Below are 57,671 nucleotides of genomic sequence, written 5' to 3'. Positions count from 1 at the left end.
ACGTTGATTTGAATCGAAACTTCGATTGCGACTGGAGTGCAACTGGCGTGTGGCAAAACCGCGAAGTAAGTGGCGGAACAGCACCTTTCTCAGAACCAGAAGCAGCTGCGCTGCGTGACTATGTAAACACATACGACCCCGCTGCTGCCGTGGTATGGTTTGGCGCTGAAGGAAAAGTCTATCCATCAGCTTGTGAGGGTACCCCAAGCAAGGCATCCGTAACTCTCGCCGCAACTTTTGCGAGTGCTGCAGGCTACCCAGCTGAAGCAGAATTCGATGCGTATGCCATCACTGGCGATATGGTGAACTGGATGGCAAAGCAAGGTATCCCAGCAATTAGCGTGCTGCTCACCACACACGAAGGCTCAGAGTTTGAAAAAAACTTAGCCGGAGTGCAAGCGATTCTTAACGCATACGCTGAGTAATGCCTTTCAAACGTGTTCTCTGGCTGGTTGGATTCTTACTGATTGCAGGCAGCGTGTTCCTCTTCCTCACCAATCATCCGGCGCCAACTGAGCCGGATGAGCCTGCTGAATTACCGCCGGTGATTTTCGAGGAAACAGACACACCAACCACTACCGAAGCAGTCATCGGCCAATCAGTTGAACAACGAGATATCGAGGCTTATACCTTCGGGACCGGAGACGTCTCATTGCTCTTTGTCGGCGGTATCCACGGAGGGTACGAGTGGAACAGCATTCTACTTGCGTATGAAATGATGGACTATCTGCGCAGTCATCCAGAAATAATTCCAGAAAACGTGACTGTACACGTCATTCCAAACCTCAATCCTGACGGACTCTTTACCGCCACCGGACTTGAGGGAAGATTCACTGCAGACAACATTACTTCAAACGCGATGCACACCAGCGGAACTGGTCGCTTCAATGCGAACGATGTAGACCTTAATCGCAACTTTGCCTGCAAGTGGGCACCCGAAAGCTCCTGGCGAGGGAAGGTGGTTGATGCGGGAGACAGCGCCTTCTCCGAACCAGAAGCAAGGGCACTTCGAGATTATGTACTCACCATTGAACCAAGAGCCGTCGTCTTCTGGCACAGCATGGCCGGCAACGTCTACGCATCAGAGTGTGAAAATGGCGTCTTGCCAGAAACACTGACACTGATGAATACCTATGCACTCGCAGGAAAGTACGGCGCAGTCGCAACCTTCGATGCCTATCCAGTAACTGGCGACTCTGAAGGCTGGCTCGCCTCAATCGGCATTCCTGCCGTGACCGTAGAACTTGGATCTCGCACTAGTACTGAGTGGGAGAAAAACCGAGCCGGAACAGAAGCAGTCTTAGAGATGTATAAAGAATAGCCAAATTTGGTTTTACATAAATCGGCCGCGAGCTTCGCTCGCGGCCGATTTATGTAGTGCTACACTATACGCATATACACCTAACAATTACACCATGCCCTTGCTTCAAAATAAATACATAAAAATTGGCGGCGCCACCTTGGGAATACTCTTTCTCATTTTTATTGCTGTCATGGTTTTGCTCACCACACTAAGTAAGTCTACTGGACTTAGTGATTCGTACGCACCAACTATGATGATTGATTCTGACATGGCAGAAATGGGAATAGCCTACAATCGAGTAGCCGATGGGGACTACTATCCCGCTCCAGGTATTCCAAGTACTCCAGGATACACCAGTGATCTAGAGTCATACGAAACAACCAACTACAACCTGACCGGGCGCACCAACGATTTAGACACATTCTGTGACACACTTATTACTCTAAAAACCGATACGCAGATTCACTTCAAGAGTCTAACCGAAAACCTCAATAGCTGTACCGCCACCTTCTACACACCACTTGATAAAACCGACGCGACACTAGCAGCACTCACCAAAACTTCTGGAGTTGAGTACACCCGCAACACCGTTTCAGTCACCAGACACAAACAACGACTCGAAAGTCAGACGGCAATTATCTCCGCTCAACTACAAAGTGTCAGTCGATCACTCACACTTGCCGAACAGCAATTTGATGAGCTAGCCGAGTTTGCTAGGGAGACCAAAGACGCCAAGTCACTTTCAGAAGCACTGCGCTATAAATTTGAAAACATCAACACACTGACGCAGCAGAAAATTTCACTCACCGCCCAACTCAATAATCTCTACCAGCAATCGGCTGACCTTGAAGAGCGAATGGATGTTGTGGAATTCCAAGTATCGGTCTATCGACTAAGCACCATTCAGGTGAACGAAACGAAAGTGAAATGGCAGCAAGCCTGGAAAGATTTACAGAATCAAACAACTGACACCTTGATCGGACTTACCACCGTCTTTGGTATCTTCCTCCTCTGGACTATCCGGATTACCATCTATCTTCTCGTACTTATTATCGTCATCAGACTAGTAACAAAATTTGTAAAGAAAGTCTGGCAAAAGTAAGAAGTAAAAAAATAAAACACATCGGCCGCGAGCTTCGCTCGCGGCCGATGTGTTTTATTTTTTTACTTCCCGTGAAATTTTTTATGCACTTCTCGTAAGTGCTTGTCAGTGACGTGGGTGTAGACCTGCGTTGTATTTATACTCGCGTGTCCAAGCAGCGCTTGCACACTTCTGATGTCCGCACCATTTTGCAAAAGATCAGTTGCGAAACTGTGTCGAATAACGTGCGGCGTTACCTTACGGGTGATGCCCGCCGCAGCTGCATACTTTTTCAAGAGTCGCTGCACTGCGCGCGGCGAGAGACGCAAATCACCGCCATCATTTTGCTTTCGTCCGTAACGCACGAACATCGCATCATCCATGTCCTTTCGATTCTTGAGATACTCCTGGAGCGCCGTTCGTGCTGAGTCTGAAATAAACACCACTCGCACTTTGTCTCCCTTACCACGAATTGAAAATTCGTCACGCGTAAGATCAACATCATCAATCGAGAGAGAGCAGAGCTCAGAGATACGAAGACCAGTAGAGAAAAGGAGTTCAAGAATTGCTTTGTCGCGTTTCCCTTCGAGCGTCTTCACATCCGGCGCCGACATCAGTCGCTTCAGCTCCGCACTCGAAATAAGATCGAGTGAACGCTCCGGCACTTTTGCAAGTTCAATCCGCTCTGGGTTGAGCGATTCAACATCCCGCTTTCGCAGATACTTTAGAAATGCTCGCAGGGCAATCAGGTAATAGTTTTGCGTTCGACGTTTCATGGGTTCGCGCCGACCGCCAACTTTTGTACCCGGCTGGCGATTAAGGAAAAGACGAAACTCACGCACCTGTTCCTCAGTCAGGTCACTTGGTTTGGTCACCTTAGCAAACGCAAAAAAGCGATCGAGGTAGCGATCATAGTTCTCAACCGTCTTCACACTTCTTCCCCGCTCGATTTCGAGGTACTCCAAAAAGTGACGTTTCAGTTCCACAAGGGTGTTCATCAATAGCAGTATAGCAAGTGAAACGACTGTTTAGCGACAGCAGGAAACGTAGACAAACTCGGTGCACGTGATTTAATTAGTTCAGGATGACTACTGCAAAAGGAGGTAGCCATGCATACGTACCTTGGAGTATTAATCACCGGACCAAAGCACAGCCGCCATCTAGTTTCAGAACTCTTTGAAACACAGAAGGCACGCGATCTTGGCCACGCATCAAAAATCGTTTTTGATCGACTGCGAAACAAAGTTCCTGCTGCCGACAATGAGCAGCTCGGTTACCGGGACTTGAGCGATTGGCCTGAGCTTGTTTTGCTAGAAGACAAAACACTCAACTGGCATATCGTTGCACTCTTCTTTACCGTTGGAACTAAGACGACGATGAAGATTCATCTCACTAAAGGACGGCCGAGTGATCAGTTCATCAACGAAACCGCAGCGGAAGATCTTTCCCATCTGCACGGAGCAACTCTCATCGGTCACCACTTCGCACGTTTCGGTTCTTAGTTCAGTCGCGCCTTATGGCGCGACTTTGTTTTGCATGGCCCGTGACACGCCTTGATTTTTCATTAAAATATGCTATGATTGCCAGAACCGTAGCACCCTAGGAGTACTTCCATTGGCTAACGCCAAAGGGGCGCAGGTTATTATTCCGTTCCAATGGTGCCACCGATGTTGCAAAACGTATGCGTGGAGACTCACGATTGGTCACGTAACAAAATACACTATGCTATCAAAGCGAGTAAAAGAAAATGAATTGAAGAAGGTGCAGCGCCACGACTCTGACACTGGTTCTCCAGAAGCTCAGGTGGCACTGATCACTCGACAGATTGAAGAACTTTCTATGCACCTACGAAAGCACAAGAAGGACTTCCACTCACGTCGTGGTCTGCTTCAGCTCGTGGCTAACCGCCGCAAGCACCTGAAGTATCTTCAGAAGAAAGATGAGAAGTCATACACTGACCTCATCAAGAAGCTCGGCCTTAAGGGCTAAGCCAACATTAAAACTCGCTCAGCTTGAGCGAGTTTTGTTTTTAAGCAAAACAAGGAGAACAGATGCAAGAGGACTCGCCTTGGAGTATAGTTAAGAAAGACACTTCTCAGCCCAATTCCGCGCCAGACACTACTCAGGTAGTAGCGACTATGCGCGGGAGGGTTTGGCTGGGGCGCGCAAGGAGCGTGCGATTCGAGGAGTGTCTGGTGCGGAATATTTTCATACGAAAAATTAACAAACTAATTTTCATTTTTATATGGGAGTCATTAGACACAAAGAGCAGCGCGTCGCGATGCTCATCGATACACAAAATTTGTATCACAGTGCAAAAAATTTATACAAATCAAAAGTAAACTTTGCTGCAGTAGTAAAAGCAGCTGTGCAAGATCGCAAACTCATTCGTGCCATCTCATACGTGGTGAACACTGAGAGCGGGGAAGAGAGTGCGTTCTTTGAAGCACTCGAAAAAGTTGGTATTGAAATCAAGACAAAGGATTTACAAATTTTCTACGGCGGTGCAAAGAAAGCCGACTGGGATGTTGGGCTTGCAGTCGATGCAATTAAGCTCGCACACAAAGTCGACGCGATTATCCTCGCCACCGGTGACGGTGACTTCATCCCACTCGTTGAGTACGTGAAGAGTCAGGGCTGTCAGGTTGAGGCAATTACGTTTGGTCGCTCATCGTCTTCCGGACTACGCGCGGTAGTAGACGACTTCATTGATCTTGATGAGGATCCAAAACAATTCCTAATTGGCTATCGACCAATTCGAAAGAGACAAACACGTGGTCGTGCTGGAACGAACAGCAAGAATCATGGCAACGAAAAAACAGTAGGGACAAAAGTGGTTGGAGCAGACACTGACGGTCTACTCTAGAGATAGTAAAACTGGCCAACGCCGCAGGCGTTGGCCAGTTTTACTATGTGGCGCATTCTAATCTAGTCTGCTATCGTGATGAGGTTAAAAAATTAACTGAAGCTACATACGAGCGGATGTTTGATGCATTCAAATATCTCATCGTGTGCAGCTTCACCACGTTCACATGCAATCACAATCATTTTCACTTGAGCTAGCGGGGAAGACACTGACCGCAGAATTTACCGACCTCACCGCTCACACCAACGGCTCAGTACTTCTTCGCTTTGGCGAGACAGCCATTTTAGTTACCGCTGTTATGGGCGAGCATGAAAATGTTGGCATGAATTACTTTCCTCTCTCGGTAGAGTTTGAAGAGAAGTTCTATGCAGCCGGACAAATTTTAGGCAACCGCTTTCAGCGGCGCGAAGGAAAACCGAGTGATGAAGCAGTGCTCTCGGCTCGTATTGTTGATCGCACCATTCGCCCACTCTTCAATCAGCAAATTCGCAATGATGTGCAAGTGGTTATAACCGTGCTCGCCATGGGCGAAGACGACCCCGATGTGCTTGGTGTCATTGGCGCATCGCTAGCGCTCGCAGTATCTGATATTCCGTGGCGTGGCCCGGTTGCCGCAGTGCGCATTGGTCGCAATAAAGAGACGGGAGAAATTATCTTCAACCCAACGTACGCTGAACGAAAAGAAGGGCTACTCGATTTTGAAGTACTTGCTTGCGGCAAGGATCATACAATCAATATGATTGAGACCGCTTCACATGAAGTGGGCGAGGAAGATATTGTGTCCGTACTAGAAGCAGCAGTAGAAATACACCAGAAAATTGAAGCGTGGCAGCATGACATTGTAAAGACCATCGGCAAACCGAAACAGACTGATCCCATGCTTGAAGTACCAGTCGAACTTATCACTCTCTTTGAACATTCATTCAAAGAAAAACTCTCAGAAACGCTCTTCTCCGGCAAAGCAGGGAAGTCGCATATATACGCGGTAAAAAAAGAATTTACGACAGCAGCCAAGGAAGTAGGACTCAACGAAACTGCTGCCAGCGATTACTTCGAAGAGGCAATCGACCATGAACTCCACCGAGGTGCTGTCGAAGACGGTAGGCGAGCTGACGGTCGAGGCATGGACGAAGTACGAGAACTCTATGCAAAGTCTGGCGGTATTTCTCCAGTACTTCACGGATCAGGCGTTTTCTACCGAGGTGGCACACATATATTTACTGCACTCACCCTAGGTGGGCCTGAAGCTGCACAAATTATCGATACAATCGAACTTCAAGATGAAAAGAAGCGTTTCATGCACCACTACAATTTTCCACCGTTTTCAGTAGGGGAAACAGGACGTGTCGGAGGATTCAATCGTCGCATGATTGGCCACGGCGCACTTGCCGAAAAAGCGCTTGCCCCTGTTATCCCGCCACAGGAAGTATTTCCCTACACTATTCGTCTCGTTTCAGAAACACTTTCAAGTAACGGGTCTAGTTCAATGGGATCAGTGTGCGCCTCAACTTTAGCCCTCATGGATGGCGGAGTTCCGATTAGTCGTCCAGTGGCTGGCATTGCTTCGGGAGCTATGATTGTCGGTGATAAGTACCAACTGCTCACAGACATTCAAGGACCTGAGGATGAATTCGGTGACATGGATTTCAAAGTCGCCGGCACTGTCGAAGGTATTACAGCCATTCAGATGGACGTAAAAGTAGACGGTGTGCCCGTCAAAATTTTGGCAGAAGCACTCGAAAAAGCGCGCTTAGCGAGACTACAAATTATCGACACCATCACCAAGGAAATTGATTCACCGCGCGTACATATTTCACCGCGCGCACCAAAAATTGTCGTACTCAAAATCAAACCTGAACAAATCGGCCTGGTAATCGGTAGTGCTGGGAAAACCATTAACGGAATCAAGGATGATACAGGAGTGGAAGAAATCACCATTGAAGAAGATGGGGTCGTATTTATTACTGGCAAAAATGGTGCTGCTGAGGCAGCCGCGGAACGTATCGCCGCACTTACAAAAGTATACGAGGTGGGTGAGCACGCCGTGGTCACCATCACCCGTATCGCCACATTTGGTGCTTTTGCAAAACTCGACGCCCACAATGAAGGACTCATTCATATTTCTGAAATTGCTCCATTCAGATTAGAAACAATGGATGGCGTGCTAGAAGAAGGCGAACGTGTCCCTGTCGTTATTTCTAAGGTTGAAAACGGAAAAATTGGACTCTCAATTAAGCAAGCGGACCAACATTTTGCAGAGAAACGGGGGTTAAAACCGCAAATTAAGGCCGAAATGTCCGTTGAGCAGTGAAAAACTCGCACACAAGTAGAGAGTTTCGTGAGATACTAGAAGAAATGTCAGACACTTCGCACAAGCACCCGATAAAAATGCGCACTTTTGCGGCAGACATGGACGCTGTGCGGAAAAAAAGTGGTGCAACTCCAGATACTACAGCCGTAGCTTCAGCAGAACCAACAGCCAAACCTCAGCCGGTACCAAAAGCAATGCCAGCAAGTTTTGATCGTCCTAACCCTGAGAAAATTAAATCTACACCAGCAATAAAAAAGGAAGAAACAGAACGAAAAGAAACTTTAAAAAAGATTTCAGAGGCTCCAATTGTTATTACTGAACCGGCAGCTGAAAAACCAATAGCAAGCACTGCCAATTCAACCATTCCTGCTTTTCATGAATTGCAGAAGAGTGTTTCGCGTATTCAAGAAAATCTCACTGTAGACGACACGAAAGGCGTTTCTGCCAAGAAGAGTTCGAAGAAGGAGAAAGTTAAAAATGTCCCGCGTCCAAACATTGGCTACGACGCAACTATCATCACTGATACGAAAAGTGACCGCTTTCAACTATTTCCTTCGATGATTGCATCACTCAAAAAGTGGTTCAGTAAACTTAAAGTTGAAAGACAAAAGAAAGCGGCACCGAAATACACTATTCCTGAAGCGGAAAGAAGAAAAGGGGTTATCCAACGCGCTACTTCTAAAACTGGAACCATATTTACAGCCGACTCAGAAACCTTGCGTGAGCAGATTCGTCGTCGTCGCATACAAGAAGAACTCGAGGAAGAAGAACCAGAGACTGTTTGGTCACCATTTACTGAGGCTGGGTACGCGCTTTTAGAATCACCAGAAGAAACGCCAGACACTACACAAAATGTTGTCTTAGAGTACAAACGCAAGCCACAACTCATTGAACCAAATAATCCAACATTAGCGATTCCAAAGCCAACACCAACTGAAGCTTCTGACGTTGCAGAAGCTGAGGAAGAGGATTTCCTTATTGAAACGAAGATCACCGAACCGGATCTTTTGGATAATACCTTGGCAGAAGCTCGCTGGGCGGCTAGCTATGAACCTACCGAAGGCAACCCTTCGGCTGCAGAGGCGCCACTCACGATTCCTGCATATGAAGACGCACCTGAAGGCGATATATTTTTACCACCAACTCAACCAATTGGATATTCAGCAAAAAACTCAACCGACACCAATACGCTTACTATCACTTTACTCGTTGGCATCGTTGGCGCAATCGCAATATTCTTTGCCGCTCGAGTGCTATTTACCCACGTCACAAATCAGACCAGCACAGAAACTGAAGCGGTAGCGGTGAAATCAGAACCGATTATCACATCAGCACACCTAACTGGTCTACCGATTACCGTACAAACTCTTAATCAAATTCCAGTATTATTATCTAAAGCAATAGCGTCTAGCTCTGGGGAGGTGACTGAGTTTGCCGTAGTGTCAGGAGTTGGTGACGAAGTAAGTCCTTCATATCTTTTTGAAATACTACACTTCGACACCAAAGCAAATCTTCGACAATCACTCACTGCCGCACACTTTGTCTCAGTCAATCATTCAAAGCCTGGCTTGATTCTTAGCTTCGTTGATGAAGACGCGGTTCGCGGCGGCTTACTGCAGTGGGAGCCTCATATGTATAACAATTTCAATATCTTCTACGGAGATATTGATAGCAATACTGCCTCCTTTGTTGACAAAAAGATTGATGATATTGATGTGCGCGTACTGGTAAACGCTGGTGGCGACGAGAAGCTCGTGTATGGATTCTTGTCTGAAAATTCAGTTCTGATTGTTGGCGCTTCTGATGACTTTTCAAGAATATCTTCCCAAAGTCAGCAGTAGGGTATACTGAAGACATGCAACAATACGATACGTACAAAACTTCGCTTGAAGCAGAACTTTCACAAATTACAGAACAACTTGAAACGATTGCAACGCAAGACCATAAAACTGGAGATTGGATAGCCTCAATCAAAGACGAGACCACTGGGAGCGCCGACGAAAACGTAGTGGCCGACGCAACCGAAGAGTGGGGGACACACGCAGCGCTCCTTGAACAATTAGAAACAAGGTACCGCAACATCACCCGAGCGCTTGAAAAAATGAAGCTGGGAACATACGGCATTTGTGAAATCAGTGGCCTAGAGATTGAGCCAGAAAGACTTCAGATAAACCCTGCCGCCCGGACCACTATCGCTAACCGAGACCGAGAAAAGGAATTACCGTTGTAAATATTTATGTCAGTTGCAAAGGTTTTTACCATTCAACCAGAAGTCTTGCGCGGCACTGTCGTTTGCATAGAGGCTGATATATCAAGAGGTCTACACTCATTCTCTGTCGTTGGCTTGGCTGGTAAAGCAATTGATGAAGCTAAAGATCGTGTTGGGAGCGCAATTAAACACACTGGTTTTGCATCGCCAAAAACAAAAAATCAGAAGGTTATTATCTCACTTTCACCAGCAGACCTAAAAAAAGAAGGTCCGCTGTTTGATCTCCCAATTGCAATTGCATATTTACTAGCTGCAGGTGAAATTTCCACCGACACGAAGAAGCGATGTTTCGTGGGCGAATTGGGGCTGGACGGAGCTCTCCGTCCAGTGCGCGGCGTTTTAAACGCTGTTTCAGAAGCAGCTAAGTTTGGTTTTGATGAAATTGTTGTTCCTGCAGAAAACGCAACCGAAGCTGCGCTCATTGAAAAAATTACCGTGTGTGCTGCTTCTAATCTTGAGGAGGTCATTAAACACATTGCGCCATCAGAAAAAGACAGCTTCACTTTGTCTGCACAAGAACCAACAGTAATATCAAGTAGCTGGTTCGAAAGCTCCGTTTCACTTGAAGACATTAAAGGGCAAGAAAGTGCTAAGCGCGCACTTATCATCGCTGCCGCAGGGAAACACAACATCATGTTTGTGGGCCCGCCAGGAACTGGCAAGACCATGCTTGCACGAGCGTTGCGCGCAATATTACCACCTCTCACTCGAGAAGAGGCACTTACTGTCACTGCAATTCACTCATTGACTGGCAATAACTATCAAGTAAGCACTCAACCACCGTTTCGCAGCCCACACCACACCGCCAGCCATACCAGCTTGGTTGGCGGCGGCACACACCCGAAGCCGGGAGAAATCACCCTTGCTCATCACGGCGTTCTCTTTATGGATGAATTTCCAGAATTTGAACGACGCTCACTTGACGCGCTCCGCCAGCCGCTAGAAGACCGGGTAGTAACCATCTCTCGCGTACATGGCACAGCAGAATTTCCTGCCAATTTTCTTTTAGTGGCAGCTCTCAACCCTTATCGCGGTAGTGAAAACGGCACCACGGACCTTGCCCGAGCCATGCAGGAAACATATAAAAACAAAGTATCAGGACCAATTCTTGATCGCATTGACCTCTGGGTGGAAGTGCCGCATGTACCATACGAAACTCTCACAAAGCTTCCCACCACAACAAACGAAACTGCCGTTGCTCGCGCTCAAATAACAAAAGCACGCGAGAAACAAACAAGCAGATTTGCAGAGACTAAAACCAATTCCGAAATGACAGCTAAAGAAGTTGGGTCACACATACACCTAGACACCGCTGTCACAGAAATTTTAAGAACTTCAAGCCAACGACTGAATCTTTCCCCTCGCAGTTACCACCGATTGTTAAAGGTAGCTCGAACCATTGCGGATCTTGAGGGTTCTACAAACATTACCGTTCCACACGTCCTTGAAGCATTGCAATATCGTGTCGCTATATAACACAAGAGCGCGGCCCGAAGGGCCGCGCTCTTGTGTTATAACCTAAAATGGATTTGTTGCTCCACGCACTTCAAAGTGGACGTGTGTACCCGTCGATTTTCCAGTACTGCCCATACCACCAATCACTTCCCCTTGTGACACATACTCCCCAACGCCCACATCGTTACGCATCAAATGAGCGTATAGTGTCTGCGAACCGTTCCCATGACGAATAACAACATATTGTCCGTAACCACCATTCCACCCTGAACTCTTAGAAACGATTACTTCACCAGCAGCTGCAGCCCTGATTGACGAACCGTACGCTCCAGCTAAGTCAACGGCGTTATAGCCGTGGATACCCTGAGTTTTAACTGAACCTGGAGCTGGGTGTGAAAAGTAACCACTTGCAGAAGCCGCTCCCGCTCCAGATACTCGCACTGGTGAAACAGCCGCAGCCACACGAGCCGGCGCAGCGTGCATAGCGCCACCAGGAATAATAATAGTTGACCCAACAGTGAGCTCATCTGCTGATACTAGTTGATTGTACGACAAAATCTCAGCAACATCCCCTTCATACTTTTTAGCAATAGTACTAATCGTATCACCGCTCTTGACCACATGACGAACACCAACAATTGGCAAAATAACAAGAGTATCTCCCGGCTGGATAGCACTTGCCTTAGTTATATCATTGGCCCACATAATGGTATTGGCAGTGACACCAAACATTTCTGCAATTTGAGAAAGCGAGTCACCTTCACGAACAGTGTACACGCGAATTTCGCCCATGCCAGTTTTTTGCTCGGCAATCTCATCTTCACCAACTGGCCCTGTTGAAACCAACACATCATTATCGACAATAATCTCCGCGCCGCCGCGACCACTTAAAGGATTCGGGTTCTGCAATGCAATTAAAAGGGGAGTATCGGCTGCTGATACTCCAGCTGATAGGGCTGAGGAAGAAACTTCCGCTGCCGCCTTATTAAATAACTTACTAAAAAAGCCGGCATGAACCGATACCGGCACAGCTACCGCAAGAGCAAGAACGGTTAGCTCAGTAGCCACACGCACACGTGTAGTAAATGTAGCACTATATGAACACTGCTGAATCTTTCTATGCGTCAGATCTTCAGTTGGCTGTTGGTTGGGTTGAATAGGCTGTTGTTAGGTCTCACCGCTGTTCTGTCGTTACTTCCGTACTTAGAAAAATGAAAGAGAGCACAACGGCTCCCGTTCGCACCAACAACTTGGTACGCCAGCTATTTTACCGGAGCCAACCACGAAGGCAATTGACGAAATACACTTTTTACCGTCACTCAAAATAATCTCAAACGGGCTTTATTCAAAGCCGTAAAAATATTATTGACAGTATTAAAATACGTAGTTTGGTTTTCTGGTATACAAATTCGAGGAAAATGATGATTTGAAGTTACGGTCGAGCGATGTGTTCGAATACTAAAAAGAGCGCGGCCCTTCGGGCCGCGCTCTTTTTAATCACTGGTCAAATATCGAGCAATAGCAATCTTTAGTCTTTGGATTGGATTTCGGTTTCCAAACCACAACCTCTTCACTACATACTTGTCGCGCATCACATCAAATTGATGATAGTAGGGAACTGCTCGGATTACCCCTTTGCGAAGCAAAACCTTGACCGCATATATAGCCACGATGCCCGCACCAATATTAATCGAACCCATCGATGATGGACCACGCTTTTCCTCAAGATTCGTCTTTTTCATGTACGGACGCTGTAAAAGCGCTGGTACTAACCCAACCAAAAATGAGACGAGTTTCTTTTGGTACGACATACCATCATGAATAGCAAAATAGTCATCAAAATTTGGACCGCCCGGCATAAAAATCAAGAATGCTGATCCAAAACCAATTGGTCCGGCCGTAATAACTGGTATGTTTCTTTGTAAAGATTGATTGAAAAATAAACGCCGTGTATCAACAGCAAATGCATCAAGCGCATCGACCGACAAATCAACACCGTCCAGAAAGTGCGCGATATTCGTTTCATTGATTCCATCAGAGAATACTTCGATTTGACACTGAGGGTTAATTTTCAACACCTCTTCCTTCATCACATCCACCTTACTTCGACCAAGTGTATCCATCCTGGCCCCATACTGGCGATTGAAATTCTTCAGCTCATACGTATCAAGGTCAGCAATTTTAAACTTTTGAAATCCTTGTCGAACGAGCGCAATCAAATTTGACCCACCACCGCCACCCATTCCGGGAATGGCGACTACTGCAGAAGCAATTTTTTGTTGCTCTGCTTCAGACACCAACCCGATGTTTCGTAAAAATGCTTCTTGATAATTAAACTTTGTTTCCATGTGTGTATGGTATCACTTCTACACGTATTATTGCCCGCCGTAACCTAATCACTAAGTGAGCGCAGACTTTTCTCAATCATTGGATTTTGATGTACTAATTCACCCCGAGCGTATGCGTTTAACACCAATTCTTTTTTCTCGTTTGATAAATCTCGAGGAGAAACTTCAGTAACCAAAATGGAGCGATAACGTAACCACCACCTTCCGCGCCAGACACGTAGCAGTTTATCGTAACGGTACATGCAATTCCCGATAGGTAAATCTGGATCAGTGGACACCCTGCCAACATTGGGGTCGTACACATAAAACACCTCTTTATCATCATCGTACCCACCAACAGCAAGCCAGTGCAACGTGGTTGTTCGAATCAAAAGGACCGGCGGCCTTCTTCTGACGGCTATCTGATACTTAAGCCAACGCAGCCTTTCCGCATCGCTTAATTTTGACAAGAATATCTGTACGGTATTCATACCTCTTGCCTTAAATAGCTCCATCATGTCTCGGGGTGTAATTGGCCGAAACAAATCAAACCAAATTGGTCCAATTAAGAGTAAATTTGCAGGTGGATGAGTGATGCCAATTGCTTTTGCTACCCAATCTGCAGTGTAAGAACCGCAACGAAAAGATGACCAATGTTCAATCTCCGGCAAAAAAACCGGGTCTATGCACGACCTACCAGGCAACAACGCTTCACGATACGGTTGCGTGCCTACAGTGTATCATCAATCGACAACCGCTTTCGCTTATGCTCTTCATCAGCAAAACAACGTAAGTATATATGATCCGGCAGCGTTTCATTTAAATGACGTACAATCAGAACCTGTGACGCGAAGAGCGCAATCAACAGATTCCCCGCACCCCACAACCAACGCATCACCAACACTTCAACAACATCACGACTAGCCAAAAAACCATTTATATTAATTTGAGTAAATATCATTTGGCACGTCGGACTAACCTCTATGTAGTGTAGCTTGAAGTAGCAAAATGAAGCTGTGTAAATAAGATACGCTCCCGTAAATGCAAAAGCGAGACCAGCTAACTTGATAAGCAAATCAATCACCTTATGGTAGGGACGAACAATATCGTACTTATCCGCATAGAGTGACCGCTTTAAATAGCGAACGTATGAGTGGAACATATTTGTAGGTAACTTACTTTTAGCATCTTCAAGGATTTTTTATAGTTGACATCTGAGCGTACCATTACCTATTTTGATTGATCGTGAAACTGTTCGTTGTGTTATCATGTCCCGACATGACTGCACCACAAGCATACACTGACGGCCTCAACGACCCACAAAAGGAAGCTGTTTTATACACAGAAGGACCCCTAATGATTCTCGCTGGCGCCGGATCGGGAAAGACACGTGTCATTACCCATCGCATTGTCCACCTCATTCACCAAGGAGTAGCTCCTCACAACATTCTCGCGGTCACTTTTACCAATAAAGCTGCCAAAGAAATGAGGGAGCGTGTGGTCGCACTAACACAAAAATACTTCCCCTCTGATCGAGCGGTGATCGATAGCTACCCGGTTGTTACCACGTTTCACTCACTCGGCGTCCGCCTGCTGCGTGAATTCCATGAAACCATGAATCTGCGGCGCCACTTCACCATTTACGATCGCAGCGACAGTCAAAAAGCGATTAAGCAAGCGATTGAACAAGCGGGGTACAACCCGAAAGAATTTGAGCCACGCAAAATGCTATCGATAATTTCCCGCGCTAAAGGCGACGCGAAGACCGTGCTTGAATTTAAGGACGCTGCTAATTCATTCCCTGAACAAGTCGCCGCTGAAGTGTGGGAAAAATATGAAACGATACTCCATAGTGAACAAGCTCTTGATTTCGATGACTTGCTCGCCAAAACCTTGCGCTTGCTACGCAACCATAAAGATATTCGCGAAACACTGCAGCAGCGCTATAAGTATATTCACGTCGATGAATTCCAGGACACAAACCGCGTGCAGTTTTCAATCATGGAGCTACTCGCAAGCGAAGACCAAAATATTTGCGTCGTCGGCGACATCGACCAAAATATTTACTCTTGGCGGGGCGCCGACATCAAAAATGTACTGCAATTTGAACGCCATTCCCCACGAGTTAAAACGATTCTTCTTGAAGAAAATTATCGTTCAACCAAAACTATTATTGCCGCCTCAAATGAGGTAATCAAAAAAAATAAACAGCGCGTTGAAAAGAATGTCTTCACCAATAACCACGATGGCGAGAAAATCACCCTCTATGCCGGAATGACCGGACCGGACGAGGCTGAATATATCGCTTTAACCGCCAAAAGCCTGATTGCTGATGGCGCAGATCCGGCTGCAATAGCTGTTCTCTACCGCACTAATTTCCAATCTCGCTCACTTGAAGAAGCTTTTATCAATATGGATGTGCCATACCAACTCCTTGGTACTAAGTTCTTTGAGCGAAAGGAAGTTAAGGATGTTTTGTCGTATCTCCGACTAGCACTAAACCCCGGCAGTAATGCTGATCTGACTCGCATTATCAACGAACCTGCTCGCGGCATTGGTAAAGTGACAATGCTGAAGGTAGTGGAAGGAAAACGCAGTGAGCTCAACGCTGGAGCCGCTGCCAAAGTAAAAGTGTTTGACGATATCATGATGGACATAGCAAAGGCAGCGGTTGAAAAGCCACTGTCTGACACTATTAAATTCATTATGTCGCGGAGCCAAATAGAAGGATCCCTTCGCGAAGAAGGAACAGAGGAAGCAATGGAGCGACTTGAAAACCTCCGCGAACTTGTCACTTTGGCAAGCCGCTTTAATCACCTCGAACCAAGTGAAGCGGTTGAACAACTCCTTGAGAACGCCGCGCTCCAAAGTGACCAAGATGAGCTAAAAGAAAAAGAAGAGCAAAACGCAGTTCGTCTCATGACCATTCATGCCGCGAAAGGATTAGAATTCGCCTACGTGTTTATCACCGGCCTTGAACAGGGACTATTCCCGCACGAACGACTCGATGACGGACGGATTGATAATGAAGAAGAGCGCCGACTCTTCTATGTAGCACTCACACGTGCTGAAAAGAAGGTCTTTCTCACCTACGCTCATATGCGCACCATCTTTGGTAGCCAACGCGTAAACGTGCCGTCGGAATTCCTCAATGATATCAGTACTGAATATGTTGAACACGCCGAGCCAGAAAGTGGTCATAGTTCTGGTTACGAAACTACTGTCTATCTAGATTAGGAAAAATCACGGGCAACCATGGTTTTTCTTGTTTATTTACACTAAATACCGTAGGCTTGAATCACTATGGCTGAAAAATTCGAGCACAAAAAGTCCTTAGGACAAAATTTTCTAAACAGTGACTATGTACCACGGCAAATGTGTGCTGCAGCGGGGGACATTGCTGGAGAAACAGTGCTTGAAATTGGTCCAGGGACAGGCGCTCTGACGAGAGAGATTTTGGCGCGAGGAGCAAGAGTAATCGCGGTGGAGGCTGACGAGCGAGCAATTATGTCTCTTCGAGAAACTTTTGCTGACGCAATTGCTCGCGGTCAGCTAACTCTCCACCATCATGACGCTCGAATTATTAAGCCTGCTCAATTTGGCCTTGCCAATCATAGCTATATCGTCATATCTAACATCCCATACTATCTTACTGGGAATCTCTTTAGACAACTCCTCGACACTACCAACCAGCCTAAAACGCTCGTATTTTTAATTCAAAAAGAGGTAGCAGAACGCATCGCTCGCGATAAAAAAGAATCCCTGCTTTCGCTTTCAGTCAAAGTGTTTGGCGATCCTTCATATATATGTACGGTGAAACGAAGCCACTTTTCTCCTCCACCAAAAGTTGACTCCGCTATTGTTGCTGTCAAAAACATTCATAAGAACCGTGTCGGAGAAATTTCCCACGCCGATTTTTTTAAGGTTATCCATCTGGGTTTTGCGCAAAAAAGAAAACAACTCCTTGGCAATCTCTCCAAATCGTTTCCAAGAACAACAGCTGAAGTCGCCTTAACAAAAACCAGACTCACTCTTGATGTGCGCGCTGAAGATGTCCCGCTTGCCAAGTGGATTGAACTTACGCAAGCTCTACATGCTCTAAACACCACTAATTAGCCACATATCCCCAGAGTTATTCACAGACTTACACACTTGTGAGTATATTTTGCAGATATTAGGAATTTGTACTGCTATACTTATTACTGTATGCAGGGGCAAATTAACCCAAAAATCGTTGGCGCGACCATCATTGGTTTTGCGTTAATTGGTGGTGCCTACACACTAAGCAGCCTCAATAATCCTCGGACCGTCTCACAGCCAGCTGCTATTGGAGCGGTTGCACCGGAACGTGTAGCAATTGCAGTCAATGACGAAGATCAAAACGGAATCGAAGACTGGCGGGACGACTTCGTGACAACAGAACCGATCGTTTTGAATAACTCAGCTAGCAGCACCTACGAGCAACCAACCACGCTCACTGGCCAAATGAGTATTCATTTCCTTGAAGACGTTATTCGTTCAAAGAACTATGGACCATTTGGTAAGTCAGAAGAAGAAGTAGTGCAATATACGGTCAATAGCCTAGCTGAACAAACAAATATTGAACTATATGACACTCCCGATATTGATATTATGAACGACTGGGATCAACAAGACGTGCGAAACTACGCCAATACGCTTGCGGCTATTTTAATAGAAAACAGCACTCCAGGAACAGAGAATGAGCTTACACTTATGAATGATGTCGTCGTGAATGGAAACAGGGAAAAAATTGCTGAGTTAGAAGCCATTGCTGTTGCCTACGAAGGATACATTACGGACACTCTCAAGGTTCCTGTTCCAAGTTTTTTAGTTAAGGAGCACCTTGACTTCCTAAACACGCTTACTGCTATTCACGCAGATATTGCAGCCATGTCAATCGCCCTGGACGATCCTGTTGTTGCGCTTTTAAGGCTGAAGCGGTACCAGGAGGATGTTCGAGGCTTGGGATTGGCTATGCAAAATATGTATGCCTCCCTTGAGCCCTACGCGCCCCTGATAAAAAAAGATGATCCTGCCGCACTATTTGTTGTTTTTAGTCCTGATTTTCAAAGTTAATTAATTACAAAATACCTATGGAAACCTTTTTTACATACCTAAAGAAAGTCCTTGTTACATCAATTTTTATGATTTTTGCCGTAGCTGCGACTTATACTCCACAGGACTGGAACAAGGTTCAATACGCACACGCGGGGGGAGCTGTTGATAGGGCAACAGAGCACACCCAAGTGTTCAACAATATTGAACTTATTTTTATTAATGCCTTGAACACGCTGATTGAAGGATGGTCATACGTCACGTCGTGGGCAACAGAAAATCTTTGGATTAAGGAAAGCGTGCTTGATAGCATCGCTTGGACCCTTGCTAAAGCGGTGATTTCTTCAATGGTAGATAGTCTGGTGAATTGGATAAACTCCGGCTTCAAAGGCAGTCCAATGTTTGTACAAGATTTGTCTAGATTCCTAACTGACGTTGCAGACAGGGTGATGGGGGAATATATTCAAAACCTTGGTGGCCTTGGCTCTTTCCTTTGTGACCCGTTCAAGCTCGATATCCAAATCGCCCTAGCGCTTCAATATCAACGCTCCCGCGTCGACCAACCAGCCCCAACCTGTACCCTCTCAGGGATTATCGATAATATCAGCGGCTTCCTCGACGGAGCACAGGGTAGTTTCGGAGAAGGTGGCTGGAATGACTGGTTTGACATCACCGCCCAGCCAGAGACCTACACTCCCTATGGTGCTACGTTAGCGGCCCAGACTGGTGCTCACGTGCGCATTCTAAATGCTAAGGGAGAAGAAGCATTTAAGCTCGAGTGGGGAGATGGGTTCCTTTCTGGTGAAATCTGCCAAATAGTAAGCGGTGCCAATGGTGACACTGAAGAATGTGCCATCACTAAGCCCGGGAAAATTATTGAAGAGGCACTTTCTTTCAACCTCGACTCTGGCCGTCAATCACTCGTTACCGCTGATGAAATGAACGAGATTATCTCTGCTCTACTTGGTCAGCTCGCACAAACTGTGTTTACTGGAGCCGCTGGCCTGCTCGGCCTCTCTGGCGGAACCGGCTTCACCTATTCCGGCTTCAGCGGCGGCTCATACTTGGCACAAATGCAGTCTGAAAGTTCAGTTGTTTCCGCTAATTCTGGCCTCAAAATACTTGAAGATGCGCGTGATCTCGAAATCGCCTATCGAGATTTAGCCATCGCAAAAAAGATTGAACTTCAAGCAATCGCAGCCAGCACGACCGCCTCAGCCTCTGTTGTAGCCGCTGCCAACGCAGCTATCATTGAAACCGATACCGTTATTGCTGACACCACAGGCAATTTGTTGAACCTAAACAGTCAAATATCTGATTATTCAGCAGCAACAAACGCTACTGACCAAGCTAAGGTTATGGAAGACTATTCTGCCTTACCACTTCATACACAATCAGACATAAACGCTTCAAAGAGCTCTTGGAACGCGGTGATCACTACGGCTAATCAGGCAGCTGCTTCAAGCGTAGATTCTACTTTGGTACAAATGAAAGCTGATTTACAAACTCAAAAAGACTACAAGAACCTCGCTTCGCTCTACAAACCACAACTTGAGACCTACGCCAGTGCATCAACCACACCAGCAGCTTCATCAAGCATCGCAACTGCCGCTGCCGGCGATGCACAAAATATTATCGACACAACCAACACTCTGATTACAAAGCTGACTGATATTATCACCAACTACGAAGCAGCTAGCTCAGAATCTCTCAAAATAATCTACATTGCTGATTATCAGAAGTTAGACTTGTACACACAAGCTGATATTACAAATTCAAAAACTGAGTGGGACGCAATCCTACCATAACGCACTATGTCTAGCCGAACCCACCACATCACCATAATCACCATCCTCGTCACGCTGCTGATGCTTGTTCCACTGTTGTCCTTTGCACAGGGAAGTGAAGCTCCTTGGTTCCAGCAGGCTTTGTGGAGTCTAGTGGTTGGATTCTTCGGCCGTTTAGTTGGTCTGGCAGGGCTTGCGCTTGACTGGGGTGTCAACGAGTACGTCGTTGGCTTTGGAACCAACTTTCTCACCAGCGGTATTGGTGGCGCCGTAGATATTCTCTGGGTAGCAGTACGTGATATTTTTAACATCACTTTCATTTTTGGCCTGGTCTTTATTGGTCTGAAGATGATTTTAAATAGCGATGATCCTGGTACTCGACGCTGGCTCGTAAGCCTTATCATGGCCGCTCTCCTCGTAAACTTCAGTCTCTACATCACCAAAACAGTTGTCGACTTTTCAAACATCATGGCCACCCAAATTGCTAAGGGCTTCCCAAAGGATGCTAGCACTGGCGACCTCACTGTTAGCCTTGGTTTTATGGACACCTTCGGCATTCAAAATATTCTGAGCACTGGTGATAGCGCCATGCCAAAAACTGAAACTGACGGAGCCGGTTATGCGTACATTTTTGGCGCAATGATTCTGTTTATTGTGACAGCCTTCGTATTTGCAGCTGGCGCCATTATGCTTTTTATACGCTACGCAGCACTCTGTTTGTACATGGTGCTGTCACCACTAATGTTCTTAAGCTGGGTGTTCCCACAAATGTCTAGTATCACCAGCAAGTACTGGCATGGGTTTTTGGGTAGATCATTTTTTGCACCAATCTACCTGCTTTTAGTCTATTTCTCTATCTACCTGCTTAATGCCTGGGCAAAAGTTATGAGTGTTAATGGACAGAAGCCAAACTATCCAGAAACTTTTTCTGGAATGGGAAGCGCAACTTTAACTAATTTTGGCTCAACACTACCACCATTCATGTTAGCTTGTATCTTTATGATTGCTGCTGTAGTAGTAGCTAATAAAATGGGAGCAGACGGCGCTTCAACAATGATTGGTTTTGGTAAAAATTTGCAGGGCCGGGCACAGCGCAGCCTGCAGCGTGCAGCCATCAGAACCACCAAATCTGCTGCTGCTAACACTGCCGGACGGGGGGCGCGACGACTTTCATACGCCACTGGAGCCGCTCTTGATCGACAAATCTCCCGCATGCAAAATGCCAACAAAAACACAGTAGCTGGAAAATTGGCTCGAAAAGTTGGAAATAGCGTAGTGGTTGATGATCTACGCCGAGAGGGTAGCACCAAGCTCAAGAACGCCAAGTTTGGCATGAAATATACTCGCGACGAGGAACAAAATCGCAAAGACACTATCAACGCACAAGTTGGTGCCAATGATGTTGTGGCTGAAGGAATTGACGCACGACGCAACCTCTACCTACACGAAAATCGCGCACGCCTCGTTCAAGAAGGTCAAGCAGCTGAAGCTAAGCTAGCTGGGGGTGATGTAGAAATGGGCGGTGAACACATTGATATGGAAGAGCGCCTCAAACTACAAGAACAGGTGGCCGAAATGCGGGCAGCACAGGAAGTTCCTGAGCTTTCAGCTGATGAAATGAAAGAAATGAACAAAACCGTGGCTGCTATGCAGAGCAAGATCGGCAGTCTTACTTCTGAACAGCTTGAACGTATGTTCACCCAGCGCACCGACGACTTCACTGAGATTGTTGGTCAACTTAAGGGTGGACAGTATGAGTCTTTGGCAAACAGCAAGAACTTCAATCAGGAACAAAAAGATCACCTCGCTACTATTCGCACAAATGCACTAAAAGCAGCCGTTGAAAAGAATGGGGAAGTGTCATTTAAAGCTCTCGAAAACCTCACCACTAAGCAGATTGAAAACCTCGGTGATGACTTTGTTCGCGAAAACGCCCACCGCTTCACCCAAAAGCAAATGGATGACCTGATGAAGAGCGATAATTTCACCGACGGACAGAAGGGCGATTACCAGGGAGCCCGGAAAAAGCAGATGATTGAAGCATTTAAAGGCGCTGAACTTGAAACCTTCTTTGCCGATCGTAAGCCAGCTGAGATTGCTGCTGTGCCGTTTGAAGCCTACATAAACAACCCAGAAGCCATCAACAAGCTTGAGTCAAAACATATGGATGAGCTCTATAAGAAGCTTGACCCAGCACAGCGCGATCAGCTCCGAGACGCAATCTTAAGCGGCCAGAATAGTAGCGCAAAGCAGTACATCACCACCAACTTTAACGCTGCCCGCAACTGGAACACCGTCGGGAATAACACCGGCAACAATCAATCTCAGGGGTCACAAAATAGCGGCAACCCAATCGTAGACCAAAACGGAAACCCGATCACTAGGTAAAAACCAGCATGCCAATAATCACTAACGAACAACGAGACGCTGCCTATGAAGCAGCGTCCGAGTCAACCAAACAACTCTGCAGTTCACCTGAAAGTAGCCAGCGCTTAGAGACTATTGCCAAAAAGTACCAGCTCGGAGATATGAAAACTGCACATTTGGTGTTAATCACCGGCGACACGGTGCTTGGCCTACGTCGCCGCTCTGAATTACCACAATCACTCCAGGCAGAAGTTGGTGTTACTGCTCAAGTAGCCCTACAAATAACCGGAGACTTGATTGATTTCATGGATGGGAAAATGCTTGCCGAAGCAAAAGACCAAGTACCGCCAGAGCCCAGCAATCTAGCAGCAAAGCCAAATCCCCAAGTCCGCACCATGGCGGGTGATATAGCCAAGCTTCAAGGCAACGAAGAGACCGTTTACTCATCGACTCAAGAAGCAATCCTAAAAGAAGGGCGAACGGGGCGCTAATCTCTTCAGCCCACGCTTCATAAGTGCGAGCGTCCGCAGGGAATGAGTGCCTGAATCAATCAGCAAACATCGGACGTGTGAACAATTATGAAGTGTGGGCTGAAGGAACAGATGGTGCTCCTTCATGGGGATAGTAAGCACACCAACATAACACCAACGCACCACCACCATGTATAATGGTGGTGTATGCGTTTTGAGGTGCCACAGTTTATTGAAATAGAAGACAAGATATTCGGCCCACTTACTTGGCGACAATTCTTATACCTCGGTGGCGGACTTGGTATGGCAGTAGTTTTGTTTATTACCACCAACTTAGTAGTGTTTACACTACTCGGTATTCCAATCGCGCTGTTGTCTGGAGCACTTTCTTTCTATCCTGTTAACAATCGCCCTTTCTCATTTTTCTTGGAAGCACTCTTCAACTACATCACCAAACAAAAACTATACCTCTGGCGACGCAATGAAGATGTAGTACATAAAAATTCAGCACCAGCAGCACAAACAACCGGCGATGGACCAGCCGGTGCAGGAAAGAAGAAAAACATCGCTTCTTTGGCGAGACGACTAGAATTACAAGCAATCCAAAAGACCGAACAATAATATGGCAAATCCAAAAGCAGCAACTCAAGATTTTGTTTCGATTCGCGACATTAACGATAATGTGGTGATGCAAAAGAATGGCCAGATGCATATGGTGCTTTTGGCGTCGTCAGTCAATTTCGCCCTTAAATCACTCGATGAGCAAAAGGTAATTTTGTTGCAATTTCAACAATTTCTCAACACCCTCGATTTTACCCTACAAATTTATGTACAATCTCGCCGTCTCAATATTGAGCCGTATTTAGACCTTCTCTCTGGAATGGAGGCAGGGCAGGACAATGACCTTATGCGCGTGCAGCTTCGCGAGTATATGGAGTTTATCCGCACGTTCACACAGGATGTTGATGTAATGAGCAAAAGCTTCTTTGTGGTTGTGCCGTATACTCCAACCAAGTTAAGTATTACCAAAGGACTCACCAGCCTCTTCACTCCTGGACAAAATCGATCGTCTCTCCCGAGCGATACACAATTTGAAGAACATCGCATCCAACTTGAACAGCGTGTTGGCATGGTAACAGAAGGACTCGCTCGTGTCGGCGTCCGCACTATCACCCTACAAAAAGACGACCTCGTTGAACTCTATTACCACCTCTACAACCCAGGCGATCCGACTGGATCAGCACCGGTTATTGATAATTAAGCTACACATATGGGCCTTTTAGATTCACTACAACCAAAATCAACCGGAAACAATGAGGAGAAAGTGAGCGATCAGCTACTCACTCTAACCGACATCATCGCACCGTCAGCAATCAGCATCACTCCCCGCAGCATTAACATCAGCGGCATTAATGCTCGTGTGTATTATGCTGTTTCATACCCGCGTTTTCTAAATGATGGCTGGATTGAACCAGTCCTAAACCTAGCCAAAGAATTAGATGTATCAATCTTCGTACACCCCATCGACACAGCTGAAACGCTCAAAAAATTCCAAAAGAAAGTAGCCGAAGTACAGAGCCAAATCAATATCAAAGCTGAAAAAGGGGAAGTACGCGACCCGCAACTTGAAGCAGCGTATCGCAACCTAGAAGATCTGCGCGATAAACTACAACAAGCGGAAGAGCGGCTTTTTAACGTTGGTTTCTATCTTTCTATTTACGGCGAAAACGAAAGCGAAATCAATAAAGTAGAAAATGAAATTCGCGGCATCCTTGACTCACGTCTCGTAGCAGTAAAACCAGCTCTATTCCAACAAGAGCAAGGACTCAAGAGTATTTTGCCGCTCGCCAATGATGAACTGTTGGTGCATAGCAAATTCAACTCAGAACCACTTTCAAGTTTTTTCCCATTTACTTCATTCGACCTAACCGCGGACACTGGCATTTTGTACGGCATTAACCGCCACAACTCTTCGCTCGTACTTTTCGACCGCTACAGTCTTACCAACTATAACTCAGTGACTTTCGCCACCTCTGGAGCAGGGAAGTCATACGGCCTTAAACTCGAAATCCTTCGTTCGCTTATGTTTGGGACCGAGGTTATTGTGCTCGACCCAGAAAGAGAATATGAATATTTAGCTGACGCGACTGGCGGTCGTTTCTTTAATATTTCACTCTCTTCAAACCACCATGTAAATCCATTTGACCTACCACCGCCAAGTGAGGACGAGGATCCGCACGATGTGCTGCGTACTCATGTGATTGAACTAGTAGGCCTTTTCCGTCTTATGCTCGGCGGCCTCACTCCAGAAGAAGAAACGTTAATCGATCTTGCCATTCAAGAAACATACGCCCTCAAAGACATCACCGGTGATGCTGACTTTGGAGACATGGAACCACCGCTTTTGACTGACTTCGAAATGGTATTAGCTGGTATGGACGGCAGCTCTTCACTTATCACCCGACTGCAAAAGTATACTTCGGGTACTTGGGCCGGCTTCATGAATAAGCCAACCAACGTCGACATCAACCAAAAGTTTGTAGTGTTTTCTCTCCGTGACATGGAAGATGAGCTAAAAACCATCGCGATGTATATCATTACCAACTTCATTTGGAGCTCAATCAGACGGCGCGTTGCAAGACGTCTCATGGTAATCGATGAGGCATGGTGGATGATGAAATCCGAAGACACCGCTTCATTCCTCTTCTCTCTTGCGAAACGTGGTCGAAAATACTATCTCGGTATCGCCACCATAACCCAGGATGTGGACGACTTCCTTCGCTCACCATATGGAGTGCCGATGATCACCAACTCTTCAATCCAGTTCTTAATGAAGCAGTCACCAACCGCGATTGATAATATTCAAAAAACATTCAATCTCACTGACGAGGAAAAGTTCTTGCTTTTAGAATCAAACGTAGGGGAGGGTATCTTCTTTGCAGGCTTAAAACACGTAGCATTAAAAGTGATAGCGTCGTACACTGAAGATCAAATCATCACCTCAGATCCATCGCAACTCCTCCAAATTAAGCGTGCTCGAGAAGAACTGCAAGCTTCACGAATGTAGTATACTGCTACTAATATGGCAGCTGGCGAAAACGCAATTAGAAATGTAGAAAAAACCTCTACTAGCGGAGCTGTTAATGATGCAAAGTTCGGTACCAAAATTGGCCTAGCAAGGCAATCATCAACAATTCGAAATGTTAGCACTCAAAACAAAAACACTGTTCCGTCGCCTGGCAGCGTAAGACGTACTTCAGCTGACCGTAGCGATCTTCTGCAAAGGAATATCACGAAGAACGTTCGTACCTCTGCAATGCCTGGTGCACCAAGAAACCAGCGGGGAAGCGACCGGAAAACAGTTGATGAGGCCTTCATCGCTGAGTACGCCACTAAAGGCATGCAGCCAACTCAGCTTGGAGAGACACAAAACGCCACACCAACACCAGAGCTCTCACCTGAAGAAGAACGACCCTTCATTGAAGAAGAGGAATTTGCACAGCCACGCAGAAAGAGTAGTTTAAAAAAACTACAACAAATGCGGCACGTCGGAAAACCAAGTACTCTTCGTCGTAGCGCAAAACAACTCAAAGCCACAACAGTAACATACAGTATCTGGTCATGGTCGATTCCGGCCTACATCTTTATACAACTTCCGCTTGGTATTTTACTTGCCGTCTTTTTTGGAGTTGGTATTGCTGTTGATAGTATCTTTGGCAGCGGTAGCGTAGAATCAGAAAAAGCGGGAGGGTTTGGTGTGACATTACTCAACATGGCAAAAAAAGTGTTTAGTAGCATTTTTGAAGTAATAAACTACATTAGTGAAACATTTTTTGGATTTGATCTAGGAAATCTACACCCAGGAGGTATGTTTTTTGCAGTATACGGACTTTTTCTAGGACTCTTCCTCCTGCAACTTTTGATTATATACTTCATTTATAAATTCACTTTCATAAATCCGATTTTTGGGCGAAATTCGGGACAGAAACCAATCATGCTGCTTTTAGCATTCATCGGCCTGTCAATACCAATCTTCAACCTACTCCCGTGGGCAATTTTCTGGACATTAGCGGTCTGGAAGAATCCAAAATAGTATTCCACACCATTTCCACAGTCTATCCTCAAAAAATAGGCTGTTTATACAGAATATATACCCGATTACTTTCCCCACATAATATGGTTATTAAACACGCAAAACCATATTCACGTCTGTTATTATTACTAATATGCGGACAATCGTCACCACTTTTATATTTATTTTAAGCCTTGCTGCCATTCCAGCTTCAGCGCAGTTTAGTAGCAACAACACCTTCACTCAACCAGAATTTGGTATTGAAATACAACCAAAATATCCAGCACCAGGAGAAGAGGTGACACTATCAATTAATGATTACCGAGGAAGTAGCTACGGCGCAAACATCACCTGGGTATTAGACGGCAGAGTTATTCCTGAGGCAGAAAATAAACGCGAGGCGAAAGTAACGACTGGCGCTCTCGGCACAACACAATCAGTTGAAGTAATTTTAACCCGCTCTGGCGGTGGCCGAGAGTCATTACAGACAGTTATTCGGCCAATCTACCTCGATATTATCATCGAGCCACAAACACACGTTCCAGAAAACTATCTTGGACGAGCACTACCGAGCATTGGCAGCACCGTCAATGCTACTGCACTCATTAGTGGCGCTGGTTTTCGCAACCCAGACCTTATCTACACATGGCGATTTGGCCAACAAGTTATAGAAGGGGGGTCACTCCGTGGCCGCAATCAAGTTTCATTTACCACCACAAACAACAGCAACGAAACACTCAGTGTCCAAGTTGCTACGCTTGACGGCAGTGTCATTGCCAGCCGATCAATTTCAATCCCCTCAGTTGCTCCAGAGATTCATTTCTATGAGGTAAGTGCTCTCTTTGGTATGAGTAAAAAAACCCTTTCTGAAGGCATCTCACTCATCGGTAATAGCCTGGTCGTTGCAGCTGAGCCATACTACCTTGACTCAAGGGTTTATAACAATCCTGCCATTACTGAGTGGACGCTCGGGAATACCATAGCTGAAACTGGAGGAGGAAACCCTTACGAAGTTACATTAGAGCGCACTGGATCTGGTGGCGTGCTCAACCTCAGCTTCCATGTACGAGATACAACCCAAGTGTTACAAGGCGCGATAGGTGCAACCCAAGTTAATTTCTAGTCTATGAAACGGCCACTTTTCATCATTATTGGAGCAATCATTGTACTTATTTTACTAGGAGTTTGGGTGTACATTATTCTCTTTAGCAACCCAAACAGCACTGATGATACCTACACTACTATTGACTTAGGAGATACCACCAGTAACTCATACGAACCAATACAAAATGACGAACAACCTGTCGTTGATATCGAAGGTCCTGAACGACTTCGTCAACTAACCACCACACCAGTAGTGGGATATCAGGAAGTTAAAAAAAATGCGAGCTCATCGCCGTCGGTATACTACGTAGCAGCCGGAACCGGATACATATTTGCTCTAAATCTTGAAACAGGGGAGGAAAAGCGCATCTCAGCTACCACTATTCCTTCAAGTTTCAAAGCTGCGATTACGCCTAACGGATTATACGTACTTGTCCAGTCTGGTAGTGGAATTGGTGCAGATTTTGTAATTGGAACCCTAAGCAGCTCAACCGATCAACTTGAGACTAAAGCTATTACTGAACCAATTATAGACTTCAGTGTTACCACCAATAACACATTTTTGTACGCAGTTAAAACAAACGCTACTGTAATCGCAAAAGAATATGACCCTGTAAGCGATACAGCCAAGACACTCTTTACTGTTCCATTTAGAGAAGCTGTTATTGATTGGGGATCAACTGCGGACGAAACTCATTATGTGTACCCAAAGGCAACCAATCAATTTGAGGGGTATGTGTACGCCAGCAAAAATGGTGTACTACATCGCTTACCAGCTGCTGGCTACGGAATTTCAGCTACAGGAAACAGTGTTGGTGTGTTGTACAGCAAGCAAGAAAAAGGCAGCTACAATACATACTTGTATAATGAAGAGACTGGAGAGACAAACAATATTTTCCTCAGTACTATCCCTGAAAAATGTTCGCCGCTGTACACCACTACAGCATTGATTTGTGGTAGTAGCAGTGATGTAAACTCAAATCAGATGCCTGATCTTTGGTACAAAGGTGAAGCAACCTTCAGTGATAATCTCTGGAGCTTTGATTTAGAGAATGCTGTATTTACGCAATTGGTTGACATTAGTTCAGAAACTGGACGAAATATTGAAGTCTCGGAGATAGTGCCAAATCTAGACGACACTCATATTTACTTTACCAACACAGCGACAGGTAACTTATGGATGTTTAGTAACGAGCAATAGTCAATTACATATGAAAAAAGTATTCACTCTCACTGCCACTGCACTACTTAGCTTACCGCTCACCATTTTTGCTGCTGAACCGACAGTATACCGCCCACTTGTTGGTATTCCTGGTGTTGATGCAAACAATGATTTTGACAGCTACATTAATGCGCTCTATGTATTTTCAATCACCATTGCCGCTCTACTAGCTGTAATTAAGATTATCATCGCTGGAGTGAAGTGGATGATGACTGATGTAGTAACCTCAAAAGGGGAAGCAAAGAAGGATATTCAAGGGGCACTAATTGGACTCTTGCTGGTTCTTGCAGCAGTCTTGATTCTAACCGTAGTAAACCCTGACACAGCCAATGTTAATCTAACTTTTGACCACCTAAAAAACAAAACATACTCTGGATCAGCAGCCACTCCAACAACCCTTGATACCAGCAAAATAACCACCACCACACCGACCTCAGGAGTCACTGCAAAAACCATGCCTGCATCAGCTGGAAATGAGCAACAAATACTATTCAGCAACTCTTGCCCAGCAAAAATTTCATCACTCTCGCCACAACAAAAATTATACTCTGGACCAAATGGATCAGTATGTCTTAGCTGGCCTGCTGGAAAAAATATCAAAGATGACTATGGAACAATGGAACTTAGTGCTGCAAAATCACACTGCACCAGCAGTTTAAGCACACTTAATGGAGTCTTTTTTACGGACGCAACCACTGGTCGTAATTTCTGCTATTACGATGCAATTTAGATTTTAAAAAACACCACCTTCTGGTGGTGTTTTTTTGCTTTAATCTGACTCAAAACTACCGGTGTTTACGCACAAAATATTCTTGTCCAATTGATACTAGATTACTCACCATAAAGTAGAGCGCAATTGCAGCAGAAATTGAGTACGAGATAAACACAATCAAAAATGGCATGACATACTTCATTTGTGTTTGCATATTCCGCATGAACTCCTCTTTCATATCAAGCACCTTACCTGCTTCTCGCGGCGGAAGCTTGGGCATAGTGAGATGAACATATACATACTGTGTAACACCAGCTCCAATCGCCAAAAATAGACTTCGCTCGGTAATATCTATCAGGTTAAGAAAATGCATCGTCACCTCAAGCGGTGCCGCCACAAAAGGATAGAGTATCGCTAGGTTAATATCTGGTAGAAGCACCCCGCCACCACGAGACACTGCTAAATACAAAGCAATCACAATTGGAATCTGTAAAAATACTAGCGCAATACTCGCAAATGGATTCATTCCTGCTTCCTTATAAACCAGCATCATTGCTTGCGCTTGCTGTTGTTTATCATCTTTATGCTTTTCTTTGAGCTCTTTCAATTTTGGCTCAATCTCACGTACAATTCGCTGGGTTTTAGCAGCTTTAATCGAGAGAGGGAGGAGAATAGTCTTTACTAAAAGTACCGTCAAAATAATAGCGAGACCGACGTCACCGCCAGGAATAACATCAATAAAAAAGACCAGCGCGTTATAAATCGGGTCAAAGAAAAACGTGTGCCAAATAAAACTGAACATAGTGGGCTTATTCTACGCACTTTTACACACCCGAGCAACCTCAGTCGTTAGCACTACAGCTGCTGTTTTGCGCGATAATGTAGCAAACGTTGGTTTTACAATCACAATCAACACTCCAGTGCAGGGGATAGTTTGTAACACCCCAAAAATCCTACGTTTGTATAGATTCCGCTTTACTGCACTCTTGGCGACTTTTTTACCAACTACAACCGCCACTTTTCTTTTAGATGAAGTGGCGGTGATGAGTGTTACATGCTTACTGTGATGTCTAGTACCCGTCCTAAAATACTCCTGAAATTCAGACCTTGTTAATCGTTCGCGCTTTTTAAACATATCTCACTAGTCTAACAAAAAAAGCTCTAACGAGCTTTTTTTACAGTAAGTTGTGCGCGGCCCTTACGACGACGAGCACGGATAATCTTGCGACCAGTCGGTGATGCTGAACGCACCAAAAAACCGTGGGTTGTTGCTCGCTTGCGCTTACTTGGTTGATAGGTTCTTTTTGACATAACTGTGTTTTAGTAACGAGAACTATACAGGAATATATAAATATTTCAATAGGGAAGAGATTTCTTAAAAATCTAACACCTTCTTATACACAAGTTATACACAGTTGCATTTTTTGAAACAAAAAATGTGCTTTGATTGGTAAATATTTTCGTCAACTTGTTTACAGTTTTTCACACGGCGGTATAATGCAAATCACCGTTCGATTCACCTAGATTATGAACCCTATCTCACACACAGCATCAACCAACAGTATCGTTCATACCGAACAAGTAGATGTAAAGCAGCTTTGGGATGATGCGCTCGTAAAGATTGAACTCTCTATCACCACCGCCAACTTCAAGACCTGGTTCCGTGACACTTATATTATTACTCTCGAAGACGGCACTGCTACTATTGGAGTACCAAGCGTGTTTGTGAAGGATTGGCTACAAGATAAGTTTCACACCATGATTCTCAAAACCCTGCGCGACCTAACCCCACACGTGCGCAGCGTGGAATACGCCGTAGCCCAACGCAACGAGCGCAAGCAAGAATCAACTAAAAACCAAACCGTCAACGCTGCGCTACCGCTTGAAGACTACTACATCAACAAGAGCGATAACTTAAACCCTAAATATTCTTTCGATACGTTTGTAGTCGGCCCATACAACGCTCTTGCGCACGCTGCTGCTAAAACAGTAAGTGAAAAGCCGGGGATTACCTATAATCCACTCTTTATTTATGGCAAGACTGGCCATGGTAAAACTCACCTCATTCAAGCCGTTGGGAATCAAATTAAAAAAACTGGCAAGAAAGTATTCTACGTTACTTCTGAGCGTTTTGCGGTTGATTATTTCAACGCCCTACAGAGTGGTAGTGCCAACAGCTTCAAAGATCGCTACCGACAGTACGACGTACTCATTATGGACGATGTACAGTTCCTGGCTACTAAAGAAAAAACTCAAGAGGAGCTCTTCCATCTCTTTAATGCTTTGCACGACAACAACAAACAAATTGTTTTTTCAAGCGACCAACATCCGGCTCTTTTAAATGGGATGGAGGAGCGTCTACAGTCACGCTTCGCTCAAGGCATGATTGTTGACCTACCCGCACCGGATCTTGAGTCTCGCGCTGCTATCTTGCGCGCAAAAGCTGCTCAAAACAGCATAACACTCGATGACACAGTGGTTGACCACCTCGCCCAGAGCATTGAAGGTAATGTGCGGGAACTTGAAGGCGCCCTTAACACCATCATGTGTCAATCACAGCTTCTTGGTCGCACACTTTCAATTGATGAAGTACGAACCATCATCAAGAACAGCTCTCGACCACGAAAAACACTAGCCATTACTGACGTAGTTGAAAAAGTCGCTCGCTACTACGATATCGACCAGGCGAGTATCTATGAAAAGACGCGGCGTAAAGAAGTAGTGAAACCACGCCAAATCATTATGTACATCCTGCGTGAAGATTTTCAGGTATCATATCCAGCTATTGGAAAGAAGCTTGGTGGCCGCGATCACACCACTGTCATTCACTCATGTGAAAAGATCAAACAAGAGCTGAAAGGTAGCAGTGAACTGGAAGAAGAAATCACGCAAGTCAGATTACTCTTAAAATAAAACTACTCTCACGAGTAGTTTTATTTTAATTTCTTCGTAGTGTGGAGAGATTTGGGGATAGTAAGGAATAAGACTCTAATTGGACTGGGAATAAATCTGGGTAAGGTGTCAGAAAACTGGGAGTTCAGGTAAAAGATATACCCAGTTTAGTCAAAATTTTGACCCTTAAAATTCCTTTCCCCAGCCGTGTCCACAACAATCCCGAGATAACCCACATAGAAATTAAATTGTGCTCACAGGAACCAACGTTACAGTACGCCATACTTTCTACTTTTGCACACTTCCACACCCCTAATAATAAGAAGTAAAATGCTTTACAATAGAGATATGGAGATAACTATTCCACACAGCGAACTCACTAAAGCTCTCGAGCTAGTGGGGAGGATAAGCACTAAGCACATAACACTACCTGTCTTGCAGTGTGTGTTGATTGAGGCGAAAGAAAATAGCATTACTTTACAAGCAACTAATCTTGAAATTAGTATTGAAGTCACGCTTTCGGGATCAGTAGCAGAGGAGGGTTTAGTGGCGATTCCTGCACAGATTTTTTTGCAGAGTATTCAGTTTATGTCACAAAAAGAAGTGACACTTCGAACTGAAGAACAGGTGCTGCAGCTCGAGACAGCTAATACAAACACCTCAATTAAAACATTTTCTGTTGATGAGTTTCCTAAGTTGCATCAGTTGCAAGGAGAAGAATTGAAGTTGCAAGGTTCTAGTTTTTCATACGGCATAAAAAGTGTAGCGTTTGCGGCGTCTCAAACATCTATAAAGCCAGAGCTTGGTAGTGTGTTTGTACAGCAGAAGAAGGAGCACTCGCTGACGTTTGTTGCAACTGACTCGTTTCGCTTGATGGAGAAGACGGTTACGCAAAAAAGTTTGGTTATGGATCAGTCAATTATGATTCCACAGAAGAATGCTGTTGAGCTCGCTCGTATCATTGATGTGGTGGGTCAGGATCCTGTATTCATTACAAACGAAAACCAGTGCGCACTCCGTTTTCCTGGTGGGGTGTATGTATCGTCTCGGTTGGTAACTGGAAATTTTCCAGATTACGCACAGATTATTCCGAAAGAATTTGTGACATACGTAACGGTGCTTAAAGATGATTTGTCCAGGTCGTTCAAAAAGACTAATGTATTTTTAAATAAGTTCCGTCAAGTATCGCTGATGATTACTGAACATAGTCTCACGATTTCCTCACAAAATAATGAAGTTGGTCATACGACAGATACAGTACGTGCTCAAGTGGAGGGTGAGGAATTGTCACTTAGTTTTAATCAGCAGTACATTATGGATCCTCTTGGGCATGTGAGTGACGATTCGGTTAAGATGAGTTTTGCTGGGATTGGCCGCGCAATGGTGATGCAAGGGGTGGGGGACACGAGTTTTAGGTACTTGGTGATGCCAATGAATAAATAGATTGGTGGAAGTGGTAGGCAAAGGCCGCTGAAGACAATGTCTTCAGCGGCCTTTTACTGCTTTCTAAGGACGTATATACTACTACTATGGAACAATACTCAACTCCTAAGGCAATGAAGCAGATTGGTAGTCTGTTTGAGCGTTACAAGACACGTATCAAGGCGCCACAGGCGACGGTTGAGAAAGAATTTGTGCAGGTGATAAAAGATGTGGCTGGATTTGATATAAAGTTTGAGCAGGTAGTATACACACCAAATACACGCACCATCTCGCTCCAGGTGTCGAGTATTATTAAATCAGAGCTTACGCTTAAACAGCAGGTTATTTTTCAAGAATTAGAAAACCGTCTTGGGAAAGACGGTTGTCCGAAAGTGATTTTTTGAAAGTTAGTTTTCTGATGGGGTGGTGGTGCCAAGGAGAAGTCCGAAGGTTTCTTGGTTCCACTTCTGCACCCCATATTCCCAGTTTTCGTACTGCGGGTCGCTGGCGGGGTTGGCTGGGTAACCGCCGGTTGGGTCATCACGATTTACGAAATGAAGAATTGAGTGAATGTTGTTGTAGACCGCTGCAACATCAATAGTTTGGCTATTAATTTCGTCCTCGTTAGTATCATTTCTGTTGTTGCGATTTGGCCGTGTATTATTTGTTTCTTCAGCAGCTTGCTTACTCTGCATGGCTTCAAGTAGCGCTGCGGTGTCGATGTATTCTCCACGAAGGACAGGTTTTAATCCATCGGTGTTAATTTCAGGCTCTGGAAATTCCTCGTTCGGCAATTTAGCTAAGGCAACGTCCATGAAAGCGCGCCACATTGGAGTTGTAATAAGGCCTGAGAGGCCACCTCCCATAGCTGCGTTGTCGTTGTTGCCACACCAAGCACCAACTGCGATGTTTGGAGCGTATCCCATAATCCATGCGTCACGTAAGTTGTTAGTGCTGCCAGATTTTACTGCCACGTCACGCTCACCGAAGTTTACAATTGACCAATTTCCCCATAAAGGAGTTCGAGCCACGTTATCTGAAAGAACATCGCTTATCATATAGGCAACATTTTCTTCCAGTACACGATGGGTCTGTACTTCAGGTTCGTCTATAACGTTGCCACGGCTATCTTCAACTTTTAAAATGGTGCGCGGTTCCGTTTTTAGACCCGCATTCGCAAATACGCTGTAGGCGTATGTCATGTCGACAAGACGAACCTCTCCACCTCCAAGTACGAGCGTTAGGCCGTAGCGGTCTGGGTCGTTGAGGGTTGTGAGCCCCATATCAGCCGCAAATTTAAGGGTATCTTTCAAGCCTGCTAAATACAGTGTTTTAACTGCTGGAATATTAAGCGATTGAGCCAGTGCATTGCGCATACTGATTGGTCCTACAAACTTGTGGTTGTAGTTTTGTGGTGCATAACAAGGTGATTCAGAGCTTTGGCTGTCTGGTTCGCATTGTGGTGAAAACTGAGTCGGTACATCAAATAGTACAGTTTGCGGAAGGTATCCTTTTCGAAATGCATTAGCATACACGAATGGCTTGATTGATGATCCAGGCTGGCGTGGTGCCAAGGTGACATTAAAATTACCATCAATATCTTCACTGAAATAATCTCGTGAACCAACCATAGTGAGTAAGTCTCCCGTTTTTGGGTCGACTGCTACTAAGCCACCGTTGGTAGCGTTGTATTTTTCAGTATTTGAAGCAACTTTCTGTGCTACGATTTTCTCGGCTTCCTTTTGCAGATCCCAGTCAAGTGTAGTGATGATGCGAAAGCCTTGTTCTGCCATTGCTTCTTCACCATATTTTTCTGCTAACTGTTCAACAACATACATAACAAAGTGAGGTGCTCGTATTCCTGTAACTGCTTGTGGTTGGAATTCTATGGTAGTGTCCTTTGCTTCGTTGTATTGATCTACGGTAATGAAGCCATTTAGTCTCATGCGATCGAGAACTAGTTGCTGGCGTTCGTCGAGGTCTGCTCGGTGTGATCCGTAGGGAGAAAAGTAAGTCGGTGCTTGTGGGATGGCAGCTAGGTAGGCTGCTTCAGGAAGAGTGAGATCAATTGCTTTTTTACCAAAGAAAGATTGTGCCGCTTCTTCAACGCCATAGATTGTGCCACCGTAAGGCGCTTCGTTTAGATATACTTCAAGAATCTGGTCTTTTTCCATTACGCGCTCAAGTTTGATTGAAAGAATCGCTTCTTTCACCTTACGGGTAAGGTTTTTATCGCGATCAAGAACAGAGTTTTTAATTACTTGTTGGGTGATGGTAGAGCCGCCAACGCCAGAAAAAGGATCACCAGTTTTTTGGAGATTGATTACCATCGAGCGAATAATCGCCATAAAGTCGATCCCGATATGGTTATAGAACTGATCATCTTCAATAGCAATAGTGGCATTGCGCACAAACGGCGACATTTCATCAAATGGCACAATAGTGCGACGTACATCTTGGTGTAGGTCATAGAGGAGTATTTCACCGGTGCGGTCATAAATTTTGGTTGATTGTAGAACACGACGTTCTTCAAATGCGGAAAGGTCTGGAATCTCTAGGGTAGATATCCAGATTAAGCCAACAGCGGAAATGATAATAAAGGCTGCTAAGCCAAAAACCAATAGATCCATAAAGATCTCCTTCCAATTCTTTTTAAACCAAGCGCCAATTTTCATAATATATAGTTATATAGCCAATGTTAGCATGAGTTGTCTAGACAATTTACTACGAATGTGTGATAGAGTTGTTTCAATATGAGCCTTGCAAAAGAGTTAGAAAACAGAGGGTTTATTCATCAGGTCTCTAGTCCATCACTCACTGAGATTGTCGATGGGGAGAAGCGTACCATATATCACGGCATTGACCCAAGTGCTGATTCTGCGCACGCGGGTAATTTTGTTATCTGGATGTTGCTTCGCCATTTGGCGCTCGCTGGACACAAGATTGTCTTCTTGGTTGGTGGCGGTACAGGGATGATTGGTGACCCCAAACCAGACGCTGAACGGCAGCTGAAGCCGCTAGAAGATGTGGCTAAGAATGTGGCTGGTCTTAAGGCGCAGGCTGAACGTTTTTTTGCTGGTACAGAGATTGAGTTTGTTGATAATGCGACATGGCTCACTGAGATTAAACTCATCGATTTCTTGCGTGATATCGGCAAGCATTACACGGTAAATGAACTTATAAAGAAAGATGCAATTGCAACACGGCTTTCTAGTGACACAGGACTTTCGTACACAGAGTTTGCGTACCCGATTTTGCAGGGGTACGACTTTTTGCGGTTATTTGAAGATAAAAATGTGACCGTGCAGGTAGGTGGTTCAGATCAGTGGGGGAATATTGTGTCTGGTGTTGAACTAGTGCGTCGTAAGAAGCAGACAGAAGTGTTTGCGGTTACGGTACCATTGATTATTGATAAAGCGACCGGGAAGAAGTTTGGTAAGAGTGAAGGGAATGCGGTGTGGCTTGATGCGGCAAAAACGTCTCCGTACCAGTTTTATCAGTTCTGGTTAAATGTCAGCGACGATAGTGTGATTGAACACTTGAAACGTTTTACGTTTTTGCCGCTAGAAGAAATCGCTGGAATTGAGCAGGTGCAACAAGAAAATCCAGGAGCGCGTGCTGCGCAACGAAAGTTGGCCTTGGGGGTGACTACGTTGGTGCATGGCGTTGGGGCAGCGACCGCCGCTGAGGAAGTGTCACAGATTTTGTTTGGTGGTGGTGATGTGATGAGTCTTAGTGATGCAGCTGTGGCAATGATTATTGAAAATGCGCCAAAGGTAACAGTCATTCATCAGCAGTCACTGGTAGAAGTATTGGTGGCGTCAGCTCTTGCAAAGAGTAATCGTGAAGCACGAACTTTTATTGAAGAGGGTGCGATTACGATAAATGGGAATAAAATCACTACTGTAGACGCTGTTGTTGACAGGAGCGATGCTAATAAAGGTATTGCTCTTTTGAAGAGAGGAAAGAAACAGTTTTGTGTGATGCAGTTCAGTAATTAATAAAACACCCGGCGGTGCCGGGTGTTTTTACAAGTATATAAGCTCAACGTATTAATTTTTAACTACATCTCGTCAATGTCGTCAAAAGTGTCAAAATCTACATCCTCAGCGTCATCTTCTAGTTCTTCGTCAGTATCTTCTTCCTCGTCTTCCTCATCCTCTTCTTCATTAGTATTGTCGCCGATGTGGCCAAATCCTTCCATGTCGTGATCAGAGTCATCGTCGTCTCCATCGCTTACTTCATCCAGAATATCATCATCAAGTGATGCGTCCTCATCCTCTTCAGGGGTTTCCAATTCTTCCTCTTCTTCGTTGCGAAAATTGATCATAGATAACTGTGATTAATGAAATGTTTGGTATCAAAGTAGCACACCTTTAAAAATTCGTTAAGTAGAACTTGGTGTTGGTGTGTAAGCTCGCACTACTGTTTCAGTATGCTGCGGGGTAGTTTACTGCCTTCGTCCGTGATGCGCAAGGCAGGTTATGCCGACAGCAATGGCGTCGTACTCGTCGTCAAGAGCTTTTGCTGGCGCGTTTCTTATAAGTCGCTTCACCATATCTATAACAGCAGATTTGTCGCTTTTGCCGTAGCCAGTGACGGCAATTTTGATTTCCTGTGGTCCAAACTCAAACACCTCGCAATTGTGTGTTTGTGATAGATAGATAAGAATCCCACGAGCTTGCGCTACGCCGATGGCAGTTTTTTGATTTTTATTAAAGAAGAGTGTTTCAATGCCAAGTGCTGTGGGGGAGTATATCTGCAGAATGTCTTGAAAGGCATCGCCGAGCACTTTTAGTCGCTCAGTGAAGGAAAGTGCTTTGTTGGTTTCGATGCAGGTAGAAAAGAGTAGTTTTTCATTACCATTTTCAAGTTCCATAACTGCAACACCTATGCGGTCGTAGCCAGGGTCGACACTGATTACTCTCATGTGTAAGAGTATAGTTGATTTTGCTGTTAGCTAAAAGGCCGGCCCCTAAAGGGGCCGGCCTTTTAGCTAGTCTTCTAGAGAGTCTGCAGCCGTATAGACGTTTGTTACGTCGTCTTGCTCTTCAAGTTTTTCAATAAAGTCTGCTAGTTTTTCTCCAGTGTCGTCATCGAGCTCCATAGGATTATTGGGAACGTATCCTTCGCTGGTTTTAGTAAAAGCCCAGGCAGCTGAACCGGGTGTGCCGAGTTCTAGGCCAGCCTTAGAAAAGATGTGTCGAATTTCTGGGGCAGTGCGATTATTGTTGTCAGTCACTGCTTCAATCATAAGTGCAACACCGCCGGGGCCGTATCCTTCAAATAGGATTTCTTCAAGCATAGCGCCACCAGCACCACTACCTTTTTGCAGGGCTTTTTCAATATTATCCTTAGGCATGGAATCTTTTTTGGCACGTTCGACAGCGGCAAGGACACTAGCAGAGCTTACGTCGCCGCCAGCTTTCTTCACTTCCATGGTGATAAGGGCTGAGTGCTTGGAAAAAACTTTACTTTTTACAGCATCAGTAGCAGCTTTTTTATGTTTAATTTTTGACCATTTATTATGTCCAGACATATCTATATTTTTTACTATTTTGGTAGTGTACTCGAAGATTAAAAATCAATAAAGACTGACTTGATCTATTAATTTCTCTCGATATGGCTATATGCATCAGGGCTGGCAATTCGTCCACGCGGCGTGCGTTCCAAAAGTCCGTGACGAATCAGGTAGGGCTCGATTACATCTTCTATAGTAGATGGTTCTTCGCCAGTAGCGGCAGCGATAGTGTTAAGTCCGACTGGCCCTCCATTAAATTTTTGAACAATCACTTCAAGTACTGCTCGGTCAGGTTTGCCGAGTCCCAGTGAATCAATCTCTAAAAGATCAAACGTTTTCTCGATTATGCGGTCTGTCAGACCTCCTCCCTCAAGTTGAGCTAGGTCGCGGCAACGTTTCAATAGATAGTTGGCGGTACGTGGGGTGGCCCGGCAGCGTGTGGCTATTTTATGAATAGCTTCCATACTGGCTGAAACCTCAAGGAGTTCGGCTGAGCGGGTGAGAATCTGAGCAATTTCTTCGTCAGAATAAAATTCTAGTCTGAATGTACCTCCGGAAAAACGAGAGCGAAGCGGAGAAGAGAGAAGGGAGATGCGAGTAGTGGCAGCCACCATGGTAAACGGTGGTAGCTCGAGCTGCACCGTTCGAGCAGATGGACCTTTTCCAATAATAATATCTAAGACGCCAGACTCCATGGCAGGGTAGAGCACTTCCTCAATGCTTTTTGAGAGGCGGTGGATTTCATCAATGAAAAGAACATCACCGGGTGAGAGATTGGTGAGGATAGCTGCTAAATCGCCAACGCGCTCAATCGCTGGGCCAGAAGTGATCTTCATATTGGTGCCAAGGGTCTTTGAGACTAAGTTGGCAAGAGTGGTTTTACCGAGTCCTGGTGGTCCATAGAGAAGAATGTGCTCTGCGGCATGGCCGCGTTCCTTTGCAGCTGTAAGTAGAATACGAAGATTTTCCTTGGTTTTTTCTTGACCAATATATTCATCCCACGTTTGCGGGCGGAGGGTGCGGTCAAGATTACTGGCGTCATCGCGCGTGATGGGAGTACTCATATCAATATGGTTATTTTGCTTAGTATAACAAAAAAGCCCCAAAAGGGCTGCAAAGTGTTGACAAATATTTAAAGTATGCTAATATAACTGGCAATTGAGTTCTCCGGCGTGTCGCGAGTGACACCTTTGTTTTGTTTATCAGATTCCAGAAGATAACTCTCTAAGCAACTTGGATGCGTTGCGAGGGGTTTTGTGGCGTTCACCCTAGAGTGAAAGTGCGACAAACTTTCTTAGCGCGGCATTCACTTTCAATGCGGAAGCCTTGCTTAGAGAGTTATACTCTGGAACGAACGCTGGTTTAATTGAATGTAGCATAAAAAAAGTTGCTACAGTCTTGACCAGTAATCATTTCACTCCTCCAGTAGAACCACATTACACAATGTGGTTCATAAAATCATCATCAGTCGCTCCACTTGGGGCGGCTGGTTTTATTTGTGTGGTTCCAGTTTGGCGGTTCGCTTCTATGTAGGGAAGTTCAATTACGCGCTCAAGTTCAGTAATAGAAGTGAGGCCGTGTAGTACTTTTTCAATACCGTCCTCCACCATAGTCGGAATAGCTTGCGGTCTAGCTGCTTCGGTAATTACGTGTTCGCGCGGATCACGGATTACTACTTCTTCAACTGCCTGATCCATCAGAACGCCTTCAAAAATACCGGTACGGCCTTTAAAGCCAGTGCCGCCACAGTCTGGGCAACCGGTTGCGCGATAGAGTGTTGTGTTGTCTGTGACGGTGGTCGGGTGGGGATGGGTTTTCATAACATATTTCATCACTGCGACTTCATCGGGTGTTGCTTGATAGGCACTTTTACATGAGCTGCAAAGCAAGCGAACGAGTCGTTGTCCAAGAATCATATTGATGGCGCTACCCATGATGCGCGGATCAACTCCAAGATCAATGAGGCGAGGGAAGCCGGCTACCGCACTATTGGTGTGGAGGGTGCTAAATACTAAGTGGCCAGTTTGTGCGGCGTGGATAGCGGTTTCGGCTACTTCGTGATCACGAATTTCACCTACCATGATAATGTCAGGGTCTTGGCGAAGAATTGCACGGAGTCCTGACGCAAAAGTATAGTCGTCACCGGTTTGTGTTTGTACGATGCCGTCCAGCTTGTATTCAACTGGATTTTCAATCGTGATAATTTTTACCCCTTCAGTATGTACTTCTTGCAGGAAGGCATAGAGGGCGGTGGTTTTACCTGATCCGGTTGGACCAGTGGTAATAATAAGCCCGTTTGGCTTTTTGAGCTCACGCCTAATCACCTCCTCAATATGCGGATTTAAACGGATTTTATCCATGCTAAAGCTGGAGACAGATGGGTCAAGAAGACGCATCACGATTGATTCGCCAAACGCACCTGGAATAATTGATGAGCGCACCTCAATTTCACGACTGCCGATATCAAACGTAAAACGACCGTCTTGAGCTTCAGCACGGGTATTTAAAATCATGCCGGAGAGCAGTTTGAGACGAGACATCATTCGTTCATATATATATGTATCGAGATCGACGATATCATGCAGTACACCATCAAAGCGGTAGCGTAGCCGAATACCAGTTTCCTCTGGTTCGATGTGGATATCAGATGCGCCCAGGGCGATTCCACCTGCGAATACCAACTCCAACGTCTCTGAAATTCGTCGAGTATTAGCTGAAGCCGCAATTCTTTTCAAGATAGTCAAAACGTCTTCTTTTTGTTTAATCTCAGTAGTGAGTTTTTGGATATCTTCAGCACTAATTTCAAACACGCCACGTTTTTCAATTTTTGAATCAACAATGTCAGCGTAGCGTTCCCAGCCATACTCTAGGCTGGCGCGCGAGCAAATATAGAGATTGATTTGAAAGCGTCTTTTTTGTAAATCTTGCAAGATGGCTTGTGTTTTAGGATCGTTTGGTTTTCGAGCTGCAACAGAAAGGGTGGAGCGATTAAGTTCAAAACCAACCAGCTCAGCTGCTCGCGCTTGTGTTTCAGGAATAGCGCCAATTGCTTCGGGGTTGATGGTGTACCCGCGAAGATTTACGTAGTCAAAACCAAGCTGCGGTGCAGTTTGTTGAATGAGTCGCTCTTCTTCCTGAGTGTGAAGATCGGCAAGTCGAGAGTTTGAATAACTATCATCAAATTTAATCATGGTTACATAATACCACGCACAAATCCTGTGATTTTTTGATAGTTCTTGGTATATTGCGAGTATCTATGACTAAGGAGTTTGTGGTGCAATCACCGGAAGATTTTTCGGTAGTAATTGATTTTATTCTGGAAACAAATCACGCTTCAGGATTGTGTATTGTGTTGCGCGGTGATTTAGGGGCAGGGAAAACTGCCTTCACACAACAACTGGCTAAGCGGTTGGGGGTGAGCGAGCCGGTGACCAGTCCGACATTTACCATCATGAAACAGTACTCTCTACGACATGCTCAGTTTTCGCAGCTGGTGCATATTGATGCGTATCGATTTGAAGATGAATCCGAAGCAAAGCCGTTACAGCTGGAGCGTGTTTTGGGGGAGCCGCAGAGTATTGTGTGTGTAGAATGGCCAGAGCGGATTGCGAGCATTATTCCCTCAAACGCTGTCTCAGTGTCTCTTGTTGTTAATGTTGATGAGTCACGCACTGTGCGGGTAGACGGTAAAGAAGACAAGTAGTCGGAGGTGGTGAAACCTCGTATACTACGGGTATGTCTAAAACGAATGAAAAAACGTTAGTATTGCTTGATGCTCATGCAATTCTCCATCGGGCGTATCACGCATTACCGGATTTCTCTTCGCCAACTGGTGAGCCAACCGGCGCTCTGTATGGTGTAACAACAATGTTGTTACGGATTATTGAAGAGTTCAAACCAGAATATATTGCGGCCTGTTATGACTTGCCAGAGCCAACCTATCGCCACGAAGTATACGATGCGTACAAAGCCGGGCGGGCCAAAACAGACGATGCGCTGGTGGCGCAAATCATTCGTTCGCGAGATATCTTTGCTGCGTTTGGTATTCCGATTTACGAGCGTCCTGGTTTTGAGGCTGATGACATGCTTGGTACGATTGCGCATCTCACGACTAGTGAGAAGGACTTGCAGGTGATTATTGCATCGGGTGATATGGATACGTTGCAGTGTGTTGATAAAAAACGCGTACAAGTATTCACTTTAAAAAAAGGTATTAAGGATACTATTTTGTACGATGAAAAAGCGGTTAAGGATCGGTTTGGATTTGGTCCGATACTTGTGCCTGACTATAAAGGGTTGCGGGGAGACACCTCAGACAATATTCCTGGTATTGCCGGAATTGGAGAAAAGACTGCGACGACACTCATTACTTCTTTTGGTTCGTTAGAAAAGATATATAAAAAATTAGAACAATCAGAACAGGCGTTTTTAGATGCCGGTATAAAACCACGCATTATTAATTTATTGAAGGAAGGTAAGGAAGAAGCGGAGTTTTCTAAGATGCTGGCCACCATTCGAACGGACGCCCTTGATGCTTTTGCGGTGGCTGATACGGCTTGGCGCGATAATGCTGACACAGAAAGAGTTGCTCAGCTATTTAGCGAGCTCGGTTTTCGAGCGGTGACTGATCGTGTTAAAAAGCTCTTTGGCGAGGAGTTGTTTGTTGTGGAAGAAGAGGTGGTGTCTGAGGAGGAGTTGCAAGAAGCGGCCATACTATTGTGGTTGTTAGAAAGCGAACGTACCAATGCGTCGTACGAAGATGTGATTGATTATGGTCGCTCATTTCTTAAGACTGATAATTGGTCAGCAACGATAGCTGCGTTGCGAACGAGGGTGAAGGCAGAAGGTTTGGAAAAAATATTTACTGAAATCGAGCAGCCGTTAATCGCAGTGTTGGCACAGATGAAATCAATTGGCATTAAGCTCGATACGAAGCACTTAGAAAAGTTGTCAAAAAAGTTTCATCAAGAATTAGCGCAACTAGAAAAGAATATTTATCAGCTTGCAGAAACTGAGTTTAATATCAATTCACCCAAACAGCTTGGTGAGGTGCTCTTTGACACGTTAGGTCTCAAGCCAAAAAACGCTAAAAAAACTGCTGGTGGTCAACGCTCAACTAAAGAGTCGGAACTTGAGAAGCTGCGTGATGAACATCCAGTGATTACCGAGATTTTACGGTATCGAGAATTACAGAAACTCGTTTCGACGTATATTGATACATTGCCACAACAGGTGGGAAAGGATGGAAGAGTGCACTCAACATTGCTGCAGACGGGCGCAGCAACCGGCCGCATGGCGAGTAAAGATCCAAATCTACAAAATATCCCAATTCGCACTGAAGAAGGGAGACTTGTGCGCGGGGCCTTTGTGGCAGAATCCGGGTATTCTTTGGTGGCTATCGATTACTCGCAGATTGAACTACGAATCGCAGCAATTCTTTCACAGGATGCAAATATGTTGGAGATTTTCCGACATGGTGAGGATGTGCATGCGGGGGTAGCTGCGCGCGTGTTTGGGGTAGTGGAAAGTGAGGTGACGTCGGATATGCGCCGCAAAGCCAAGGTGATAAACTTCGGTATTTTGTATGGCATGGGAGTTAATGCACTTAGGCAAAATTTAGGGGGAGAGACAACTCGCGCTGAAGCGCAGGAATTTCTCAATGCATACTTTCAAACCTTTACTCGGCTGGCTGAGTACCTCGAAGATACGAAGACCTTTGCGCGACAGCATGGCTACACCGAAACGCTAATTGGTAGACGGCGGCGGTTCCCGGGAATTATGTCAAGCGTGTCATTCATTCGAGCGCAAGCGGAGCGTATGGCGATTAATGCGCCAATTCAAGGAACCGCCGCCGACTGCATGCGTATCGCGATGTTGCGTATCGCTGCGTACATAGATGGTCTGCAAAAAGACGAAGTGCGTATGTTATTACAAGTGCACGATGAACTGGTTTTTGAGATCAAAACAAACGCACTGTCCTCCCATACAAAAAAAATTGTTGAAGTGATGGAGAACGTTTTGAGTGATGAAGAGCGACGCGGAGTACCACTAAAGGTCGAGGTGAAGGTGGGGAATAATTGGCACGATATGGTACCGTTTAAAGTCGAGTAATTGTATGTACGTTGTTTTTTTTGGAACCAATCGTGGTGAGGTGCGGGACAGAGCAACTACCTATATTGATAGCAATGCTCCAGCTGATGCTACTGTTACTACGCTTGAGGCGGCTGAATATCAAGTTGGACAAGTAAGCGATGCGCTCGGTGCACAATCACTCTTTGGGGGAGTGGAGTGGTTTGTGCTCGACACACCATCAGCTGCTGAGGAATTTTTTACTGACACAAAAGAGGCTTTAGAAGCATTGGCGCAATCGCCTAATACCTTTGTAATTTTAGAAGCGGCGTTATTGGCCGCTCCAAAGAAAGTGTATGCCAAACACGCTGCGATTATGGAAGAGTTTGTGGTGGAAAAAAATACAGCGTTCAATACCTTTTCTCTCGCCGAAGCGCTGGCACAAAGAGATCGGCGGCAGCTTTGGGTGTTGTTGCAAGAAGCAAAGTCGTCTGGATTGCGCGAAGAAGAAATTGTAGGGATGTTGTGGTGGCAGCTTAAAGCGCTGCGGTTGGCAAAAAACACCACCACTGCCGCCGCCGCCGGGATGAAAGATTTTCCGTACAATAAAGCAAAGAGGGCCCTTGCTAAGTTCCAGCCGGGAGATATTGAAAGGCTTTCCTTGTCGCTGTTGGTGTTATATCACGATGGGCATGCGGGTGTGCGTAATATGGAGCTGTCGCTTGAACGATGGGCGCTCACTCTCTAGCAGGGTTTAGTTTTCTGTCTCCAAGACCGTGATTCTTCATGTAAGGCTTGATGAATTTGTTTCATTGATTCGCTAAAAGAAACTTCTTTGTAGGGAATATTGTGTTTGGTGCAGAATGAAATCACAATAGTGTGTGCTGCAGAGTACTTAAACCGAGACATGCTAGGAAAGAGGTGGTGTTCAACTTGAAAATCAAGACCTCCTAAAACATATGAGCCAATCGGACTGTGGTGTAAGTTCCTGGTGAGGGTAATTTGGTGTACCCAGTTGTGTTTCTCTGTGCTGCTGAGCATGTCTTCACCTTTGTGGTTGGGGGCAAAAATAAGACCCATATATATACCAATGGTAAGGAGTGTCACTAGGTTAAATATGACTGCTGTTAAAAATGGCAACTGGCTAAACGTAAAGATAAGTACAATTAAAAAATGACCACTGATGAGTATTATTTCGATTAGTGAGCGCCAGCTATATTTTTCTAGCAAGAATCTCATGCTGTGTAGAAGGTTGAATGGATATACAAACATGACACCAACCCAGAATAAAATATGCTGGTAGGGAAGAATGTATTTTTTACTAAAATCGCTTCGTGTGGCGGCTTGTTCAGCTGTGAAGACAAACGGTATGTCGAGATCAGGGTCATGATCAATATGGTTGGGAGATTGGTGGTGTGCGTTATGTTTGTAAAACCATCGACTTTCACTCAGACCACAGCCAAGACCCCAGATTATGAGGGCTAGATTTTTATTTAGTTTTTTTGAACGGAAGACACTTTGGTGTGACAGGTCATGTCCAAACAATCCAAGCTGTACGCTAAAAAAAGCGGCGACAACTGCATTGCCAACTTGGAGCCAAGTATTATCACTGTACGTGATCATATAGGCTGAAGCAGTTAGTCCTAGGAGTGAGCTGAGCAGAAGTAGTCCATGAGAAAAGTACGTGCGCTCAAAGCAGCCGGCAGTGGTCACTTGCTGGACTAGTTGCTCATATCTATTATTTGGTAGTACGTATTTGCTACCGCGCTTAGGTGATGTCATATATATGTATGAAACCCCAGAGTTCTACTATTGTCCGCCCACCAGGACTCGAACCTGGGACCCTCGGCTTAAAAGGCCGCTGCTCTACCGGCTGAGCTATGGGCGGGTTTCTTAAGTAGTCACGTTTGAAGGAGCGCGACTTTTTAAGTGGCAAAACTATAACACGTTGAGTTGGTAAATCAAACCCTTATTGATACTTTGAAATGATAGTCTAGTGAAGTGAAATGTGTCGTCTTAGAAAATATACGAAGTGCGCATAATGTCGGTTCGGTTTTCCGGACGGCTGATGGGGCAGGGGTTGATGAGATTTTTTTGGTTGGATACACTCCTGCTCCAATTGATCGATTTGGTCGCATGCAAAAAGAGATTCAGAAAACATCATTAGGTGCCAGTGAGTGGATTCCTTGGCGGTATTTTGAGACTGTTGCGGAGCTTGTTGCATATCTGGAAGCAGAAGCTATTGTGCTGGTCGCAGTTGAGATTGCTTCGCAGTCGATTTCATTAAAGCAGTTCAAAGTTCCTGATCGAGTGGCATACGTGCTTGGGAATGAAGTGGAGGGAGTGAGTGAGGCGGCGCTTAAAGCAGCTGCTACAATAGTAGATATTCCTATGCTCGGTAAAAAAGAATCGCTAAACGTTTCGGTAACTGCTGGAATCGTGCTCTATCATGATGTGGTGTAAGCAATCTCTTTGGTGGTGGGTGTTGTCGGGTGTGCTGCTTGGAATAGCTCTTGTTTTACCGTTGATGTGGGTGTTGGGCATTGTTGGTGGCGGTGTCTTTATCTGGCGTAGTTTTGAAGACAGGAGTCGTCTTGCGCCACTTGGTGGCTGGCTAGCTTGGGCAATTAAGTACGCTTTTGCTAATTGTCATATGCTAACTACATATCCAATTGAGTGGCTCTCGGTGAAAGTTACCACTACTGCACAAATCCTTCTGATTGGCTTTTCTTGGCTGACGCTTTCACTTTGGTTGGGGGTTGGTGGGCTTCTGGCCGTGATTGGAATTCGGGTGTATCAAAAACAGTTTCAAATGTTGCCACGATATTGGGCAGTAGTGATATTACCCCTCGTGTGGGTGGTAAGTGAGATTTTTGGCTCGTTCTTTTTCTCACTCATGATGCTTGGTCCAGGTGGTGATGTTAACACCACGTACGGTGTTGGGTATAGTGGCTATATTTTAGCTGAACACGCATGGTTGCTACAAATGGCTCGCGTGGCGGGAGTGTATGGACTCAGTGCACTCTTTTTTGTACTGGCTTTTATAGTATGGACACTTAAAAATAAGCCTAAAGCAGCTGTTGGTGTACTGTTGTTGCTATTTGTTACTGGTTTTGTTGGTCAGCCGACACCGCCTACCATAGAAGGTGATTTTTACGTGGTACGAATCATTGATACGCAGTTTGAGCGAAATTTGTTTCTTGGTGACGGAGGTAAAGAGATAATTCATCAGAAATTATCCGCAGGAGTAGCAGTAGCACTGGAAGATGATCCTGATTATTTGGTTTTACCCGAAGGGGCTAATTTTCTTAAGCATGAGTATCCTCTTAGTAGAGGGGCACAACAATTCTGGAGTAATTATCCTAACAGTAAAACTATTCTAATTGATAGCGGTGCGACTGAGTATCGAGGTCAGCCAGTGGTTGAAGCGGCAGTGTTAGATCCGCGAGACAGGAGTATCTCGATAGTGGATAAGCGGTATCTAGTGCCGCAAGGGGAGTTTATTCCGTACTTTTATTCAACACTATTTTCGTGGTTCGGTTCGGCCAGCTTTATGTCGTATGTAGATAATCGAATTCGACTTGAGGTTGGGCCTCGCACCAATCAAAGTACGTTGCCTGAAGCATCGCCAGGAATTTTACTTTGTTTTGAAGTAGTGGCTCCTACGGGTGTACGGACTGTTTTGAGAGAAAAACCACAAGTACCGTTTGTGGCACATCCAATATCACACCAATGGTTTCATGAACCGGTTATGTGGTGGCATGAAACGGATGTTATGCTCAAAGTGCAAGCGATGTGGAATGGTATTTATATTACAAGTTCCGGAAACTATGTTGCAGGGAAAACCTATGCTCCAAACGGGGCAATTGTGCCTATGGACACAGTGGTGTTTGGTGATGGTTGGGTGGTTAAGGAAGTGAAGATTCCGCGGTAGTCTTACTGTCGGCAAGGTCTGCCAGAAGTTCTTGGACAACCTGAGCATCGCTCCAAGGAGTCTTGGTTCCATTCGGCCCCATTATGTATGGGTCGGTACCTTTGCCAGAAATAAGCACACAGGAATTTTCAACAGCTTTTTCAAATGCTGTTTTGATTGCTTCACGTCTGTCCATGATCACTGTTAGTGGAGCAGTGTCGCTCATGCCTTTTTTCATGTCAGTAATAATCCTTGCCGGATCCTCATCGTAAGGGTCCTCGTTTGTGAGAATAATCTCATCACAAAAACGTTCAGCGATAGCACCCATTTCTGGACGCTTCCATGTGTCGCGACCACCGCCGGTGTTGCCTAGTACACAGACTTTTGGTTTATCAGCAAAAGCTTCGTATAGCTTAGTAAGGGAATCAGGTGTGTGTGCATAATCTACCACCGCAGTAAATCGCTTGTTGGCCAAGGCTGGGCTTTTAAATAGTTCTACTCTACCTTTCAGAGGCGGAAGATCATGTAATGCATTTTGGATTGTTTCGAGTGATACGCCAATACTCCGTGCGAATGTGATAGCAGCAAGACAGTTGTAGATATTAAAAAGTCCTACGAGCGGCACGCGCATGGTGGTGTTTTCAAACACAAAACTGACGCTGTCCTTGTGAAGTGTGTACAGAGAAAGATCTTTGAGTGAGTAGGGGATAGTTTGCTCAACCTGAAAGGCAAGGAAGTCAGTGCCATGCTCGTCATCTATGTTAGCAACAATGTACCGAGGTCGCTTAGGTGAATCTGCTACGGCTTTAGCAAGTAACAACTTGGCTTGTTTGTATTTTTCAAATGAGCCATGTGATTCGATATGTTCAGGAGTAAGATTGGTAAATAGAAGCGCATCGAGATCAATAAACCGATGACGATGCTGCCGTGCGCCCTCTGAAGTCATTTCAATTACGGCGTGCGTGCAGCCAGCGTTGACTGCATCACGTAGAAACTTTTGCACAAAGAAGCGGCCAGGCATGGTCATCTTGAACAGATTGCGCTCAGTTTTACCGTCAATAGAAAACTGAATAGTGGAGAGTGTGGCTACTTTATGTCCATGGGTTCGCAAAATGTGGCCGAGAATCTCAGTAGTGGATGATTTTCCTTTGGTCCCAGTAACACCAATCACCATAATCTTACGAGAAGGGTGGTGATATTTGAGTGAACCAACATAGGCTAGGCTTAAATGGTAGTACGGCTGCAGAGTGGTGAATAGTTTTTTGGGCAAAATTGCCTTCAGGGCTCGTCTCAGTAATTCCATGATTTTCTTAGTATAAGCTGGTTTTTAGTTCATTGCACGTGTGCATAAAAAACAATATGTACCATATAATCGCGTATCATGGTAGTAAGTGAATTTACTAATTTTAATGGTGTTCTATGGTAGATATACGTGCAGTACAAGTAGCCATTAGCCGGTTTTTAATCGGTATCTTGGTTGCGGCGAGTGCTTTCAGTGCATTTTTTTCAGTAGTTGAAGCAGAAGTGCTGACACAGCAGTACACTTGCCCGATAGAATCATTTCCAAGTATTTCAGTGTCGGGAATGGAAACTTTGTTGGCCACTGATGGGACAGTGCTTTCTTCAGCAACAATCTCAAACCAAACAAACTACAGCATTGGTGGTGTGAGGGTGGGGATTGCGCTATTTGAAAAGGATGGAGTGTATCCAAAATATTGGACGGTTTTACCGGGAGCTTTCCAGCTTTTCCCGTATAGCACCATTGAGGTTCCACTAGATTTTAATCTAAAAAATGTTGCGCTTGGTGGTTACGAAGCTCGTTTGGTTGCGGTACAAGGAGATGAGGTGGCTGTTTTGGGTGCGCTCCTTAATAATCAAATACCAAAAGTATCCGGAGTTATACTGAGTAAACAAACAAATGCCGTTTTTGGGCCAGTGATTTCTCTAAAAGTAGCAGATGAGGTGACCAAAGAGTCACAAACCAACCCGTTTACTGTGAAGGCTGAGGTTAAGAACGAAGATTCTCTGCCGCTCCTAGATTCCAAGGTAGTAGTTGTTGTTTCCGAAGGTTTTATACCGCTTGGTGCTGCGGTGCGAGCTGAAAAAACGGCAGCCGTAACACTCGTGCCAGCTTCGACACAGGCAACTATTCTCCGAAACGTAAAAGGTGGAGCTGGCGAACACACTGTCTACGCTGGGCTTATTACTGAAGGTGTACTGCAGCCAATTGAGCACATCACCATATCGCTTCCAGGTGAGCATGAAGGACGGTGGTCATATATTTCACGGGTCGGATTATCAGATTATCCGCTTGATGAAGAGGCAGAGGTGGTTGCGTGTGTTGATGTGGTTGGAGAGGAGCCTGGTACGGCGGATTTTTCTGAAGAACTAGGAGTAACATTTACTGTTAGAGATCAAGGTAGTGTTTTGGCCGAAGAGACTGTCTATTCGAGTGATGTCTCAACTCACGGATTTATACGATATCGACCAGGGGTTGAAGCAACAAATCTGTTGGTGGAAACAGATTTGTTGCAGCTACGGTTTCCTTCTTACGTGGAGTCAAGTGACGAGGTGAGCTTCGAAGATATTGTGCGCGGGCAGCTTGTGCCGGTGCAGACCTTGAGTCAGGCTTTTGTGTGTCGTGCGGGTGAAAATTGTGACGGTTACATTATTACAGCAGGGGAAGTAGGAAGTGCGGCGGCGGCGCAAAAACCATTCTGGTTTTATGCCGGTATCGTTATCGCGGCTGCGCTCTTAATGTATCTTATGCTTCGTAGGCTTCCAGGAGGGAGGGTTGAGACTGCTGCGTCGAGCAAAGAATTATCAACCAGTGAATTACAATAATTGAAACGCATATGAATGGTACCTTTTTTGTTAAGCTTGCACTGGCCCCGGTCGTCACACTGTTTGTTATTGCGCTATTTTGGAGTGATGCTGTATTTGAAGTAGGCTCAGCACAGGCAACGTCGTCGGCACCAGTTTTGGTTTTGACGGTAAAGAACATGGACAACGAACCGGTTATTGCTGCTGTGAATGATGAACCACTTCGACTTGAGTGGTACGTAGACGGTCCTGTTACAAACTGTGTCATTATTCAAGACAACTCAGTGTCTGGACAAACACCGCTTACTTCAGTGAATACTGCTAGCTTACCTGAAACAGGTTCTATGATGGTGACCCCGCCAGCAAATTCCACCACAAACTACGTTTTGAATTGTGATGCTAATGTTGCTGAGGTTCCAGTCAATACTGATCCACCAGTTGTTACCATGAGTGTTGATCAAGGATTGGATTTGGTTAACAACGCTCTTACTGGTCATGTTGATAACGCATTGGTTCGTTGGTCTTCAGTAAATGCAACTCGTTGTTCATATGTAAGCCGTGTTTCCTCTTCCACCGCAGTAACTGAAACGTATTCGGGAGATGTTTCAAATATACTCGGCACGTCTGGCTGGATTCGCTATGATGGTAATCCGCGCGAAATTCACGAAACAACCACGTTTTATATCACTTGCTATAACGACAATACAGGAGCAGAGGATACTGGCTCAATTACAATTAATGTGTCTAACCCGCCAGGGCCTGGTGCCCCGATGGTCACGGTTGGTTCACCGGATTATCCAAGTGTTGAGCGGGATGCGTTGTACGGATATGCGTACGTCGATGTGTGGTACACCTCCAATAACGTAACATCGTGTGCTAGGCGTGCCTATTATCCTGACGGAGTCACCGAATACTCGCTTAGCGGGTGGTCTCATTCGGGAACCAGCTACACCTCATTTTCATTTACAAATATTCAAGTTGCTACCACAACAATATTTGAAGTTACCTGTTCGCGTGGAGCGGTTACCATTGGTGGCGTGCCATATCCGGCCACATCATCAACTGATCGAATTTTGATTAACGTGAACATGCCAGGTAATGTGGGTGATGTTAATACCTGGGACCGTTCAACTTTGCCGCCGGTTGCTGCGACGCTTACCGCTAGTCCTAATCCAACCACTAAGGTCGCCTTAACGGGATATGCGGCAGCAACAGCTGAGGTCTACCGAGAGTATGCAAGCTACTGCTATTTGAAAGCGTATCAGTTTAGTACGCTCAGTGGTGATTACACAAATGAGTACTCTCTCTCAAACTGGACAAGAACTTTAAACGGAAATGGAACTTCCACATACAACATATCAGTGGCTACTACAACACGCTTGGTGGCAGATTGTTGGCGTGATTACGATAGACAGGGTGCGGGTACCTATAGTAGCGCCGCGGAAATCGACAATGGCCATGAAGTGGTTGAAACACTATTACTTGTGAGTGAACCAAGTGAAGCTGCACCAGCACCAAAATTGTATTTGTATGGTAATGCAACTGTATGGTCAGCAAGTCGCATGTACACCACTGGTATTAGCAATGTTGGGTACTCTCTTGGATACGATTTCCTGGAACACATTCCTATGGGTGAATCAACTAATAGTATTACGTTCAATTTTGACCACCCGTTTAATGATGAGGATGAGTATGACATCTGGGTGAACGTGTGCGATGAGGTGGACGGTGCCTCCACCTACAACTTGTATGTGGAGGGAGTGCTGGTTGGTAGTATGGAAACTGACAAAACAATCAATCCAGCGATAACCAGCTGTGGTTCGTCTGGTGCTTTCTCCAGACAAAGAATTGCAACTGGAGTAGATATTGCAGATAATGACGAAATTACTTTGGAGTGTATTTCGCGCGATGACGGTGAGCGATGTACTCACAAGGAAGTTGCTTTTGGAGCTCCCGGAGCAATTGCGACGCCACAAGTAAACCCAGTGGTTACACAACACGAAGTGCCAGTGCTGGTGATTGCAGAAAATACAACATTTTGTGGAGGTGGGGGCTTGGGCGCGCCAAACTCACACACGGCGTATCGTTTGTCAGACATGTCCATCTACGACTGGTGGGCAATTAAGAGCACCGCTTCGCCATATTATGACTCGAATAATTACGGAACTCCGAGTGGTTCACACTCGTATACTTTCCATGGCATCCCAATCGCAACTACGAGTAAGCTAACGCTCGGGTGTTGGAGAACGGGTGATGGTGAGGTCGATGAAGAGGAGCTTAATATTTACGTGCCGTATAAAACGAGCTTGAGTGCAGAGACGACCATTGGCGTCGGTCAGTGTATTGATGATGGTACGTTTGGCAGCTTTGGTTCATCAATTGAAGCTCCGCCTGGTTATGGCCCAGACACCGATGGTTGGTGTTCGCCAATGGTTGATCTTGAGTCTGGAAGTCCGGCAGTGAGCATTGGAAGTGCTACCGAAGACAATGTAAATGGGCAGTATGATAACCTTCCGGTCCTCATTGTGGTCAGAAATATTGGCCCTGGTGAACTAGTGCCGTCGAGTAACATTTCTTACAAAGCGGTGTTAGAAGTAATGCCGGTATTTGGTCTGCCAGACATAGAAAGTGGTGTAGGTTTGTTTAATGGCGGCTTAGGACTTCCGGTACCAAGTGATTCTCCAACGCTTACTCGAGTAATCGACAATGTGCCGTTCGGTACGCACACTGTTTGTAGTCGAGTGAACCTTGATGGAACACCAGATAACTATCCAGAAGCATCAAGCGATTACACTAATAATACAAGCTGTACCACAATCACACTCCCGGTTCCTCGGCCGCCAATGACTATTAGTGCTGATAGGGAACTGATTCGAAACGGACAGTCGGCAAGTATTGATTGGGGGGTGAATGTAACGTATGAATTGCAATGTGCTGTACAAGGCCCTGGAGGACTTAATCAGTCATTCAATACGTTGATGACTGGTCCTGCGTATACTGATTCGTTTACCACGATGCCGCTTACCGCCACCGGTGAATATCTGCTAACTTGTACTGAGCCTATTACCGGGACAACTTTCATTGAGAAAGAACGAGTGGAAATGGTGCCGGACGTAGAAGAAATATAAACCATAAACCAAACGGCCGGGCTAAAGCCCGGCCGTTTGGTTTATATTAATTAATCGCTTTTAGCGCTCGCGTTACGAGTGAGTTTACTGTTGCGTCCTCGGTTGTGATTTCAAGAATGGTTTCTCGAGCGGTGGTCATGTCGTAGCCGAGTGATACAAGCGCATCAATCGCGTCGGTCTGGACAGCCGATAGGTTATCGGTTGGTGTGGCAATTGACTGAGGTAGCTTGTCGAGCTTCTTGCTGAGGTAGTCAACAATATTTTCCGCGGTTTTTTTGCCAAGACCAGATAGTTTGTGTAGGTAGACAGCATCGCCCTTTTGCGTCGCTTCAACGAGGAGGGTGGGTGAGGCTTGCGTCATAATCTGAAGAGCCGACTTTGGACCGACTTTAGGAATACCAAGGAGTAACTCGAACATTTCGAGCTCTGACTTTTGCGGGAAGCCGTAGAGATCGAGCGCAGTTTCGCGCACAGCGAGGTAGGTGTGGAGGGTGACGGTGCTGTTTTCTTGGAAGTTGTTTTGCAGGGTAGGGCAAGCGACGAGGTAGCCGATGCCGTGCACATTCACCACCAGCCAGTTTTCGCCAATGTCTTCAATTGTCCCAGTAATCATTCGAATCATAGTGGTTCTATTGTACCGGAGATATAGATATTGACCAAAATGCTTTGTGCGGCGGGCATATTTTGAGCGTCCGCGGGGAACAAGTGCTCAAGTGGCTGGGCAAACATCGGAGCGTGTGAAAAATATGCCCGCCGCACAAAGCCAGAAATGAAACCCAAACCCTTGCCTTTTTGGTAGTCCTACGGTACAGTAGTCGCACTTTAGATAAAAAATATATGCCAATTACCAAAGGAGCAGAAAAGGCCCATCGTCAGTCAGAGCGCAAGAAGGTGTTCAACATCCGTCGTAAAAGCGCAATGAAGGACGCTGAAAAGGCTATCCAAAAAGCGGTAACAGCTGGTGATGCAGCAAAAGCAAAAGAACTTTTGCCAACTGCATACAAGGCAATCGACAAGGCAGCGAAGCGTGGTGTTATCAAAAGCAACACTGCAGACCGCAAGAAGTCTCGTCTTACTGCACGCGTAAAGAACGCAAAATAATAAAACCGCCTTCGGGCGGTTTTATTATTTTGCGTTCGGGCTCTATCGATTTCGTCCCATACCCCAGCCGCGTCCAGATTGGTTGTTTTGCATCGTGCCACTACCCATACCGGTTTCCGTAGCACTATCGACGATTGATTCATATTCTGTTGCGCTAATATACTGCGGAGCGTACGTCTCACCACGCATGGTAAGTTGCTTGGTAAATGAACGCAGGTGATTGCGTGAGCCACGAGTTAGGTTCTCGTAGACTAGAGTAATGTCCGCATTGTCAGTCAATGCAAGTTGCTCTTGCAAATCCTTGATGTCGAGATCTTCAATGGTCGCGCCAACAATTAACGCATCAACTTCCGATTGCTTGCCTTTGGTGACTAAGCCAA

General features: G+C 45.4%; 53 protein-coding genes and 1 tRNA gene (2 of these 54 running past the window's edge). 35 read left to right on the top strand and 19 right to left on the bottom strand.

Annotation, left to right across the window (positions count from 1 at the left end; all coding sequences use genetic code 11):
• The 3 genes from H6780_01970 to H6780_01960 all read left to right on the top strand — a co-directional run.
• Positions 1-425 carry the final stretch of a hypothetical protein gene (locus H6780_01970; protein USN89166.1) on the top strand. 463 nt of this gene lie to the left of the window's left edge, so the window shows 425 of its 888 coding nt (coding positions 464-888); its start codon lies off the left edge, out of view; its stop codon occupies positions 423-425.
• The gene (locus tag H6780_01965; protein USN89165.1) at positions 425-1,321 is read left to right on the top strand and encodes a hypothetical protein; all 897 of its coding nucleotides are present in this window, start codon (positions 425-427) and stop codon (positions 1,319-1,321) included. The genes H6780_01970 and H6780_01965 overlap by 1 nt, the downstream gene beginning before the upstream one ends.
• A 94-nt stretch (positions 1,322-1,415) precedes the next feature.
• Positions 1,416-2,405, top strand: coding sequence for a hypothetical protein (locus H6780_01960; protein ID USN89164.1), 990 nt, complete (start codon positions 1,416-1,418; stop codon positions 2,403-2,405).
• A 62-nt stretch (positions 2,406-2,467) separates the two neighbouring features.
• Here the strand turns inward: H6780_01960 and H6780_01955 are convergent, their stop codons facing one another.
• Positions 2,468-3,382, bottom strand: a complete 915-nt coding sequence (locus tag H6780_01955; GenBank protein USN89163.1) for a tyrosine-type recombinase/integrase — start codon at positions 3,380-3,382, stop codon at positions 2,468-2,470.
• A gap of 111 nt (positions 3,383-3,493) precedes the next feature.
• On the opposite strand from H6780_01955, the gene H6780_01950 reads away from it, so the two are divergent.
• The 7 genes from H6780_01950 to H6780_01920 all read left to right on the top strand — a co-directional run bounded on the left by H6780_01950 (position 3,494) and on the right by H6780_01920 (position 11,306).
• Positions 3,494-3,886 (top strand): hypothetical protein, encoded by a 393-nt coding sequence (locus tag H6780_01950; GenBank protein ID USN89162.1) that lies wholly within the window; start codon positions 3,494-3,496, stop codon positions 3,884-3,886.
• A 220-nt stretch (positions 3,887-4,106) separates the two neighbouring features.
• Positions 4,107-4,373: a 30S ribosomal protein S15 gene (gene rpsO, locus H6780_01945; GenBank protein ID USN89161.1), complete on the top strand. Its 267-nt coding sequence runs from the start codon at positions 4,107-4,109 to the stop codon at positions 4,371-4,373.
• Between the two features lie 256 nt (positions 4,374-4,629).
• Positions 4,630-5,250: an NYN domain-containing protein gene (locus H6780_01940; GenBank protein USN89160.1), complete on the top strand. Its 621-nt coding sequence runs from the start codon at positions 4,630-4,632 to the stop codon at positions 5,248-5,250.
• 166 nt (positions 5,251-5,416) lie between these two features.
• Positions 5,417-7,561 (top strand): polyribonucleotide nucleotidyltransferase, encoded by a 2,145-nt coding sequence (locus H6780_01935; GenBank protein ID USN89159.1) that lies wholly within the window; start codon positions 5,417-5,419, stop codon positions 7,559-7,561.
• Positions 7,562-7,605: 44 nt separating this feature from the next.
• Positions 7,606-9,402: a hypothetical protein gene (locus H6780_01930; GenBank protein USN89158.1), complete on the top strand. Its 1,797-nt coding sequence runs from the start codon at positions 7,606-7,608 to the stop codon at positions 9,400-9,402.
• A 14-nt stretch (positions 9,403-9,416) separates the two neighbouring features.
• Positions 9,417-9,791 (top strand): hypothetical protein, encoded by a 375-nt coding sequence (locus H6780_01925; GenBank protein ID USN89157.1) that lies wholly within the window; start codon positions 9,417-9,419, stop codon positions 9,789-9,791.
• Positions 9,792-9,797: 6 nt separating this feature from the next.
• The gene (locus H6780_01920) at positions 9,798-11,306 is read left to right on the top strand and encodes a YifB family Mg chelatase-like AAA ATPase (GenBank protein USN89156.1); all 1,509 of its coding nucleotides are present in this window, start codon (positions 9,798-9,800) and stop codon (positions 11,304-11,306) included.
• A gap of 42 nt (positions 11,307-11,348) precedes the next feature.
• On the opposite strand, the gene H6780_01915 is transcribed toward H6780_01920, so the two are convergent.
• The 4 genes from H6780_01915 to H6780_01900 form a co-directional block, all read right to left on the bottom strand.
• Positions 11,349-12,353: a peptidoglycan DD-metalloendopeptidase family protein gene (locus H6780_01915; GenBank protein USN89155.1), complete on the bottom strand. Its 1,005-nt coding sequence runs from the start codon at positions 12,351-12,353 to the stop codon at positions 11,349-11,351.
• Between the two features lie 425 nt (positions 12,354-12,778).
• Positions 12,779-13,633 (bottom strand): ThiF family adenylyltransferase, encoded by an 855-nt coding sequence (locus tag H6780_01910; protein ID USN89154.1) that lies wholly within the window; start codon positions 13,631-13,633, stop codon positions 12,779-12,781.
• 44 nt (positions 13,634-13,677) lie between these two features.
• Positions 13,678-14,103, bottom strand: coding sequence for a hypothetical protein (locus H6780_01905; GenBank protein USN89153.1), 426 nt, complete (start codon positions 14,101-14,103; stop codon positions 13,678-13,680).
• 239 nt (positions 14,104-14,342) lie between these two features.
• A complete protein-coding gene (locus H6780_01900; protein ID USN89152.1) occupies positions 14,343-14,774 on the bottom strand; it encodes a hypothetical protein in 432 nt (143 codons plus the stop codon).
• A 116-nt stretch (positions 14,775-14,890) separates the two neighbouring features.
• Between H6780_01900 and H6780_01895 the strand changes: the two genes are divergently transcribed.
• The 13 genes from H6780_01895 (at position 14,891) to H6780_01835 (ending at position 30,440) form a co-directional block, all read left to right on the top strand.
• The gene (locus H6780_01895; GenBank protein USN89151.1) at positions 14,891-16,849 is read left to right on the top strand and encodes a UvrD-helicase domain-containing protein; all 1,959 of its coding nucleotides are present in this window, start codon (positions 14,891-14,893) and stop codon (positions 16,847-16,849) included.
• Between the two features lie 66 nt (positions 16,850-16,915).
• Positions 16,916-17,728, top strand: a complete 813-nt coding sequence (gene rsmA / locus H6780_01890) for a ribosomal RNA small subunit methyltransferase A (GenBank protein USN89150.1) — start codon at positions 16,916-16,918, stop codon at positions 17,726-17,728.
• 90 nt (positions 17,729-17,818) lie between these two features.
• Positions 17,819-18,709 carry a hypothetical protein gene (locus H6780_01885; protein USN89149.1) on the top strand — a complete coding sequence of 297 codons (891 nt, stop codon included), beginning with the start codon at positions 17,819-17,821 and terminating at the stop codon, positions 18,707-18,709.
• A gap of 17 nt (positions 18,710-18,726) precedes the next feature.
• Positions 18,727-20,496 (top strand): hypothetical protein, encoded by a 1,770-nt coding sequence (locus tag H6780_01880; GenBank protein ID USN89148.1) that lies wholly within the window; start codon positions 18,727-18,729, stop codon positions 20,494-20,496.
• A 6-nt stretch (positions 20,497-20,502) separates the two neighbouring features.
• Positions 20,503-22,863 (top strand): hypothetical protein, encoded by a 2,361-nt coding sequence (locus H6780_01875; protein USN89147.1) that lies wholly within the window; start codon positions 20,503-20,505, stop codon positions 22,861-22,863.
• Between the two features lie 140 nt (positions 22,864-23,003).
• A complete protein-coding gene (locus H6780_01870) occupies positions 23,004-23,333 on the top strand; it encodes a hypothetical protein (GenBank protein USN89146.1) in 330 nt (109 codons plus the stop codon).
• A 186-nt stretch (positions 23,334-23,519) separates the two neighbouring features.
• On the top strand, positions 23,520-23,933 hold the full coding sequence (locus H6780_01865) for a PrgI family protein (protein ID USN89145.1): 414 nt from the start codon (positions 23,520-23,522) through the stop codon (positions 23,931-23,933).
• A 1-nt stretch (position 23,934) separates the two neighbouring features.
• Complete coding sequence (locus H6780_01860; GenBank protein ID USN89144.1) at positions 23,935-24,573, top strand: hypothetical protein; 639 nt, start codon at positions 23,935-23,937, stop codon at positions 24,571-24,573.
• A gap of 9 nt (positions 24,574-24,582) precedes the next feature.
• The gene (locus H6780_01855; protein USN89143.1) at positions 24,583-26,379 is read left to right on the top strand and encodes a conjugal transfer protein TraC; all 1,797 of its coding nucleotides are present in this window, start codon (positions 24,583-24,585) and stop codon (positions 26,377-26,379) included.
• Between the two features lie 15 nt (positions 26,380-26,394).
• The gene (locus H6780_01850) at positions 26,395-27,405 is read left to right on the top strand and encodes a hypothetical protein (protein USN89142.1); all 1,011 of its coding nucleotides are present in this window, start codon (positions 26,395-26,397) and stop codon (positions 27,403-27,405) included.
• Between the two features lie 133 nt (positions 27,406-27,538).
• Complete coding sequence (locus H6780_01845) at positions 27,539-28,507, top strand: hypothetical protein (protein ID USN89141.1); 969 nt, start codon at positions 27,539-27,541, stop codon at positions 28,505-28,507.
• A 3-nt stretch (positions 28,508-28,510) separates the two neighbouring features.
• Positions 28,511-29,689: a hypothetical protein gene (locus tag H6780_01840; protein USN89140.1), complete on the top strand. Its 1,179-nt coding sequence runs from the start codon at positions 28,511-28,513 to the stop codon at positions 29,687-29,689.
• A gap of 10 nt (positions 29,690-29,699) precedes the next feature.
• Positions 29,700-30,440 (top strand): hypothetical protein, encoded by a 741-nt coding sequence (locus H6780_01835; protein USN89139.1) that lies wholly within the window; start codon positions 29,700-29,702, stop codon positions 30,438-30,440.
• A gap of 55 nt (positions 30,441-30,495) precedes the next feature.
• Here H6780_01835 and H6780_01830 read toward each other — a convergent pair whose 3' ends face one another.
• Genes H6780_01830 through rpmH form a run of 3 tightly spaced genes read right to left on the bottom strand, consistent with a single transcriptional unit; the run spans position 30,496 to position 31,733 of the window.
• Positions 30,496-31,224 carry a membrane protein insertase YidC gene (locus H6780_01830; GenBank protein USN89138.1) on the bottom strand — a complete coding sequence of 243 codons (729 nt, stop codon included), beginning with the start codon at positions 31,222-31,224 and terminating at the stop codon, positions 30,496-30,498.
• A 12-nt stretch (positions 31,225-31,236) separates the two neighbouring features.
• Complete coding sequence (rnpA, locus tag H6780_01825; GenBank protein ID USN89137.1) at positions 31,237-31,557, bottom strand: ribonuclease P protein component; 321 nt, start codon at positions 31,555-31,557, stop codon at positions 31,237-31,239.
• 26 nt (positions 31,558-31,583) lie between these two features.
• Positions 31,584-31,733 (bottom strand): 50S ribosomal protein L34, encoded by a 150-nt coding sequence (gene rpmH, locus H6780_01820; GenBank protein ID USN89136.1) that lies wholly within the window; start codon positions 31,731-31,733, stop codon positions 31,584-31,586.
• A 216-nt stretch (positions 31,734-31,949) separates the two neighbouring features.
• On the opposite strand from rpmH, the gene dnaA reads away from it, so the two are divergent.
• The 3 genes from dnaA to H6780_01805 all read left to right on the top strand — a co-directional run bounded on the left by dnaA (position 31,950) and on the right by H6780_01805 (position 35,140).
• Complete coding sequence (dnaA, locus tag H6780_01815) at positions 31,950-33,335, top strand: chromosomal replication initiator protein DnaA (protein ID USN89135.1); 1,386 nt, start codon at positions 31,950-31,952, stop codon at positions 33,333-33,335.
• Between the two features lie 327 nt (positions 33,336-33,662).
• The gene (gene dnaN, locus H6780_01810) at positions 33,663-34,757 is read left to right on the top strand and encodes a DNA polymerase III subunit beta (GenBank protein USN89134.1); all 1,095 of its coding nucleotides are present in this window, start codon (positions 33,663-33,665) and stop codon (positions 34,755-34,757) included.
• 86 nt (positions 34,758-34,843) lie between these two features.
• Positions 34,844-35,140: a hypothetical protein gene (locus H6780_01805; protein ID USN89133.1), complete on the top strand. Its 297-nt coding sequence runs from the start codon at positions 34,844-34,846 to the stop codon at positions 35,138-35,140.
• A gap of 3 nt (positions 35,141-35,143) precedes the next feature.
• On the opposite strand, the gene H6780_01800 is transcribed toward H6780_01805, so the two are convergent.
• Positions 35,144-37,366, bottom strand: a complete 2,223-nt coding sequence (locus tag H6780_01800; protein ID USN89132.1) for a penicillin-binding protein — start codon at positions 37,364-37,366, stop codon at positions 35,144-35,146.
• Positions 37,367-37,489: 123 nt separating this feature from the next.
• Here H6780_01800 and H6780_01795 point away from each other — a divergent pair, with 123 nt between their 5' ends.
• Positions 37,490-38,737 (top strand): tyrosine--tRNA ligase, encoded by a 1,248-nt coding sequence (locus tag H6780_01795; protein ID USN89131.1) that lies wholly within the window; start codon positions 37,490-37,492, stop codon positions 38,735-38,737.
• A 62-nt stretch (positions 38,738-38,799) separates the two neighbouring features.
• Here the strand turns inward: H6780_01795 and H6780_01790 are convergent, their stop codons facing one another.
• The 5 genes from H6780_01790 to H6780_01770 form a co-directional block, all read right to left on the bottom strand.
• A complete protein-coding gene (locus tag H6780_01790) occupies positions 38,800-39,066 on the bottom strand; it encodes a hypothetical protein (GenBank protein ID USN89130.1) in 267 nt (88 codons plus the stop codon).
• 120 nt (positions 39,067-39,186) lie between these two features.
• Positions 39,187-39,666: a crossover junction endodeoxyribonuclease RuvC gene (locus H6780_01785; protein ID USN89129.1), complete on the bottom strand. Its 480-nt coding sequence runs from the start codon at positions 39,664-39,666 to the stop codon at positions 39,187-39,189.
• 66 nt (positions 39,667-39,732) lie between these two features.
• Positions 39,733-40,275 carry a YebC/PmpR family DNA-binding transcriptional regulator gene (locus H6780_01780; GenBank protein ID USN89128.1) on the bottom strand — a complete coding sequence of 181 codons (543 nt, stop codon included), beginning with the start codon at positions 40,273-40,275 and terminating at the stop codon, positions 39,733-39,735.
• A 68-nt stretch (positions 40,276-40,343) separates the two neighbouring features.
• On the bottom strand, positions 40,344-41,321 hold the full coding sequence (gene ruvB / locus H6780_01775) for a Holliday junction branch migration DNA helicase RuvB (GenBank protein ID USN89127.1): 978 nt from the start codon (positions 41,319-41,321) through the stop codon (positions 40,344-40,346).
• Positions 41,322-41,693: 372 nt separating this feature from the next.
• On the bottom strand, positions 41,694-43,448 hold the full coding sequence (locus tag H6780_01770) for a type II/IV secretion system protein (protein USN89126.1): 1,755 nt from the start codon (positions 43,446-43,448) through the stop codon (positions 41,694-41,696).
• Between the two features lie 65 nt (positions 43,449-43,513).
• Between H6780_01770 and tsaE the strand changes: the two genes are divergently transcribed.
• Genes tsaE through H6780_01755 form a run of 3 tightly spaced genes read left to right on the top strand, consistent with a single transcriptional unit; the run spans position 43,514 to position 47,074 of the window.
• Positions 43,514-43,960, top strand: a complete 447-nt coding sequence (tsaE, locus tag H6780_01765; protein USN89125.1) for a tRNA (adenosine(37)-N6)-threonylcarbamoyltransferase complex ATPase subunit type 1 TsaE — start codon at positions 43,514-43,516, stop codon at positions 43,958-43,960.
• Positions 43,961-43,992: 32 nt separating this feature from the next.
• Positions 43,993-46,368 (top strand): hypothetical protein, encoded by a 2,376-nt coding sequence (locus tag H6780_01760; GenBank protein ID USN89124.1) that lies wholly within the window; start codon positions 43,993-43,995, stop codon positions 46,366-46,368.
• 4 nt (positions 46,369-46,372) lie between these two features.
• Positions 46,373-47,074, top strand: a complete 702-nt coding sequence (locus tag H6780_01755; GenBank protein ID USN89123.1) for a hypothetical protein — start codon at positions 46,373-46,375, stop codon at positions 47,072-47,074.
• Here the strand turns inward: H6780_01755 and H6780_01750 are convergent.
• Positions 47,071-48,108 (bottom strand): acyl-CoA desaturase, encoded by a 1,038-nt coding sequence (locus H6780_01750; protein USN89122.1) that lies wholly within the window; start codon positions 48,106-48,108, stop codon positions 47,071-47,073. The genes H6780_01755 and H6780_01750 overlap by 4 nt on opposite strands.
• A 33-nt stretch (positions 48,109-48,141) precedes the next feature.
• Positions 48,142-48,214: transfer RNA gene (locus tag H6780_01745), tRNA-Lys, on the bottom strand.
• A 113-nt stretch (positions 48,215-48,327) separates the two neighbouring features.
• On the opposite strand from H6780_01745, the gene H6780_01740 reads away from it, so the two are divergent.
• Together H6780_01740 and H6780_01735 are read left to right on the top strand one after the other, a co-directional pair.
• Positions 48,328-48,789 (top strand): TrmH family RNA methyltransferase, encoded by a 462-nt coding sequence (locus H6780_01740; GenBank protein USN89121.1) that lies wholly within the window; start codon positions 48,328-48,330, stop codon positions 48,787-48,789.
• Positions 48,776-50,260: a hypothetical protein gene (locus H6780_01735; GenBank protein ID USN89120.1), complete on the top strand. Its 1,485-nt coding sequence runs from the start codon at positions 48,776-48,778 to the stop codon at positions 50,258-50,260. Before H6780_01740 ends, H6780_01735 begins: the two co-directional genes overlap by 14 nt.
• Here the strand turns inward: H6780_01735 and H6780_01730 are convergent.
• Complete coding sequence (locus tag H6780_01730; protein USN89119.1) at positions 50,235-51,542, bottom strand: UDP-N-acetylmuramoyl-L-alanyl-D-glutamate--2,6-diaminopimelate ligase; 1,308 nt, start codon at positions 51,540-51,542, stop codon at positions 50,235-50,237. The two genes, H6780_01735 and H6780_01730, sit on opposite strands and share 26 nt — an antisense overlap.
• A 116-nt stretch (positions 51,543-51,658) precedes the next feature.
• On the opposite strand from H6780_01730, the gene H6780_01725 reads away from it, so the two are divergent.
• Both H6780_01725 and H6780_01720 read left to right on the top strand, forming a co-directional pair.
• A complete protein-coding gene (locus H6780_01725; GenBank protein ID USN89118.1) occupies positions 51,659-53,083 on the top strand; it encodes a hypothetical protein in 1,425 nt (474 codons plus the stop codon).
• Positions 53,084-53,094: 11 nt separating this feature from the next.
• Positions 53,095-56,190 carry a hypothetical protein gene (locus H6780_01720; protein USN89117.1) on the top strand — a complete coding sequence of 1,032 codons (3,096 nt, stop codon included), beginning with the start codon at positions 53,095-53,097 and terminating at the stop codon, positions 56,188-56,190.
• Between the two features lie 46 nt (positions 56,191-56,236).
• Here H6780_01720 and ruvA read toward each other — a convergent pair whose 3' ends face one another.
• Positions 56,237-56,812, bottom strand: a complete 576-nt coding sequence (ruvA, locus tag H6780_01715) for a Holliday junction branch migration protein RuvA (GenBank protein USN89116.1) — start codon at positions 56,810-56,812, stop codon at positions 56,237-56,239.
• Positions 56,813-57,027: 215 nt separating this feature from the next.
• On the opposite strand from ruvA, the gene rpsT reads away from it, so the two are divergent.
• Positions 57,028-57,291: a 30S ribosomal protein S20 gene (gene rpsT, locus H6780_01710; GenBank protein USN89115.1), complete on the top strand. Its 264-nt coding sequence runs from the start codon at positions 57,028-57,030 to the stop codon at positions 57,289-57,291.
• 42 nt (positions 57,292-57,333) lie between these two features.
• On the opposite strand, the gene H6780_01705 is transcribed toward rpsT, so the two are convergent.
• On the bottom strand, positions 57,334-57,671 hold the 3' portion of the coding sequence (locus H6780_01705; GenBank protein ID USN89114.1) for a DUF2202 domain-containing protein. It continues 427 nt past the right edge of the window; the window shows 338 of its 765 coding nt (coding positions 428-765); the start codon falls outside the window, past its right edge — the gene reads right to left on this strand; the stop codon is at positions 57,334-57,336.

Source organism: Candidatus Nomurabacteria bacterium (assembly GCA_023898565.1).
GTDB lineage: Bacteria > Patescibacteriota > Minisyncoccia > Phycocordibacterales > UBA918 > OLB19.
The sequence above is the reverse complement of the archived record's forward strand: the minus strand, read 5'-3'. Positions and strand labels throughout refer to the sequence as shown.

Coding starts and splice junctions, on each gene's coding strand:
- H6780_01735 (USN89120.1), top strand. CDS start 48,776: ATGATGTGGTGTAAGCAATCTCTTTGGTGGTGGGTGTTGTCGGGTGTG.
- H6780_01830 (USN89138.1), bottom strand. CDS start 31,224: ATGTTCAGTTTTATTTGGCACACGTTTTTCTTTGACCCGATTTATAAC.
- H6780_01770 (USN89126.1), bottom strand. CDS start 43,448: ATGATTAAATTTGATGATAGTTATTCAAACTCTCGACTTGCCGATCTT.
- H6780_01720 (USN89117.1), top strand. CDS start 53,095: ATGAATGGTACCTTTTTTGTTAAGCTTGCACTGGCCCCGGTCGTCACA.
- dnaA (USN89135.1), top strand. CDS start 31,950: ATGAACCCTATCTCACACACAGCATCAACCAACAGTATCGTTCATACC.
- H6780_01850 (USN89142.1), top strand. CDS start 26,395: ATGGCAGCTGGCGAAAACGCAATTAGAAATGTAGAAAAAACCTCTACT.
- H6780_01910 (USN89154.1), bottom strand. CDS start 13,633: ATGGAAACAAAGTTTAATTATCAAGAAGCATTTTTACGAAACATCGGG.
- dnaN (USN89134.1), top strand. CDS start 33,663: ATGGAGATAACTATTCCACACAGCGAACTCACTAAAGCTCTCGAGCTA.
- rpsO (USN89161.1), top strand. CDS start 4,107: ATGCTATCAAAGCGAGTAAAAGAAAATGAATTGAAGAAGGTGCAGCGC.
- H6780_01925 (USN89157.1), top strand. CDS start 9,417: ATGCAACAATACGATACGTACAAAACTTCGCTTGAAGCAGAACTTTCA.
- H6780_01955 (USN89163.1), bottom strand. CDS start 3,382: ATGAACACCCTTGTGGAACTGAAACGTCACTTTTTGGAGTACCTCGAA.
- H6780_01870 (USN89146.1), top strand. CDS start 23,004: ATGAAAACTGCACATTTGGTGTTAATCACCGGCGACACGGTGCTTGGC.
- H6780_01930 (USN89158.1), top strand. CDS start 7,606: ATGTCAGACACTTCGCACAAGCACCCGATAAAAATGCGCACTTTTGCG.
- H6780_01935 (USN89159.1), top strand. CDS start 5,417: ATGCAATCACAATCATTTTCACTTGAGCTAGCGGGGAAGACACTGACC.
- rsmA (USN89150.1), top strand. CDS start 16,916: ATGGCTGAAAAATTCGAGCACAAAAAGTCCTTAGGACAAAATTTTCTA.
- H6780_01920 (USN89156.1), top strand. CDS start 9,798: ATGTCAGTTGCAAAGGTTTTTACCATTCAACCAGAAGTCTTGCGCGGC.
- H6780_01880 (USN89148.1), top strand. CDS start 18,727: ATGGAAACCTTTTTTACATACCTAAAGAAAGTCCTTGTTACATCAATT.
- H6780_01855 (USN89143.1), top strand. CDS start 24,583: ATGGGCCTTTTAGATTCACTACAACCAAAATCAACCGGAAACAATGAG.
- H6780_01875 (USN89147.1), top strand. CDS start 20,503: ATGTCTAGCCGAACCCACCACATCACCATAATCACCATCCTCGTCACG.
- ruvB (USN89127.1), bottom strand. CDS start 41,321: ATGAGTACTCCCATCACGCGCGATGACGCCAGTAATCTTGACCGCACC.
- H6780_01790 (USN89130.1), bottom strand. CDS start 39,066: ATGATCAATTTTCGCAACGAAGAAGAGGAAGAATTGGAAACCCCTGAA.
- H6780_01895 (USN89151.1), top strand. CDS start 14,891: ATGACTGCACCACAAGCATACACTGACGGCCTCAACGACCCACAAAAG.
- H6780_01950 (USN89162.1), top strand. CDS start 3,494: ATGCATACGTACCTTGGAGTATTAATCACCGGACCAAAGCACAGCCGC.
- H6780_01960 (USN89164.1), top strand. CDS start 1,416: ATGCCCTTGCTTCAAAATAAATACATAAAAATTGGCGGCGCCACCTTG.
- rnpA (USN89137.1), bottom strand. CDS start 31,557: ATGTTTAAAAAGCGCGAACGATTAACAAGGTCTGAATTTCAGGAGTAT.
- H6780_01785 (USN89129.1), bottom strand. CDS start 39,666: ATGAGAGTAATCAGTGTCGACCCTGGCTACGACCGCATAGGTGTTGCA.
- H6780_01885 (USN89149.1), top strand. CDS start 17,819: ATGCAGGGGCAAATTAACCCAAAAATCGTTGGCGCGACCATCATTGGT.
- H6780_01780 (USN89128.1), bottom strand. CDS start 40,275: ATGTCTGGACATAATAAATGGTCAAAAATTAAACATAAAAAAGCTGCT.
- H6780_01805 (USN89133.1), top strand. CDS start 34,844: ATGGAACAATACTCAACTCCTAAGGCAATGAAGCAGATTGGTAGTCTG.
- H6780_01835 (USN89139.1), top strand. CDS start 29,700: ATGAAAAAAGTATTCACTCTCACTGCCACTGCACTACTTAGCTTACCG.
- H6780_01795 (USN89131.1), top strand. CDS start 37,490: ATGAGCCTTGCAAAAGAGTTAGAAAACAGAGGGTTTATTCATCAGGTC.
- rpmH (USN89136.1), bottom strand. CDS start 31,733: ATGTCAAAAAGAACCTATCAACCAAGTAAGCGCAAGCGAGCAACAACC.
- H6780_01940 (USN89160.1), top strand. CDS start 4,630: ATGGGAGTCATTAGACACAAAGAGCAGCGCGTCGCGATGCTCATCGAT.
- H6780_01905 (USN89153.1), bottom strand. CDS start 14,103: ATGAATACCGTACAGATATTCTTGTCAAAATTAAGCGATGCGGAAAGG.
- H6780_01900 (USN89152.1), bottom strand. CDS start 14,774: ATGTTCCACTCATACGTTCGCTATTTAAAGCGGTCACTCTATGCGGAT.
- H6780_01755 (USN89123.1), top strand. CDS start 46,373: ATGTACGTTGTTTTTTTTGGAACCAATCGTGGTGAGGTGCGGGACAGA.
- H6780_01845 (USN89141.1), top strand. CDS start 27,539: ATGCGGACAATCGTCACCACTTTTATATTTATTTTAAGCCTTGCTGCC.
- H6780_01840 (USN89140.1), top strand. CDS start 28,511: ATGAAACGGCCACTTTTCATCATTATTGGAGCAATCATTGTACTTATT.
- H6780_01750 (USN89122.1), bottom strand. CDS start 48,108: ATGACATCACCTAAGCGCGGTAGCAAATACGTACTACCAAATAATAGA.
- ruvA (USN89116.1), bottom strand. CDS start 56,812: ATGATTCGAATGATTACTGGGACAATTGAAGACATTGGCGAAAACTGG.
- tsaE (USN89125.1), top strand. CDS start 43,514: ATGACTAAGGAGTTTGTGGTGCAATCACCGGAAGATTTTTCGGTAGTA.
- H6780_01725 (USN89118.1), top strand. CDS start 51,659: ATGGTAGATATACGTGCAGTACAAGTAGCCATTAGCCGGTTTTTAATC.
- H6780_01860 (USN89144.1), top strand. CDS start 23,935: ATGGCAAATCCAAAAGCAGCAACTCAAGATTTTGTTTCGATTCGCGAC.
- H6780_01800 (USN89132.1), bottom strand. CDS start 37,366: ATGGATCTATTGGTTTTTGGCTTAGCAGCCTTTATTATCATTTCCGCT.
- H6780_01865 (USN89145.1), top strand. CDS start 23,520: ATGCGTTTTGAGGTGCCACAGTTTATTGAAATAGAAGACAAGATATTC.
- H6780_01730 (USN89119.1), bottom strand. CDS start 51,542: ATGGAATTACTGAGACGAGCCCTGAAGGCAATTTTGCCCAAAAAACTA.
- H6780_01760 (USN89124.1), top strand. CDS start 43,993: ATGTCTAAAACGAATGAAAAAACGTTAGTATTGCTTGATGCTCATGCA.
- rpsT (USN89115.1), top strand. CDS start 57,028: ATGCCAATTACCAAAGGAGCAGAAAAGGCCCATCGTCAGTCAGAGCGC.
- H6780_01965 (USN89165.1), top strand. CDS start 425: ATGCCTTTCAAACGTGTTCTCTGGCTGGTTGGATTCTTACTGATTGCA.